Genomic DNA, 57,217 nt, shown 5'->3' with positions numbered 1-57,217 from the left:
CAGGTCGATGACGAACCGCGAATACTCGGCTGCCAGGGTGCTGGCGCCCAGCTCCTCGGCAAAGTCATACAGGGTGGGGATGTGCCAGTCGGTGTCCGGCAGGCTTTGCGCCTCGGGGATCAACCCGGCTTCGACCGCCGGCGTCAGGCGCAGGCCGGCGTGGGGCATGCTGATCAGCAGCGGTACGCGGCCTTGTTTGAAGTTCAGAACCTTATCCACAACAACACTCCTCAGACGGTGACATCGACGCCGTGGCGCACGACGCGTTTATCCAGCTCGCCACCCAGCCAGTAGGCCAGGTCGGCGGGACGATCGATCTGCCAGGCGACAAAGTCGGCCACCTTGCCCACCTCCAGCGAACCGTGGGTATCACCCATTCCCAACGCGGTCGCCGCATGGGTCGTGGCGCCAGCCAAGGCTTCTTCCGGGGTCATGCGGAACAGGGTGCAGGCCATGTTCAACATCAGCCGCACTGACAACGCCGGCGACGTGCCGGGGTTGAGGTCGCTGGCGATGGCGATCTTTACCGCGTGTTTGCGCAGGGCGTCCATCGGCGGCAACTGGGTTTCACGCAGGAAGTAGAAAGCGCCCGGCAGCAGGACCGCGACGGTGCCGGCGGCGGCCATGGCGATGGCATCGTCTTCGGTCATGAATTCCAGGTGATCCGCCGACAGCGCCTGGTAACGCGCCGCCAGGCTGGAGCCGTGCAGCGACGACAGCTGTTCGGCATGCAGCTTCACCGGCAGCTTCAGTTGCTGGGCGACCTTGAACACGCGCTCGACCTGTTCGGTGGAAAACGCCAGGTATTCGCAGAAGGCATCCACCGCGTCGACCAGGCCTTCGGCGGCCAGGGCCGGCAGCATCTCGGCGCAGATATGGTCGATGTAGTCGTCGGCGCGGTCCTTGTACTCGGGCGGCAGCGCATGGGCCGCCAGGCATGTGGCGCGCACGCTCACTGGCAGCGCTTCGCCGAGGCGGCGGGCTACGCGCAGCATCTTGCGTTCGTTGGCCAGGTCCAGGCCGTAGCCGGACTTGATCTCAACGGTGGTGACGCCGTCGCGCAGCAAACTGCGCAGGCGCTTTTCTGCGCTGGCGAACAGTTCATCTTCGCTGGCCGCTCGGGTCGCACGCACGGTGCTGGCAATACCGCCGCCCTTGGCCGCGATTTCGGCATAGCTCACGCCTTCCAGGCGTTGCTCGAATTCGCCGCTGCGATTGCCACCGAACACTGTGTGGGTGTGGCAGTCGATCAGCCCGGGGGTGACCCATGCGCCTTGCAGGTCGTGAACCTGCGCATAGTCACCTTTCGGCAGTTCAGCCAACGGACCGATCCACTCGATGAGCGAACCGGCAGTGACCATGGCGGCATCCTCGATGATCGAGTATTTGCCCTGGGCCATGGTTGCGACGTGGCAGTGTTGCCAAAGCGTTTTCATCAACGCCTCCCTAGATTAACGATGAGACAAAGCCGGGTCGTAGTGGACCTTGGCCGCTTGCCCTGCCGCAGGCTTGACCCACAGCAGGTAGGCCACGACCAGCAGCACGATCCATACGGCGCCGACCAGCAAGGCAGCCTGGGTGTCGGGGAAGTAACCCAGCACACCAAACACGAACAGCATGAACACGATGGCCGCCGCCGGCGCATAGGGCCAGAACGGCACCGGGAATTTCAGTTCGGCCACCTGCTCTTTGGTCATCGAGCGGCGCATGGCGACCTGGGTGAACAGAATCATCAGCCACACCCACACGGTGGCGAAGGTGGCGATCGAGGCGATCAGCAGGAACACGTTTTCCGGGATCAGGTAGTTGAGCACCACGCCGCCGAGCAAGGCCGCGCCCATCACCACCACGGTCATCCACGGCACGCCGTGTTTCGACAGCTGCGCAAACCCCTTGGGCGCCTGCCCTTGTTGAGCCAGGCCGTACATCATGCGGCCGGCGCCGAAGATGTCGCTGTTGATGGCCGAGACCGCCGCCGAGATCACTACGATATTGAGGATGGTCGCCGCCGAGCCGATGCCGAGGTTGCTGAAGATCTGCACGAACGGGCTGCCTTGGCTGCCAATCTGCGGCCACGGGTAGATAGCCATCAATACGAACAAGGTCAGCACGTAGAACAACAGGATGCGCAGCGGCACCGCATTGATCGCCTTGGGGATCACGCGGTGCGGGTCCTTGGCTTCACCGGCGGTGATGCCGATGATTTCGATGCCGCCGAACGCGAACATCACCACCGCGAACGAGGCGATCAGACCGCCGATGCCGTTGGGCATGAAGCCGCCATGGGCCCAGAGATTGCTGAGGCCACTGGCCTGGGTCTCGCCGGCCGAGTGGATGCCAAACAGCATGATGCCCAGGCCGCCAAGGATCATCGCGACAATGGCGCCGACCTTGAGCAACGACAGCCAGAACTCCATTTCGCCAAACACTTTGACGTTGCACAGGTTCAGGCCGCCGATCAGAAACACGATGCCGAGCACCCAGACCCAACGCGCGACTTCGGGAAACCAGAAGCCCATGTAGATGCCGAAGGCGGTGACGTCGGCGAGGCAGACGATGATCATTTCAAACGCGTAGGTCCAGCCAAGGATAAAACCGGCCATGGGCCCCAGGTAGGTGCTGGCGTACTGGCCGAAGGAGCCGGCCACCGGGTTGTGCACCGCCATCTCACCGAGGGCGCGCATCACCATGAACACGGCGGCGCCACCGATCAGGTAAGCCAGCAGCACGGCAGGCCCAGCCATCTGGATCGCCGAGGCGGAGCCGTAGAACAGCCCGGTGCCGATCGCGGAACCGAGTGCCATGAAGCGAATATGTCGGGCGCTCAGCCCGCGTTTCAAACCCTTTTCTTGCTGGTGCATTTCTCGTCCCTAATTATTTTTATCCTGAGAAAAATTCAGAGCCTGACGCCTGACAACTGTAGTGAGCGGGCTTGCCCCGCGCTGGGCCGCGAAGCGGCCCTGAAGTTGCCACCGCATTTCTTCAGACAGAACGCGGCGGCAGTTTTTGGGGCTGCTGCGCAGCCCAGCGCGGGGCAAGCCCGCTCACCACAGAAGCCCCGCAGTCCTGCGCAAGGTTTAGAGGCTCGGCAGCAACCTGGCCGGCACCAGCTCATTCAGGCAGCGGCTGGCGAGCAGTTCGCTGGCGGCGTTGATGTCCGGCGCGAAGAAGCGGTCTTTCTCGTAGAACGCCACTTTGTCGCGCAGGATCCCGCGCGCCTTTTCAAGCGCAGGCGAGGTTTTCAGGCCGTCACGCAGGTCCAGGCCCTGGCACGCGGCCAGCCATTCCACCGCCAGAATCCCTCGGGTGTTCTCAGCCATTTCCCACAAGCGCTTGCCCGCAGCCGGAGCCATCGACACGTGGTCTTCCTGGTTGGCCGACGTCGGCAGGCTGTCAACGCTGTGGGGATGGGCCAGCGCCTTGTTTTCGCTGGCGAGCGCGGCGGCGGTCACCTGGGCGATCATGAAGCCGGAGTTCACGCCACCATTGCCCACCAGGAACGGCGGCAGTTGCGACATGTGCTTGTCCATCATCAGCGAGATGCGACGCTCGCTCAGCGAGCCGATTTCGGCGATGGCCAGCGCGATGTTGTCAGCGGCCATGGCCACCGGCTCGGCGTGGAAGTTGCCACCGGAGATCACGTCACCTTCGGCGGCGAACACCAGCGGGTTATCGGATACGGCGTTGGCTTCTACTACCAACACTTCGGAGGCCTGGCGGAACTGGGTCAGGCAGGCGCCCATGACTTGTGGCTGGCAACGCAGGGAATACGGGTCTTGCACCTTGTCGCAGTTCTGGTGCGACTGCGACACCTGGCTGCTTTCGCCCAGCAGGTCACGGTAAGCCGCCGCCGAGTCGATCTGCCCGCGTTGGCCACGAGCGGCATGAATGCGCGCATCGAACGGCGAGCGCGAGCCCAGCACCGCTTCCACGGTGAGGCCGCCGCTGACCAGGGCACCGGCGAACAGGTCCTCGCCTTCGAACAGGCCACGCAAGGCAAACGCGGTGGACACCTGGGTGCCGTTGAGCAGGGCCAGACCTTCCTTCGCCGCCAGGGTCAACGGCGCGAGGCCGGCGACTTTCAGCGCGTCGGTGGCCTCCAGCCATTCGCCCTTGTGGCGTGCCTTGCCTTCGCCCAGCAACACCAGAGACATATGGGCCAGCGGCGCCAGGTCACCGGAGGCACCGACCGAGCCCTTGAGCGGAATGTGCGGGTATACCTCTGCGTTGATCAGGGCGATCAGCGCGTCGATCACCTGACGACGGATGCCCGAGAACCCACGGCTGAGGCTGTTGACCTTGAGCACCATGACCAGCCGCACCAGCGCATCGCTGATGGGTTCACCCACGCCGGCGGCGTGGGACAGCACCAGAGAACGCTGGAGGTTTTCCAGGTCTTCGCTGGCGATGCGGGTCGAGGCCAGCAGACCGAAACCGGTGTTGATGCCGTAGGCGGTGCGGTTCTCGGCGAGAATCTGCTCCACGCAGGCGACACTGGCGTCGATCTGCGCCGTGGCGCTGTCATCCAGACTGAGGGTTACCGGCTGCTGGTAGATGGCCCGCAGTTGGGCAAGGCTCAGTTGGCCTGGAATCAGGTTTAGCGCAGTCACATTCATGCTCCTTTTGAGAGTGTTGTTAACTACCAGTCGCTCCGGATGCTTCCGTTATCCGCCGTGGCCCTCTTTTAGAGTGACGTTCGGCTTGGCACGCTGGTTATTGTTGGAAAAACGTCAGTGCAGGTTCGGCAAGGTGCGGTGCAGCAACTCGGTGTCCTTGAGCAAGGCGGCGGCGGTGGCGATGTCCGGCGCCAGCCAGCGGTCCTGTTCGTAGGCCGGCACCACTTCACGCAACGCACGCCAGGCGCGGTCGGTACCGGCGCCGAAACGCTGGTCCTTCAAAAACTCGAACGCCTGGGACGCCAGCAAATACTCGATGGCGAGGATCTGGGTCACGTTGGCCAACACCTGGTGCAGCTTGAGCGCGGCATTGGTGCCCATGCTCAGATGGTCTTCCTGCAGGCCCGAGGTGACGAAATTGTCGAGCACCGCCGGTTGCGCCAGTTGGCGGTTCTGCCCGCACAGGGACGCGGCGACGTATTGCACGATCATCATCCCGGAGTTGACCCCGGGGTTGCTCACCAGGAACGCCGGCAAGCCGCTGACGTGCGGGTTGATCAAACGGTCCAGGCGACGCTCGGCGACGGAGCCGATTTCGGCCATGGCGATTGCCAGCATATCCGCCGCCAACGCCACGGACTGCCCGTGCGGGTTGGCCTGGGACATCACGCGGTAGTTGTCCGGCGTGCCCAGCAGCAGCGGGTTGTCGGTGGCGCCGTTGAGTTCGGTCTCGATCTGGCGCGTGGCGTGTTCCACCTGGTCGCGCGCCGCGCCGTGGATCTGCGGAATCGAGCGGATGCTCAAGGCGTCCTGGGTACGGATGCCCTTGCTGCTGGCGACCACTTCACTGCCGTCGAGCAAGGCACGCAGGTTGATGCCCACGTGTTGCATGCCCGGGTGTGGCTTGAGGGCGATGATGGCTTCGTCGAAGGCGTCGATCTGGCCGCGCTGGGCCTCGAAACTCATGGCGCCGATCACATCGGCCCACTGCAACAGGTGATGGGCGTCCGCCAGGGCCAGGCAACTCAGGCCGGTCATGCACGGCGTACCGTTGACCAGGCACAGGCCGTCCTTGGCGCCGAGGACGACCGGTTGCAGGCCTTCCGCGCTCAACGCTTCTTGAGCCGCAACGATCTGGCCCCGGTAACTCACATTGCCCACCCCCAACAACGCCACGCCGACGTGGGCCATGTGGGTCAGGTAACCGACCGACCCCTGGGACGGCACTTGCGGCGTGATGCCGTGGTTGAGCAGCGCCAGCAGCGAATGCACCACCTGCGGATGCAGGCCGGACTTGCCGTGGCTGTAATTGATGATCGCCGCGCAGATGATCGCGCGGGTCTGCTCGTCGCTGAGCACCGGGCCCACGCCACAGGCGTGGCTCAGCAGGGTGTTGCGCGACAGCTGGCTGAGTTGCTCGTCCTTGAGCGACACATTGCACAGCGCGCCCAGGCCGGTGTTCACGCCATAGGCGCGCTCACCGCTGGTGACGATGCGCTGCACAATCGCCTGGGCGTTGTCGATGCGCGCCCAGGCCTGGCCCGAGAGCTCCAGGACAGCGCCGTGACGGGCGACGGCGACCACGTCCTGCCAGCGCAATGGCGTGTCCGCGATGGTGATTTTTGTTGCCTGGGGCATCTTCATACCTTCTTGAATTCTTTACAGCGTTACCGGCCCTATCGCAGGCAAGCCAGCTCCCACATTCGATCGGGTTCACACACCTCAAATGTGGGAGCTGGCTTGCCTGCGATGGCGTCTTTCAGACCACCGCCGCACGCCGCTGAACGAACCGGTCCACGTACTCATCCGCCGGCGAATGCAGGATCTCCCGAGGGGTGCCGACCTGGATCAGCTTGCCGTCCTTGAGGATCGCAATGCGGTTGCCGATGCGCACGGCCTCGTCGAGGTCGTGGGTGATGAACACGATGGTCTTGTGCAGGGTCTTTTGCAGCTCCAGCAACTGATCCTGCATTTCGGCGCGGATCAGCGGGTCGAGGGCGCTGAACGCCTCGTCCATCAGGATGATGTCGGTGTCGGCCGCCAATGCACGGGCCAGGCCGACACGTTGACGCATGCCGCCGGAAAGCTGGTGCGGGTATTTGTTTTCGTAGCCCTTGAGGCCCACGGTTTCGATCCAGTGCAGGGCGCGCTCGGCGCAGACCTGCTTGGTTTCGCCGCGCACTTTCAGGCCGTAGGCGACGTTGTCGAGCACGCTCTTGTGGGGCAGCAGGCCGAAGCTCTGGAATACCATGCTGATCTTGTGCCGACGGAATTGACGCAGGGCGTCCATGTCCAGTTGCAGGATGTCTTCGCCGTCCACCAGGATCGCGCCGCTGGTAGGGTCGATCAGGCGGTTGAAGTGACGCACCAGGGTCGACTTGCCGGAACCCGACAGCCCCATGATCACGAAGATCTCGCCGGTGCCGATGCTCAGGGACAGGTCGTTCACGCCGACCACGCAACCGGTCTCGGCCAGCACCTGGTCCTTGGTCTTGCCCTGGCCGACCAGGGCCAGCGCGTCGCTGGAACGGGCTCCGAAGATCTTGAAGACGTTTTTGACTTCGATTTTGCTGACAGTAGTCATTTGCTCGCCTCATGCCGTGGACGACCATAGGCCTGGGTAATGCGGTCGATGACCACTGCGAGAATCACGATCGCCAGCCCCGCTTCGAGGCCACGACCGACGTTGAGCGTCTGGATGCCGACGAGTACGTCTTCACCCAGGCCACGGGCGCCGATCATCGAGGCGATCACCACCATCGACAGCGCCATCATGGTGGTCTGGTTGATACCGGCCATGATGCTGGGCAGTGCCAGCGGCAGTTGTACGCCGAACAGTTGCTGCCAGCGGTTGGCACCGAAGGCGTTGATGGCTTCCATGACTTCGCCGTCCACCTGGCGGATGCCGAGGTCGGTCAGGCGAATCAGCGGCGGTGCCGCGTAGATCACCGTGGCAAAAATCGCCGGAACCTTGCCCAGGCCGAACAACATCAACACCGGGATCAGGTACACGAAGCTCGGCATGGTCTGCATGATGTCGAGCAGCGGCATCAGTACCGAACGCAGGCGATTGCTGCGGGCGGACAGAATGCCCAGCGGCACGCCGATCAGCACCGAGATCACCGTGGCGACCATCATCAAGGCCAGGGTCTGCATCAGTTTGTCCCACAGGCCGACCGCGCCCACCAGGAACAGCAAACCGACGATGACCGCCGTGGTCACCACCTTGCGGGTGGCATGCCATGCCACACCGCCGACAATGGCCAGCATCAGCCACCAGGGCGCTGCGCGCAGCAACCCTTCCAGGTTGACGATGGCCCACAACAGGGTGTCGGAGATGTGCCGGAACACATCCCCATAGTTGGTGACCAGTGAATCCACCCAACCGTTGACCCAGTCGGCAATGGAAAACGTAAAACTCTCAGGAAACATATCGTGCTCTCGATCCAGTGGGTTGTGGCCAGGCGCCCGGCTGCCCCTCAGGGTAGCCGGGCACGCTTGACCTACAAGGCCGCGTCGATTTTCTTGGCTGCGTCGTCGCTCACCCAGGCGTGCCAGACCTCAGGATGTTCCTTGAGGAAAATTTTCGCCAGTTTTGGCGACTCAATTCGCTCTTTGGCCATGCGGCCCAGGTTCTGGTTCAACAGATCGATCGGCAGGTTGACCTTTTCCAGCACGGCCACCAGCTCCGGTGCCTGTTCGTGGAAGGTTTTGGACAGGCCGACCTTGATAGTCACGCTTTTATCCACGCCGGGTTTTTCTTCCAGTTTCACCAGATCGACCTGGCCCATCAGTGGCGTAGGCGACCAGTAGTAGAACAGGATCGGCTCGCCGCGCTTGTAGCTCGACAGCACCGCCGCATCCAGCGCCGGGCCGGTGCCCGGACGGAAGTTGGTGTAGGAACTTTCCAGGCCGTAGCTTTTCAGCATTTCGCTGTTGTCCAGCTCGCAGGTCCAGCCGGCCGGGCAGTTGTAGAAACGGCCCTTGGACGGTTCTTCCTGGTCCTTGAACACCGAGGCGTACTTGGCCAGGTCGGCGATGTTTTTCAGGTCCGGGGCCTTGGGTTCCAGCTTGCGCTTGGCATCGCCTTCGATCACATAACGCGGTACGTACCAGCCTTCGATGGCGCCCACTACCGGGGCGCCGACGCCGACGACTTTGCCGGCCTTCTCGGCCTTGTTCCAGACTTCGCTGCGGCCTACCCACTCCTCGGCGAAGATCTGGATGTCGTTGCTGCTCAGGGCGTTTTCCATGGTGATGGAGTTGCCCGGCAGGCTGTCGGTTTTGCAGTCGTAGCCTTTTTCCAGCACGGTTTGCAGGATGTCGGTGAGCAACATGCCGCTTTCCCAGTTCAGGCCGGCGAATTTCACCGGTTTGCCGGACTCGCACCAGCCAGCCGCCTGGGCGCCAGCATTGGCCAGCAAGCCTGCGGAAAACAGTGTGGCCAACAGGGTCTTATTCATTTTCATTGTTGTGACGCTCCCAATCTTGAAATGGATTACGGCAGTCAGTAGGCATCCTGCCCTGTCCACGTCCCATCAGGCTTGTGCAGCCAGCCCGTTTGCTTTTGGTATAGCGCCCTGCTCTACCGGCAGGATCAGTTGATCGGGCACCGTGCCGTGCCATTTCTTCGCACACACGTAGTACAGCGCCGCAGGCAGCACCAGACCGATGATCCAGGAAATATCCACGTCGCCCAGGGCGGCCACCAAGGGGCCGGTGTAGAACTTGGTGGAGATGAACGGCAATTGCACCAGCACGCCGAACACGTAAACGCTGATACCCAGCAGGTTCCAACGCCCGTAGCGACCGTTCGGGTCCGCCAGTGCCGGTACGTCATAGCGCTCGCGGGTGATGCAGTAGTAGTCCACCAGGTTGATCGCGCTCCAGGGCGTGAAGAACGCCAGCAGGAACAGGATGAAAGACTTGAACGCACCCAGGAACGAATGCTGGCCAAGCAGCGCGATCAGGGTGGCCGCGCCGACGATGACCAGCACGAACACCAGACGTTGCAGACGCGTGACCGTCAGGTGGCCACGAAAGCCGCTGATGATAGTCGCGATGCACATGAAGCTGCCGTAGGAGTTCAGCGTTGAGATGGTGACCTTGCCGAAGGCGATGCTGAAGTACAGCAGCGCAGCGGTGGCCCCCGTCCCGCTCAAGCCCACGATGTAGGCCACTTCGTGACCGGCGAATTGCCCATTGGACATGGCCGCGGCAAACACGCCGAGGATCATCGCCACTTGCGCTCCCACCACCGAACCGGCGCCGGCGGCCAGAAAGGTTTTCACCGAAGACGTCTTGCTCGGCAGATAACGTGAATAGTCCGCCACGTAAGGGCCGAAGGCGATCTGCCAGGAGGCCGCGAGCGACACCGCCAGCAGGAAGCTGCTCCAGCTGAAGTGGCGAATCTGCAAGAGCGCACCCACGTCGGTCTGGCCCATCAGGCGGCTGAACAGGTAAACAAAGGCGATCACGCCCAGAATGCTCGCAACACGCCCGATGAAGTGGATCACCCGGTAACCGAGCACCGTGACGAACACGATGACGCTGGCGAAGATCAGGATGCCGACACTGTCGCTGACCCCGAACAACTGGCCCAGCGCCTGCCCGGACAGTACCGTACCGGTGGCGGTGAAACCCAGGTACATCAGGCACACCAGCACGATGGGTATGGCCGCGCCATACACACCGAACTGCACCCGGCTGGAGATCATCTGCGGCAAGCCCAGTTTAGGCCCCTGCGCCGCATGCAACGCCATGACTCCACCGCCGATCAGTTGACCGATCAGCAGACCGATCAACGACCAGAACACATCACCGCCCAGCACCACGGCCAAAGCCCCGGTGACAATCGCGGTGATCTGCAGGTTGGCACCCATCCACAGGGTGAACTGGCTAAACAGACGACCGTGTCTTTCCGCTTCCGGGATGTAGTCGATCGAACGCCTTTCGATCAACGGGGTGGTGCCGTTTGCAGCCATGTCTGTTCAACCTCTGATGGATTGTTATCGGGTTCACTGCCGTCCAACTGTGGGAGCGGGCTTGCTCGCGAAAGCGGTATGTCTGTAAGACACATGCAAGCTGACCCACCGCATTCGCGAGCAAGCCCGCTCCCACATTGAGTTACTTGATCATCGGCAGATTGAGGCCCTGTTCCTTGGCGCAATCGATCGCGATCTGGTAACCGGCGTCTGCGTGACGCATCACACCGGTGGCCGGGTCGTTGTGCAGCACACGGGCAATGCGCTCAGCCGCTTCGTCGGTACCGTCGCAGACGATCACCATGCCGGAGTGCTGGGAGAAGCCCATGCCCACGCCGCCACCGTGGTGCAGCGAAACCCAGGTCGCGCCGCTCGCGGTGTTGAGCAGGGCGTTGAGCAGCGGCCAATCGGAGACCGCATCGGAACCGTCCTGCATGGCTTCGGTTTCGCGGTTCGGGCTGGAGACCGAACCGGAGTCCAGGTGGTCACGGCCGATTACGACCGGTGCCGACAGCTCGCCACGGCGCACCATTTCGTTGAACGCCAGACCCAGCTTGGCGCGCTGGCCCAGGCCAACCCAGCAGATGCGCGCCGGCAGGCCCTGGAAGCTGATGCGCTCGCGCGCCATGTCCAGCCAGTTGTGCAGGTGAGCGTCGTCCGGGATCAGCTCTTTGACTTTCGCGTCGGTCTTGAAGATGTCTTGCGGGTCGCCCGACAGGGCTGCCCAACGGAACGGACCGATGCCACGGCAGAACAGTGGACGGATGTAGGCGGGAACGAAGCCCGGGAAGTCGAACGCGTTTTCCACGCCTTCTTCCTGCGCCATCTGACGGATGTTGTTGCCGTAATCGAAAGTCGGGATGCCTTGCTTCTGGAATTCCAGCATGGCTTTGACGTGCACGGCCATGGACTGCTTGGCGGCCTTGATCACGGCAGCGGGTTCGGTCTTGGCACGGGCGCGGTATTCGTCCCAGGTCCAGCCAGCCGGCAGGTAGCCGTTGAGTGGGTCGTGGGCGCTGGTCTGGTCGGTGACCATGTCCGGGCGCACGCCGCGCTTGACCAGCTCCGGCAGGATTTCCGCCGCGTTGCCCAGCAAGGCGATGGAGATGGCCTTGCCTTCCTTGGTGTACTTGGCGATACGCGCCAGGGCGTCGTCGAGGTCGGTGGCCTGCTCGTCGACATAACGGCTGTTGAGACGGAAGTCGATGCTGACCTGCTGGCATTCAATGTTCAGCGAGCAGGCACCGGCCAGGGTGGCCGCCAGAGGCTGGGCGCCACCCATGCCGCCCAGACCGGCGGTGAGGACCCAGCGACCGGTCAGGTCGCTGTTGTAGTGCTGACGACCGGCTTCGACGAAGGTTTCGTAGGTGCCCTGCACGATGCCCTGGCTGCCGATGTAGATCCAGCTGCCGGCGGTCATCTGGCCGTACATGGCCAGGCCCTTGGCATCCAGTTCGTTGAAGTGTTCCCAGCTGGCCCAGTGCGGAACCAGGTTGGAGTTGGCGATCAGCACGCGCGGGGCGTTGCTGTGGGTCTTGAACACACCGACCGGCTTGCCGGATTGCACCAGCAGGGTTTCGTCGTCGTTCAGGTGAGTGAGGCTCTCGACGATCTGGTCGTAGCACTCCCAGTTACGCGCCGCACGGCCAATACCGCCATACACCACCAGTTCTTTCGGGTTTTCGGCCACTTGCGGGTCGAGGTTGTTCATCAGCATGCGCAGCGGCGCTTCAGTCAGCCAGCTTTTGGCGGTGAGCTTGTTACCGTGGGCGGCGCGGATTTCTACGTCACGGTATTTAGTAGGCTTGGTCACAACAAAAACTCCTCAGCGATCGATGCGCGAACATGATGGGTGCGAAGAGGATTGGCAGTGACTCTTACGCACACATATTTACTTGTACATACAAGCATATGCAATCAAGCGGCCAACTTGTCGATCATAGCGTTGAGGTTTTTTTGTAAATTGCCTGCGCGCCTTGGAAATCAAGGCTTCGAGGCTTGATGAAATTTCTTGCGGGGGATTTTTACAGCGAGGGGGATTGGACGCGAAAGCATGGCTTTGCGCCACTCTGGGGCATTCGGTAACAAATTGGTGCGGAGGTAGGAAACAATTTTTTGCTCACCGCAAAACAAATGTGGGAGCAAGCAAGCCAGCTCCCACAGTTTTAACCGCGTGCGGTCAGTTCAACTACGCAACTGCGCCCGCTGATGGAGAGGTCCAGCAGGCCAGTGTTACCGTCCACTTGCAGGCAGTCGTGATGGCCAAGCTTCTGGTCCAGCACCTTCACTTCATCCGCCACACTGAACACCAGCACCGTCTGCGCGGTGCTGAAGAAGCGCTGTTCGCCATCGATCCATTGCAGCCGTGCGTGGTAACGCTGGGGCGAATAGATCAGATTGAAGTCGCGGATCGGCCCGGTGATCAAACGGCATGACACCTGGCTGTCACCCTTGAACGCAAAAGCTTGCAGCGGTAACAACCCGCATTGTTCTTCGCCGTCTACGGTCAACACCATGCCGGCGCCCTGAATCACCGTGATCACGCGCTGGTAGCCGGCGAAGGTCGAAAAACCTCCCGACTCAGCGATATCCGCAATCGACAAGCGCCAGCCAAAGCCATCCAGCCCTGTACCGGCATCACGGGTGATTTCTTCGGTACTGCCACCGCCGTTTTTCCACGGCATGCGTACGTAATCGGCGGCGCGCCAGACTTTCACTGCACTCATTTACTGAAACGTCCTTCCAGGCTGTGACGGGAACCGGGGTGGATCAGGCGCGCGGCGGTCACCGGCTGGCGACCGGACCAGGTGCGTCGGCGAATCAACAGGCACGGTTCGGTGGGTTCGATTTGCAGCAGCTTGCATTCCGACGCGTCGGCGAGAATCGCTTCGACCACGTGCTCGCCTTCGGTCAGCGGCGCCACCTGGTTCAGGTAGGCATACGGCGTTTGCTGGGTGAAATCCTGTTGCAGGTATTCCGGCGCGACCAGGGCGTTGACGAAACGGTCTTCGATTTGCACGGGAATGTCGTTTTCGAAGTGCACGATCAACGAATGGAAAACACGCCCGCCTTCACGCATCTCCAAGGCAACGGCGCGCTCGGAACCGGCAGCCTCTTCGCCCAGATGGATGACCTGGCAGGTATGCCGATGACCGCGGGAGGCGATCTCGTCGGCAATGTTATGCACTTCGAACAGGGCTGACTGGCTCTTGGGCTCGGCGACAAAGGTGCCGACACCTTGCATGCGCACCAGCAGACCTTCGGCGGTCAGTTCGCGCAGGGCGCGGTTGATGGTCATGCGGCTGAAGCCCAGTTGGCTGACCAGCTCGCTCTCCGACGGCACACGGTAGTGCGGCGGCCAGTTGCCGTTGAGAATCTGCTGGCTGATCATCTGTTTGACGCGGGCATACAAGGGCGCCGGACTTTCGTCCATGTGGGCAGCCAGCGAAGAGTTGGCGGGCGGAGTCGGCACAGGAAATCCTTGCAGGTTGAAAAGATGCATAGATTGCCGGAGTTTACCGAGCAGGCAAACGTCTGTATATGTATATACAAATAAACACACGACCGGGGTGCTCTGATCATGTCCGCTTTCTTTGCCGAACGCGCGCTGCTGCCTAATGGATGGGCCAACGATGTACGTCTTGAAGTCAGCGCCGATGGCCTGCTGACACAGGTTGAGGCCAACGCCAGCGCAGAGGGCGCCGAACGGCTGAAAGGCCCGGTTTTGGCGGGCATGCCGAACCTGCACTCCCACGCTTTCCAGCGCGCCATGGCCGGTTTGGCGGAGGTGGCGGGCAACCCGAATGACAGTTTCTGGACCTGGCGCGACCTGATGTACCGCATGGTCGGGCAGATCAGCCCGGCGCAATTGCAGGTCATCGCGCGCCAGCTGTATATCGAAATGCTCAAGGCCGGCTACACCTCGGTGGCCGAATTCCACTATGTGCATCACGACACCAACGGGCAGGCCTATGCCGACCGTACCGAGCTGTCGCGGCAGATCAGCCAGGCGGCAGCCAGCAGCGGCATCGGCCTGACCTTGCTGCCCGTGCTCTACACCCACTCCGGGTTTGGCGGCCAGGCGCCGAATGAAGGCCAGCGGCGCTTTATCAACAGCACCGGGCATTACCTGGACCTGCAAGCGCAACTCAAGCCGATCCTTGCGGCACAACCGGCGCAGCAACTGGGGCTGTGTTTCCACTCCTTGCGCGCGGTCACCCCGCAACAGATCGACGACGTGCTCCGCGCCAGCGACACGACGTGCCCGGTGCATATCCACATCGCCGAACAACAGAAGGAAGTCGATGACTGCCTGGCCTGGAGCGGCAAGCGTCCGCTGCAATGGCTGTATGACCATGTCGACGTCGACGAGCGCTGGTGCCTGGTGCACGCCACCCACGCCAATGCGGACGAGGTCACGCGCATGGCCAAGAGCCGCGCGATTGCCGGTTTGTGCCTGACCACCGAGGCCAACCTGGGCGACGGTATTTTCCCGGCGGTGGATTTCCTGGCCCAGGGCGGACGCATGGGCATCGGCTCCGACAGCCATGTGTCGCTGAGTGTGGTGGAGGAGTTGCGCTGGCTGGAATACGGGCAGCGCCTGCGTGACCAACGGCGTAACCGCTTGTACCGCGCGGACCAACCAATGGTCGGGCGCACACTGTTTGATGCCGCGCTGGACGGCGGCGCCCAGGCGTTAGGCCAGCCGATTGGTCGACTGGAAGTGGGCAAGCGTGCGGATTGGATTGTGCTGGATGGCAGTGATCCGTACCTGGCGACGGCCAGTGAAGACGGGATTTTGAATCGTTGGTTGTTTGCCGGTGGTGATCGCCAGGTTCGCGATGTGCTGGTGAACGGCAAATGGGTAGTGCGCGATGGACATCACGCCGGCGAAGAGGAAAGCAGCCGGGCCTTCACGCAAGTATTGAGAGATCTACTGGGCTAACCAGCGACACATAACAAATGTGGGAGCTGGCTTGCCGCGATACAGGCACCTCGGTGTATCAGTTACACCTCAGTGACGCTATCGCAGGCAAGCCAGCTCCCACATTTTTTGATCAGCGGTGACCCAGGTTTATTGCGAGGTCTTGGCCATCTGTTTGTCCGACGTACGCCAGATCAATCGCGTGGTGTCATACCCCTGCTGGCGCGCCCTGCTCAACAGGTCTTCGCGGGTGTCGGTGTTGACCGTCGGCGTGCGCGACAAGATCCACATATAACGCCGGCTCGGGCTGCCGACGATGGCGGTCTTGTAGTCATCGCTGACGTACAGCACCCAGTAATCGCCCTTGGCGACGCCCGGCAGCAGGGCGGTAAACCAGTTATTGAATTCCACCCATAGCTTGTCGGTCTTGCCCGGAACTTGCGGGGTGGCGGTACCCTTGGCTTCTTCCCACTTCCATTCAGCCGTCAGGCAGCGGTTGTACACCGACATGTCGCCATCGGGCAGCAGCGTGTAGCGGGCTTCGGACTGTGCGCAGTTGCGCTGGAAGTACATCGGCAATCGGGCCAGCTCATACCAGGTGCCCTGGTAACGCTTGAGGTTGACGCTGCCGACGGTCTTGGGCTGCAGATCATCGCCAGAATGGCTGGCGCAGCCTGCCAAAAACAGGCTGGCACAAAGGTATAAAACAAAACGCATCATTCTTCTTCTCCCGCAGGCTCGCGCCCCGGTTTACTTCAGGCCTTGCCCGGAAAACATCAGAACTTTGTCACCGGCGTATTGCACGCTGATAAAGCTGTTTTTATCGCCCCAGGTACAGCTGGACATGCCCAGTGCGCCGGAACAATCGGTCGGCTTGCCCAACAGCGACTCCACCTCGGCCTTGGCCATGCCAGCCGAAAGCTTCGCGTAATTTTCCTGATTGACCTTGCTGCAGGCGCCCAACAGCACGCAAAAAGCCAGCAGGGCGAGACGGCGTAACGACATGGAATAACTCCTGGAGAGACAAAGCAGCGTGGGTATCTGCCAGAAGCTTAGAAGGGAAAACAGGTGTCTGGTTCCCGATGAACAAAAACAAAAAAGCCCCGAAAACGCTGAAACGTTTCGGGGCTTCTTTAAGGGTGATCCGGCTCACAACCAGGCCAATCACCTATCGCATCGACTTACTGCTTGTGGTACGCCGTCACACGCTCGACTTCTTCCTTCGAACCCAGGAACACCGCCACACGCTGGTGCAGGCCTTCAGGCTGGATGTCGAGAATGCGCTGGTGACCATCGGTGGCCGCGCCGCCGGCCTGTTCCACCAGGAACGACATCGGGTTGGCTTCATACATCAGGCGCAGCTTGCCGGGCTTGGACGGCTCGCGGCTGTCGCGCGGGTACATGAACAGGCCACCACGGGTCAGGATGCGGTGCACATCGGCCACCATCGCCGCCACCCAACGCATGTTGAAGTTTTTCTTCAGCGGGCCTTCCTCGCCTTCCATCAACTCGTTGACGTAGCGCTTCACCGGTTCTTCCCAGTGACGCTGGTTGGACATGTTGATGGCAAATTCCTGGGTGGTCGCCGGGATGGTCAGGTCTTCGTGGGTCAGCACGAAGCTGCCCATTTCACGGTCCAGGGTAAAGCCCTTGACGCCATCGCCCAGGGTCAGCACCAGCATGGTCTGTGGGCCGTAGATCGCGTAGCCGGCCGCGACTTGCTGGGTGCCCGGCTGCAGGAAAGCCTTTTCGTTCAGGGCTTCGTTCTGGCTCAGGTACTCGTTCGGGCAACGCAGTACCGAGAAGATGGTGCCGACCGGGGCGTTGATGTCGATGTTGGACGAGCCGTCCAGTGGGTCGAACACCAGCAGGTAGGCACCTTTAGGGTATTTGCCCGGGATCTGGTAGGCATTGTCCATCTCTTCGGACGCCATGCCGGCCAGGTGACCGCCCCATTCGTTGGCTTCCAGCAGGATTTCGTTGGAGAGCACGTCGAGCTTCTTCTGGACTTCGCCCTGCACGTTTTCAGTGCCCATGCTGCCCAGGACACCCCCCAGCGCGCCTTTGGAAACGGCATGGCTGATTTCCTTGCAGGCACGCGCCACCACTTCGATCAGGAAACGCAGATCGGCAGGAGTGTTGTTGCTGCGGGTCTGCTCGATCAAATAGCGACTCAAGGTAACGCGGGACATGTAAGGCTCCGGAGAATGGGGGGCTGAAAACCCGCGCAGTTTAGCGCGAGTCGGGGCGTATTTCCTCTAATCAGAGGATTTAACTCCAATAGAGTTCACGGCGTGCCCGCAGGCCGGCGCAACAAACTGTAGGCCATCGCCCCCAGCGCTGCCACACCCAGCAGGAGCACGGCCCACAGGCCGAGTTTCTTCCAGTCGACGCCCGCCTCGGCTGTGGCGGCTACGGCGAGCGTCTGGACCTGCGCCTCCCCGGACACCTTGGCCTGCCCCAGGGTTTTCAGGCGCTCGGCGCTGTAGTCCGGGATCAGCGTCGACAGCGGCAGGTTTGCCGCCTTGACCGAGGCACTGCCCAGCGCCAGGGTGAACGGTGGCTCACCCCGCGCCAGGAACACCAACTGCGTGGTGCGCACCGCAAACCGCAACGCCGGGGCATCGACGCCCAGGCCGCCGCCACGCTCATCCACCTGCAATTTAAGCTCGGAGATCACTTGGCCGGGCAATGGCAATTCATCCTGCACCACGTCCTGGCCATTCTGCGCCAGGCGATACAGCACACCCTTGCTCAACGGCTGCCACGCCTGCTTGGCGTCGCGACGCCCCGACAAGGTCACGGGGGCCAGCGTGTTCGGCTGCTTCAGTTCGACGCGCAGGCGTTCGACACTCAAGCCCGCCGGCAGCTGCCAGCTGTATTCCCCGGCCTTGAGCCGTGTGCCCGCCAACGGTGGCGACCACACCAGCGGCAGCGGCAGACTGCTGCTGGTGGCGCTGGTCAATTTGGCTGACGTCAACATTGGCGCCGCCTGCCCTTGCCAGAGCAAACGCAGGTAACGCGCAGGCTGCCCCGGCAGGCCCACGTCATGCTGCTCGACCCGCTCGTCGGCGAACGACAGGCGCGCCACCTGGCCATCGCCCCACGCCTGCCAATGCTGCAAGTCATCACTGGCTTCGATGCTGAACCGCTGGAAGCCATCACGTTCGCGGCTCCAGTCCAGGCTCAGTTGCTGCAACGGCGCCTTGATCGCGCTGGCATCCAGCACCCACCCGCGCCGCACTTGCTTGCCGGGCTTGGCCGCAGTGGACGGTTTGACCTCCAGCAACGTGCCATCGGTGGTGGCCTTCATCACCACGCCGGGCAAGGCTTCGCGGGTGTCGGCGGCGTATAGCGGGAACCACTTCACGTCCGTGACAGTGCGACTTTCGGTGCGTTGGGCCGACTGACGCGACAGCGCATACGCCTGTGGCTCGCCCGCAGCGTTGAATATGCGTACGTCGCCGAGGTCTGCCTGACGCGCATTCAGTTGCACCGCCAGTGGCAACTCCAGCCGATACCACGGGCCGCTGCCACTGACGCTCAGCGGCACCTGGGTGGTGAAGTCGGCAGGCGTTTCCTGCGCCCACACGGATAAAGTCGTACACAAGCCCAGCACAACAACGCTCAACTGACCGATCAAGAGGATGCTCCTTCCGTTTCCAGCACCGGCTCGACACGCTTGGGCGGCAATGGCGCGAAATAGCCCACCACCAGCAGCAGCCCGCCCACACCGATGAACGACACGATCCGCGCCAGGCCGCCACGGTTGCTCAGTTCCACAAAGAACAGCTTGGCCACCACCACGGCGATCAACGCCGCACCGATGAGCCACACCTCGCGACGATGGCGCAGGTGGCCGCCGATCATCAGGCCCAGGGCGATCAGGGTCCAGACGATCGACAGGCCGGCCTGCACCAGCATCGACTCCAGCAACGCATCCAGATGGAACGGCACGCCGCCCCAATGGTGGGCCGTGCGCATGACCAGCGCGGTAAAGAACGCAAACAGCGAAACACCTGCCACGCCCTGCGCCAACAACTCGATGCGCGGCCCGCGCTGCGGCGCCACACTGCGCGACCACACGTAAATCCCCAGCAACGCAAACAGCAGGCCCAGGTCGAGCGGGTTGAGCAACGGTACAGAGGGCAGCGGTTCGGCTGCACCGTCGCTGAACATGTTCGCCAGCCAGAACCAGCCCAGCATCAGCACCGCCAGCGGCAGTGCGGCCAGCACACGGTACTCGCGCGGATACGCCGACACCGGCCACGGCCATCCGCGTGGCGCAGCCGCCAGCACCAGGTACAGACTCGGCAGAATCGCCCAACCCAGCCAACGCCACGCGTTGTATTCGCTGGACAGCATCATCAGACCGTAGCGCAGCTCCAGTGCCAGCACGCCGATCAGCATCCAGCAGCCCAGCACATGGGCCGCGCTCAATACGTTGGCAGGTACCAGCAGCGCCAAACGACGCAGCGAAATGAAATGCACGGTGAACACCGTCAGCCACGCCAGCCAGCCGAACTGCGCCGCCGGGTGGTAAAACTCAGTCCACGTGCCCCACAACACGAGACTCGCCGCAGGCATGAGCAACGTACTGGCGATACCCAAGGCGACCCAGCGCAAACGAAGCGCCAGTGCCGTCCAGATCACCACGCTCAGCGCAGCCGCCAGCAACAACAGCGAAGCATGCAAAGTCGCAGGCGCCAAACGCCACACTTCTATGATCACCGCCAAGGCCCACCAGGCCACGCCCCAGGCCAGCAACGCTGTAGACAGCCGGGCGCGGGGCAGGCGCCACGCGCCGACCATTGCCGCCACGGCGATGATCAGCGGTGTCCAGGCGTTGGTCACGGGGTCGAGCGCAAATAGCGCGCCGCCCAACACCTGCCCGACAACGCCACAACGCACGACCACTGGCGAACCGATACGCTGGCCCGCCCACAGGATCGCCAGGCCAGCAACGGCCCAACTGACGATGCTGCCTTGGGTCGAAAACAACAGCGGCGCCAGCAAGTAAACGCAGCCCAGGCCGAGTACGGCGAGCCAGGGTGCACCCAGCCGTTCCCAGCGCCGGGTATGTTCCGGCGCAGCGGTGTGCAGTTGATAAAAGCTGAACAACAGCGCCGCGCCCAACAACAACGCGCCCAAGGGGGGGCCCTGCAGCAAAGTGTCCTGGCTGTCGCGCAGTTCGCCGAAGAAAGCGAGCGACGCACCCAACTGCAGCAACAAGGCGAACGCTCTGGCCACGGGTCGCTGCTGGCGCATGCCGAGCCAGAAGATGCCGGCCCCCTCCACAGCCCACGCCGCCGCCGTCCAGCGCGCGTCGAGCCCCAGAGGAATCGCGAGGCTGGCAAAGATCACGCCCAGCGCCAGGCAGGTTTCGGCCAGCAACAAGGCACGCCCGCCGCTGAGCAGCCGCGCCAGCCCCAGGTAGATAATGCCAAGGCCCAAGGCGCTGAATGCGGCAGCAAATTCCAAGTGTTGCACCAGCGCGAACTGCAAGCCGAAGCCCACCAGCGGCGGACCGAACAACAGGCTGCCGTCGACATAATCGCCCTTGGCCGCCGACCAGCGCAGTAACGCGTCGCGGCCTTCAGGCGCCTCCTCCCTCTCCGACAACTTGCGCCGGGCGAACAGCAGGCCGATGGCCAGGTACATCAGAAAAAACAGAATCAGAAACGGCTCGGTGCTCCACAGCAGCTCCGGCGTGTAGGAGCGCATGCCCCAGGCGAAACCGATGCCGAACGTGCCGACAAACCCGATCAGGTTGAGCAAGCGCCAGGCCTTGAACCAGGCTATCGCGAGGATGCCCGCGTTAAGCAACGCGAAATAACTGAACAGTGCGACGTGGTTACCAGCGCCGGTGGACGCCAGGATCGGCGCGGCGAACCCGCCGAGAGCCGCCGCGCAAGCCAGACCGAGCGCATCCTGGGTAATCGCCAGAATCGCCGAAAACACGGTGACCGCCACCAGCAAACCCAGCGCCGCACCGGGGTCGATCAGCGGGTGCAGACGCATCGCAGCGAATACCGTGAGGTACAACACCGCAATGCCGGTGCCTTGCAGTATCAGCCCGTACTGGCCGTTGCGCAGCCGCAGCCACCAGCCCAGGCCCAGCAGGCCCAGCGCAGCGGCGGCGACACCGGCGTAACGCAGCTCGATCGGCACCACCATGCCTTCGGTGGCGTAACGCAGCAGAAATGCCAGGCCGAGAAACAGCAGCACCACGCCGACGCGCAACACCGTATTGCCGCCCAACAGCCAGTTGCGCGCACCGCTGATGGCACGTTCGATCAGGTTGGGGCCGCGAGGTGTAGCGGGTTCTTTAGGAGGTGGTGCCGGTGCCCAGGCGTCATCCGGTAACGGCTGGCTGGCTTCGGCGGTGATGGCAACCGGCGCCAGGTCGGCCGGCAGCTCCCAGACCAGGTCGGAGGCCTTGGCGACAGGTGCGGGCTCGGGAACGGGGGATTCGACAATCACACTGCTCGCAGGCGCTGGCACTTCCAGTTGCCGCAGGCGATCACCCAGCGCTATCAGCGCCTTCTGCGTGGTTTCCAACTGACGTGCCTGTTGGTCTGCCCGATTCGCAAGCTGCGCCAGGCGGATGGCCTGGCCAATGCCCAAACCCAACAGCGCACCAATGCCCGCATCGCTGAACGACTCGTCGAGCGTCCAGCCGAGCGCGAGGCCAATCAGCATGAAAATCCATTGCATGGTCGATATCCCTAGGCAAATCGAGCCCTAGTATATCGACGCGGACCTAATGTGGGAGCGGGATTTCCCGCGACTGCGGTGTACCAGTCGACATATCTGCAAACTGACAGTCCGCTATCGCGGGCAAGCCCGCTCCCACAGGGGGTATCGTGGTGTTTAGTCGAGGGCTTTCCAGATCTCGGTGGCGTATTCGCGGATAGTCCGGTCCGAGCTGAACCAGCCCATTCGCGCCGTGTTGAGCACTGCCGAACGCCACCATGCCTTCGAGTCATGCCAATGCGCCTCGACCCGCGCCTGGGCGTCCCAGTACGAATCGAAGTCGGCACACACCAGGAAACGGTCGTAGTCGATCAGCCCGTCGATCAGCCCCACATAGCGCCCCGGGTCATCCGGCGAGAACACCCCGCCCCGGATCGCTTGCAGCACGTCGTTCAAACGATGGGACGCGGCAATGTCCGGCCCGGCGTTGAATTCACCGGCATGTTTGCGCGCCTCCACCTGCTGCGCACTGAGGCCGAAGATGAACATGTGGTCGGCGCCGACACGTTCGTGCATCTCCACGTTGGCGCCGTCCATGGTGCCGATGGTCAGTGCGCCATTGAGGCCGAACTTCATGTTGCTGGTGCCCGACGCCTCGAAGCCGGCGGTGGAGATCTGCTCCGACAAATCCGCCGCCGGAATGATGCTCTCCGCCAGACTCACGTTGTAGTTGGGCAGGAACACCACCTTGAGCAGGCCGCGCACGGTCGGGTCATTGTTGACGGTGCGGGCGATGTCGTTGGTCAGCTTGATGATCAGTTTGGCCTGGTGGTAACTGGCCGCCGCCTTGCCCGAGAAGATCTTCACCCGTGGCACCCAGTCGGTGCCCGGCTCGGCACGAATCGCCTGGTACAGCGCCACGGTGTGCAACAAGTTCAACAACTGGCGCTTGTACTCGTGGATACGCTTGACCTGCACATCGAACATCGCCGCCGGGTTGACCGACACGCCCAGACGCTCATGGATGATTTCGGCCAGTGCGCGCTTGCTGTGCAGGCGCTGCTCGGCGAAGGCCTTGCGGAAGGTCTGCTTCTCGGCGAAAGGCTCCAGCTCAACCAGGCGCTGCTCGGGCTTGTCGAGAATATCCGGCCCGAGGGCCTCCACCAGCATCTCGGTGAGCTTGGGGTTGGCCTGGTACAGCCAGCGGCGAAAGGTGATGCCGTTGGTTTTGTTGTTGATGCGCTCCGGGTAGAGCTTGTGCAATTCGGAGAACACCGTGCTGCGCATCAGTTGGGTGTGCAGACCGGAAACGCCGTTGACACTGTGGGAGCCGAGGAACGCCAGGTTGCCCATGCGCACGCGACGACCGTTGTCCTCTTCGATCAGCGACACGGCGCGCAGCACGTCGAAATCATGGATGCCCTTGGCCCGCAACGAATCGATGTGCTGGGCGTTGATCAAATAGATGATCTGCATGTGCCGGGGCAGCATGCGTTCCATCAGCCCCACCGGCCAGGTTTCCAGCGCCTCGGGCAACAGGGTGTGGTTGGTATAGGACAGGGTTTCGACGGTCACGTCCCACGCCGCTTCCCACGGAATATCGTGCAGGTCCACCAGTTGGCGCATCAACTCGGCCACGGCGATGGACGGGTGGGTGTCGTTGAGCTGGATGGCGGCGTGTTCGCCCAGGCTGAGCACCGAGCCGTGCATGTTCTTGTGCCGGCGCAGCAAATCTTGCAGGGAGGCGGAAACGAAGAAGTATTCCTGACGCAGGCGCAGTTCCTGCCCCGCTTCGGTGCTGTCGGCCGGGTAAAGCACCCGCGAGATGCTTTCGGCGCGGGCCACTTCGGCGACGGCGCCCAGGTGATCACCCGCGTTGAAGCGCTCCAGGTGCAGATCTTCGACAGCGCGCGCACGCCACAGGCGCAGCGTGTTGACGCTGGCACCACGCCAGCCCACTACCGGGGTGTCGTAGGCCACGGCCCGTACGGTCTCGTTGGGCCACCACACCTGGATCATCTTGCCGGAGGCATCGGCCTTGGTTTCGACGCTGCCGCCAAAGCCAATCGGGTAGATCACTTCGGCCCGCTCGAACTCCCATGGGTTGCCGAAATCCAGCCAGCGCTCGGTCTGCTCCTGCTGCCAGCCGTCGACAATCGCCTGGCGGAACAGGCCGTGCTCGTAACGAATGCCATAGCCATGACCCGCCACGCCGAGGGTCGACATGCTCTCCATGAAACATGCGGCCAGGCGCCCCAGGCCACCGTTGCCGAGTGCCGCATCGGGCTCCAGCAGGCGGATGCGCTCAAGGTCCACGCCCAGTTCCGCCAGCGCTTCGCGGGCGATCTCCAATACCCCGAGGTTGCTCAGGCTGTCGTAGAGCAAACGGCCAATGAGGAATTCGAGGGACAGGTAATACACCCGCTTCTGGCCTTTGCGGTAAATGCGCCGCGTATGGTCCATCCAGTGATCGACCATCTGGTCGCGGGCCGCCAGGGCAATGGCTTCGAACCAGTCGTGGTCGAAGGCGTGATCCGGGTCCTTGCCCACCGCGTAGGTGAGTTTGGTCAAGACGGCATCGCGAAATGCGGCTACCTCTGCTTCTCGTGCAAGCGGTTCCTGAGACATCGGTGCGACCTCGGGCGAGATTGAAGGAGTTGCTAGAGCCTAGTCGGTCTGACAGACGGTAGACGCTCTGGTTCGGCACTTTTTTAACGCATTTAACTGGGCAAGGTTTTGATGCATTGGCCGTGCCTGCTTTGACGCCCGCGCACCTTTTGGCCGAAACCCACAAAATATTGTTCAAAAAATCACCAATCCCGGTATGATCGCGCGCCCGGATAACGCCACACCTTTTGGAACCCCGATGAAGCCTCAACTGATCGCCGCCGCGGAACTCGACCGTCTTGAAACGTGGCAGAAATACTCCGCCCATATGTGCGGCGGCTGCGTGTCCAGCTGCTGCACGCTGCCGGTCGAAGTAAAGATCAAAGACCTGATCCGCATCGGCATCGTCGATGAGTTCGAGCGCGGCGACCCGCCGAAGAACATCGCCAAACGCTTGCAGAAGGAAGGCATTGTCGAGCGCTTCAATTCCAAGTCCGAGATTTTTACCCTGCAGCGCATGAGCAACAACGACTGCCTGTACCTGGATCGTAAGAGCCGCTTCTGCACTATTTATGACAAGCGCCCGGATACCTGCCGCAATCACCCGAAAATCGGGCCGCGCCCGGGGTATTGCGCGTACAAGCCGAAGGAAGTGGTGCGCGAGACCCGGTTCAAGACCCTCGATAAGTTCTGATCCAAATCTTGTAGTGGCTTCAAGGGCCTCATCGCAGGCAAGCCAGCTCCCACATTTTGATTTGTGAACACATTCAAGTGTGGGAGCTGGCTTGCCTGCGATGGGGCCAGCAGAGACAGCACACAAACCGCAGGCATAAAAAAACGCCCCCGGCCTTCCGACCGGGGGCGTTTTTCATTCAGCCTGAGCTAACTCAGTTCTTGGCTTTCTTGGCAGCGCGGGTACGCTCGCCTTCGTCCAGGATCTTTTTGCGCAGACGGATCGACTTCGGCGTCACTTCGCACAGCTCGTCGTCCTGGATGAATTCCAGGGCCTGTTCCAGGGTGAAGCGAACAGGTGGAACCAGGGCGATGGTTTCGTCTTTACCCGAAGCACGCATGTTGTCGAGCTTCTTGCCTTTGGTTGGGTTGACGCCCATGTCGTTGTCACGGCTGTTCAGACCGATGATCTGACCGTTGTAGATCTCTTGACCGTGTTCAACGAACAGCTTGCCACGCGCCTGAAGGGTTTCCAGGGAGTAGGTCAGCGCCTTGCCGGTTTCTACCGAGACCAGAACACCGTTCTGACGGCCGGACATGTCGCCGGACTTCATGGTGTCGTAGCGATCGAAGATCGAGGTCAGGATGCCAGCACCGTTGGTCAGGGTCAGGAACTGGTTACGGAAACCGATCAGACCACGCGCAGGGATGTTGTATTCCAGACGTACACGGCCCTTGCCATCCGGCACCATGTTGGTCAGGTCGCCCTTACGCAGGCCCATCTCTTCCATCACCTTGCCCTGGGATTCTTCCGGGGTGTCGATGGTGACGTTTTCGAACGGTTCCTGCTTCACGCCTTCAACCTGACGGATGATCACTTCCGGACGGCCTACAGCCATCTCGAAGCCTTCGCGACGCATGGTTTCGATCAGTACCGAGAGGTGCAGCTCACCACGGCCGGAAACCTTGAACTTGTCAGCCGAGTCGCCTTCTTCAACGCGCAGTGCAACGTTGTACAGCAGCTCTTTGTCCAGACGCTCCTTGATGTTACGGGAGGTCACGAACTTGCCTTCTTTACCGCAGAACGGCGAGTCGTTCACCTGGAAAGTCATGGAAACGGTTGGCTCGTCAACGGTCAGCGGCTTCATCGCCTCGACGTTGTCCGGGTTGCACAGGGTGTCGGAGATGAACAGCGACTCCATACCGCTGATGCACACGATGTCGCCCGCTGCCGCTTCTTCAACGTCGATGCGGTGCAGACCGTGGTGACCCATCAGCTTCAGGATGCGGCCGTTGCGCTTCTTGCCGTCGGCGCCGATGGCGACAACCGGGGTGTTCGGCTTGACGCGACCACGGGCGATACGGCCAACACCGATAACACCCAGGAAGCTGTTGTAGTCCAGTGCAGAGATTTGCATCTGGAACGGACCGTCACGGTCAACCGCCGGCGCCGGTACGTTGTCGACGATCGACTGGTACAGCGGGGTCATGTCTTCGGCCATGTCGGTGTGGTCCAGACCGGCAATGCCGTTCAGGGCCGAGGCGTAGACGACTTTGAAGTCCAGCTGTTCTTCGGTGGCACCCAGGTTGTCGAACAGGTCGAAGATCTGGTCCAGAACCCAGTCCGGACGCGCGCCTGGACGGTCAACCTTGTTGATGCACACGATCGGACGCAGGCCGGCTTCGAACGCCTTCTTGGTCACGAAACGGGTTTGCGGCATAGGGCCGTCCTGGGCATCGACCAGCAGCAGCACGGAGTCAACCATGGACATTACGCGCTCTACTTCGCCGCCGAAGTCGGCGTGGCCCGGGGTGTCCACGATGTTGATGTGGTAGCCGTTCCAGTTGATGGCGGTGTTTTTGGCCAGAATGGTAATGCCGCGCTCTTTTTCCTGGTCGTTGGAGTCCATCACGCGCTCGTCGTTGAGCTCGTTGCGCTCCAGGGTGCCGGATTGACGCAGGAGTTTGTCTACCAGGGTGGTTTTACCATGGTCAACGTGGGCGATGATGGCGATGTTGCGTAGATTTTCGATCACTTGTGTATCTCGATCAGAGGATTCGGTGTGCTGACAGGTCGTGGCAGCGATTAACAATAGAGTCAGGCCTTGCCGTTACAGCTTGACGGCAGAGTCGGGGGGCCGATGACGCAGGCCACAGGCAAACAGCCCCGGGCTCTTAGCTCGGTCGATAAACGCGCACATTGGCATGCCCCTCACTGAGCAGATGGTGGGCATGCAGGCGACTCATCACGCCTTTGTCGCAATACAGCAGGTACTGACGGCTGTTATCCAGTTCCTTGAAACGCGCGTTCAATGCATAGAACGGCAGCGTTTGTACGTCGATGCCGGCGACTTCCAGCGGCTCGTCTTCAGCGGCATCCGGGTGACGGATGTCGATGACGATCTGGCCAGCCAGGGCTTCGCTGACTTCTTCGATCTGCACATCCTGGCCCAGTTCGTCGATCACGCGATCGATCGGGACCAGCCTGGCGTTCTCGAGCGCACGCTCCAGAACCGCCATGTCGAATTCTTTCTCTTCATGCTCCACGCGGTGACGCTTGGCGTGGGTCTTGGGGTTCACCGAGATGACCCCGCAGTATTCCGGCATGTGGCGGGCAAAGTTGCCGGTACCGATCTGGTCCGCCTGGTCGATGATGTCCTGCTTGTGGCTGGCGATCAGCGGGCGCAACACCAGTTTTTCGGTGACGCAATCGATGATCGACAGGTTCGGCAGCGTCTGGCTCGACACCTGGGACAGCGCTTCGCCGGTCACCAGTGCGTCGATGTGCAGGCGGTCAGCGATTTTCGACGCCGCGCGCAACATCATACGCTTCAATACGACACCCATATGACTGTCGTCGACTTTGCCGAGAATTTCGCCGAGCACTTCCTCGAACGGCACGCTCACGAACAGCACACGCTGGGAGCTGCCGTATTTCTTCCAGATATAGTGCGCAACTTCCATCACGCCCAATTCGTGTGCACGCCCGCCCAGGTTAAAGAAGCAGAAGTGGCTCATCAGGCCACGGCGCATGATCTGATAGGCCGCGACGGTCGAATCGAAACCGCCGGACATCAATACCAGTGTCTGTTCCAGCGCACCCAGCGGGTAACCGCCGATGCTGTTGTGCTGGCTGTGGATCACGAACAACCGTTGGTCGCGAATTTCGATGCGCACTTCGACTTCAGGCGATTTCAGCGAAATTCCGGCTGCACCGCACTCGCGACGCAGCTTGCTGCCGACGTATTTCTCCACGTCCATGGAGCTGAACGGGTGCTTGCCGCCGCGCTTGCAGCGCACCGAAAAAATCTTGCCCTCGATGGCCTGGCCGAAGTGCTGCCTGCACTTCTCGGTGATGTCATCGAAGTCGCCCAGCGGGTACTCGTCCACTTGCAGGAAATGCGCGATGCCCGGCATGCAGCTCAGGCGTTCGGTCATTTCTTTCAAGGCTTTGGCGTCGGTGACGCGGGTTTCCAGCTCGAGGTTGTCCCACACGCCGTTCACCACCACAGCCGGGTCCAGATCGCGGAGCACGGCACGGATGTTCTTGGCCAACTGACGGATGAAACGCGTCCGTACCGGTCGGCTCTTGATGGTGATCTCGGGGAAGACTTTAACGATTAATTTCATGGAAACAGCGCGCGCCGGGCCTGCTGAAAAAGGGGGGCGCGGATTATAGCGGAAATCGCTCAAGGTTTAACCAGTTAATATGTACAGGTGCCGCAAGGCACCATAAAGGTGCGCAAATGAGAAAAAATGCCACATTACAGTGCGATATTTTTTCCATTCGAGCGCAATGCACCTTTATAGGGGCTATTTTGAGGCAAAAAACCCATGTCGGGGCACTGGCATGCAATTTGCTCTCTTGTGAGGCAGGTTGCCATGGCGGAGTATCCGCGCCGGCATCACCCATATTCTAGGGCTAACTCCACTACCCCAGCCCGAAGCCACCCGGAGGACACTATGTCGAAGTCGGTTCAACTCATCAAAGATCATGACGTTAAATGGATTGATCTGCGCTTCACGGACACCAAAGGCACTCAGCACCACGTGACCATGCCGGCTCGCGACGCGCTGGAAGACGACTTCTTCGAAGTCGGCAAGATGTTCGACGGTTCCTCCATCGCTGGCTGGAAAGGCATCGAAGCCTCCGACATGATCCTGCTGCCGGACGACGAAACCGCCGTTCTGGACCCGTTCACCGAAGAACCGACCCTGATCCTGGTGTGCGACATCATCGAACCTTCGACCATGCAAGGTTACGACCGCGACCCACGCGCCATCGCTCACCGCGCCGAGGAATACCTGAAGACCACCGGTATCGGTGACACCGTCTTCGCAGGTCCGGAGCCAGAGTTCTTCATCTTCGACGAAGTGAAGTTCAAATCCGACATCTCCGGCTCCATGTTCAAGATCTACTCCGAGCAAGGTTCGTGGATGTCCGACCAGGACGTGGAAGGCGGCAACAAAGGCCACCGTCCAGGCATCAAAGGCGGCTACTTCCCGGTTCCGCCGTTTGACCACGACCACGAAATCCGTACTGCCATGTGCAACGCACTGGAAGAAATGGGTCAGACCGTCGAAGTTCACCACCACGAAGTGGCAACTGCCGGCCAGAACGAAATCGGCGTCAAGTTCAACACTCTGGTGAAGAAAGCTGACGAAGTTCAAACCCTGAAGTACGTTGTACACAACGTTGCTGACGCCTACGGCCGCACCGCGACCTTCATGCCGAAGCCTCTGTACGGCGACAACGGTTCGGGCATGCACGTTCACATGTCCATCGCCAAAGACGGCAAGAACACCTTCGCCGGCGAAGGCTATGCCGGCCTGTCGGAAACCGCCCTGTACTTCATCGGCGGTATCATCAAGCACGGTAAGGCCCTGAACGGCTTCACCAACCCGGCGACCAACTCCTACAAGCGTCTGGTACCTGGCTTCGAAGCCCCGGTGATGCTGGCCTACTCGGCTCGCAACCGTTCCGCCTCGATCCGTATTCCTTACGTCAACAGCCCACGTGGCCGTCGTATCGAAGCACGCTTCCCGGACCCGGCTGCCAACCCGTACCTGGCTTTCGCAGCACTGCTGATGGCCGGCCTGGACGGCATCCAGAACAAGATCCACCCTGGCGACGCCGCCGACAAGAACTTGTACGACCTGCCGCCTGAAGAGGCCAAAGAGATCCCACAAGTGTGCGGCAGCCTGAAAGAAGCCCTGGAAGAGCTGGACAAGGGCCGTGCGTTCCTGACCAAAGGCGGCGTGTTCAGCGACGACTTCATCGATGCCTACATCGCCCTGAAAAGCGAAGAAGAAATCAAGGTCCGCACCTTCGTACACCCACTGGAATACGAGCTGTACTACAGCTGCTGATCCGGTAGCGCTGCTTGACGCGGCGTAAAAAAAACTCCCAGTCGGCGCAAGCCGCTGGGAGTTTTTTTGTGCCTCGGTTTACGCCAGCGCATCCCACCCGCGTACCAGACCGAGCAGATGCACGACCCCGTACAACAGGCAGATCACGGAACTGACAATGATGAAGCGAGTGCTGCGCCCGGTGCCGATCAGGGCGAATGGCCCAAGCAGTGCGCGCACAAGATAGATCAGCGTGATCACGCACAACGCAGGACGCAACAAGGGGAGCGGCCCTATAACCCCGGCGCCGGACAAGGCGTAAGCGCCCCAGCTGGCAAGCACCAAGGCAATCGCGAGCGTGATGATGGCGGGAAACCAGCGCCCCTCCTGCGCCGCAACGGCCATGCGCTCGCCCGCACCAAACAAGCGATACCAGGAGGGGCCCACCAGAATCACGCCAATGTGCGCCAAGGCCGCCAACAGGCTGAGCCCTCCTCCTATCAACAGTGCCACGTTGTATCCATTTGCCATGCGGTCACTCCTTGCTGCACACCTGTGAGGATCAGAGAGCGCCTTCAGCCAAATTCATCGCCTCGGCCTCGCGCACCAGGTAGGGCAGTTTATTGGGCTTTTGACTCCATTGCGCGTGATCCGCCAGGGGAGGAATACGCTGCAGGATCACCGGCCAGTGGTTAACCAACTCGGCATTGAGCGCAAGAAAATGCCGATTACTGTCATCCAGCCGGTTTTCAGCGGCAATGGCTTCCTCGGGACACTCCGGCACACATAAACCACAGTCAACACACTCCTCCGGGTTGATGACCATGAAATTCGGCCCCAAGTGGAAAGCGTCTGCCGGGCAGATGTCGACACAGTTGGTATGACGGCATTGAATGCAGTTGTCAGTCACTACGTAGGTCATAGCGTGCCTCGTATATGTCTGGTGGGTTCAGGCCGTAAGGCCGCCATCGATCACGAACGTCTGCCCGGTGATGTAGTCGGCCTGGCCTGACAACAAAAAGCTGGCCAGGGCTGCCACTTCACGGACCTCGCCAAAACGCTTGAGCGGAATGGTGTCAGTGATCGATTTGCGCACCGGGTCGGCAATCTGCTCGACCATTTCCGTTGCAATGAAGCCGGGCGCAATCGCGTTGACCGTGATCTTGAAGCGTGCGAGCTCCAAGGCCATGGTCTTGGTGATCCCGATCATCGCCGCTTTGGTCGCCGAATAGCCCAGTTGCCCCTTGTTGCCTTTCAGCCCACTGACCGACGACATGTGCAAGATCTTGCCGCGGCGTTCGGAAGCCATTGCCGGTGCCAGGCATTTGCTGAAATACACGGCGGAATCGAGGTTGGTCGAGACGACATCGCGGTAACGCTCAATATCGAACTTGAACAGCAACTGGTCGCCGGTGATGCCCATATTGTTGATCAGCCCATAGGGTTCGCCGAGGGTCTGCACCAACTCTGTACACACGGCCTCGACCGAGCCGTGATCCCGCCCGTCACAGGCATACCCGCGCGCCCAGCCACCCTCGGCCTCGACTTCCTGCTCAAGCTCACGCGCGGCGGTCGCTGACGACTGATAGGTGAATGCCACTTGGTAGCCTTCCCGCGCCAGGGCTAACACCAGCGCACGTCCAATGCCGCGACTGCCGCCCGTGACCATTATCCATTTGCCGTTTGAAGCCTGTTGAACACCCATGACATAGATCCTTCAGCCTGTTAAGCACTTTGCCGTTACACCACCGGCAAAACGGTTTTCCGAGTTTCCGCACGACTGAAGAACTCAAAGATCTCCTCGAAGTAACGGTCTCGATGCTTCTTGTGGTTTTCCAGATGGTTGCAGCCGTCAAAACCCACCACATGCAACGCCTCGCAACATCGACGCAATTGCGTGACGCCGGCCTCGTCAATAAAGCGGTCGTTGCGGCCATAGAGGTAGGCGATCGGCAGATGCCGTACACCTTGCAGCGAGTGGTCGATGGCACAGGTTCCGGTGGGTACCGCCAGGCGACTGGCACTGAGCCAGCGCATGACCCAGCGCAGCGGCCCGCGCGTGAAGTAACTGCGCATCGAGACCGGCACACTGTCCAGCACTGCGCAGGTGAAGGGCGTCGCGTCCTGTGCCAGCGCATGGGCCACGTGGTATCCACCAAATGACCAGCCCATCAGATGGATAGGCAAGCCAGGGTTGTCCCGCGAGACCTTCCTGGCGATCGCCAACACATCCTCGGCAAACGCTCGCCCGCCGATGGTGCTGCCACCAAAGCCTTTGAAGTTGAACGTGACCACGTGATACCCCTGTTCGAGAATCACCTGATCGAACCTGTTTTCGAAGAAGTAATGCATGCCGTACTTGAGAAACGGATGACACAAAATCACCACGCCCCGGGGCTGCATCACATCGGTGCGCTGCGTCGTCCCTTCGAGCCGGCTGCCGTCGCGCGCCACCTCGACGAAACCTGTCGCGCGCGCCGGCACTTCGCGTTTCCAGCCCTGCACCTGGCGAAACATCACCCGGATAAACAGCCTGGACAGGACACTGCCCAACCCGTTCGGTGGCGGCGCGCCCCTGCTCATGCACGCCTCCACTGCCGAGCTTTCATCTCGGCATAGCCGAACGCGGCCTCATAGCTGGGACCAGCCACCCAGGCACTGAGAAACTGCACGCCCTGCACCGGAAAGCCATGATGGAACACGTGCCCCTTGAGATCGGTACCCACCATCGCGCCGTAGCCAGAGCCGTCGGTGTTGTTGGTGAATTTCACATAGGTGTGCGGCGTCGCCACTTCCGTATGCAGGATATGTCCACGCAACCCCGGCACATGCTCCAACAGACGCTCAACCAGCGTGTCGCAGGCCCGTTTCTTCTTGGCGCGATAGTCCTCGGTCCGACGCTGCGGCCAATGGCCGATCGAGTCGAGCACGTTGATACACACGACCTGGCCCGCAGCAGGGTCCAGCGCGTGGTAGTTGGTGACCTCGACCGGTGACATCGCCCAGAACGCCCGCTCACTGAGCGACGCTTCATAACCGCTGCGCTCGGCCTCTATGCGCAGTTCGGCAGCGGCTGCCGGCTCAGCGGCGAACATCATTGACTCACTGTGATGCAAACCCAGTTGCGCCGGTGGCACATCGGTCACCAGGTAGACCGTGGTGGTAGAACGTGCCGGCTTCAACGCCGTGAGTTTTTCCCGGGTAGCCGTCAGCTCCACATCCGCCGCGAACAAATGCTGTACCGCGTAGTGCGGGGAGGCATTGATGTACACCCGTGACGAATGGAATACGCCACGGTTGGTACGGATACCGGTGGCATTGCCTTGCCCGTCGGTCAGTACCTCCTCGACCCGCGTACCGAGCTGGATCTGCCCACCCGCCTGCTCGACCTGTCGGGCCAACAGGTTGGATAAATGCTGTGAAGAACCGCGGACATAGGCATTGCCACGGTTGAGCGTGGCGTACACCACATGCAGGTAATACAAGTAACCCAGGTCTTCGGAGTAACCACCGACATAGATGCCGGGCGCCGCCAGGATTTCGATCAGATAGGGATCGTCGAACAGCTCCGCCAGCGCCTGGCGCACGGTCTTGTGCTTCAGGTTTCGATGGGCGAAACGCAGTTGAGCCATGTCCGGCTCAAACGTGCCGTCCATCATCTGGAACTGGTAATAACCGTTGCGACCATAGGTCCGAACATGCTCGAAAAAGGTCGCAATGGCCTCGGCCTGGTGAGCGAAGCGCTCGGTCAACTGACGCTCGACGTCGTCCGCGTCATTGGCCAGCGCCAACGCAGTCCCGTTCTGGTAGGCACAGAAATAGTCCTGGGGGTAAACCAGGTCCAGCGCTTCTTCCAACCCGAGACTGCGCAGGATACGAATCAGGTTGCCCTCCTCGTCCATGCCGCTGAGCTTGTGCAGGCTGCAGTCGAAGACCGCCTCTTGCTTCGGACGGCTGAACGTGGAGGCATAGCCGCCGACGACGATATGCTTATCCACCATCAGCAGGCGAATGCCTGGATTACGCTTCACCAGCATGGCCGCACAGGCCAGGCTGGTGATCCCCGCACCGACAAAGATCGCGTCCCAATCGGCGTCACTCATTGGCGCAACCCCAGCTTGTCGACCCAGGCGTAGATCTCGGCAAACCGCTCGTCATTGAGCTTGGCGTTGCTTGCGGAGCGCCAGACTTCCTCGATCTGCGCCTTGTCATCCGGGGCGACCGGAAATGTGAACGAGGTGTGCAGCGCGATTTCCGGGTTGTAGGTAAACATGTCGATCAGCACCGGCATGATCCGACTCGCCATGGCCCGCACCTGCGCGATGGCTTCAGGACTCGCCGTTTCAAAGAACGACTCGCTGATCCAGCGACCAAAGGCAATGTGCCGCGCCTCATCATGGTGATGCTCACGAAACATGGTCCGGGTCATCGGCTCGATGCCCGTGCCTTGGGAAGTGTGCATCGCCCCCAACTCCGCCACCCATTCGATCAGCAGCGTGAACAGCACGCCCACCGCCGGCTCCATCTTCGGCAACGTCACCGTCAGCAACTCGAACAGGCCGACCGGCGGCTTCCACAACTGCAACCCGGCCTTTGCCATGAACCGTTTGAATGTCAGGGTGTGCACGATCTCCTCCTTGGAGAAGACCATCAGATACTCCTGCAGGTCTTCGGAGATAGTCTCGTGAAACTGAGTGACATAGCCCATGTACAACGGCGGAATCGTCTGCTCCAGCCAGATGAACATGGAGATATCACGCCCCGTCTCCAGCCATGCCAGTTCCAGCTTCTGTGCGTCACTCAAGCCCTCGATAAACCGTGTACCGTTGATCCACAGATGATCGGGGTTCTTGGGGTACAGGCTGAGATCAATCTCTTGGTCCCAGGGCAGCACCGTTGCGTGGTCCATGGTCCTGTGGTGCGAGACGGCACTCAGCTTGCGGACCTTGGACTCCCTTGCCTTTGAAATGGTGAGTGTCTGCTTGGACATTCCCCTGCTCCTCTGCGTAACTGAGAATCTGCCGATCAGGCAGGGACGGCCGCCGATGCCTTGAGCTCGACCACGAACTCACACAGCTGACGCAGCGTGGCGATCTTGCGACTGGCGAACGAATCCGGGTCCAGCGCCAAACCGATCTTCTTCTGCACCACGACTTGCATTTCAACGAAATCCAGGCTGTCGAGCTCCATCGACTCGATGCTGGTATCCAGGGTTACCGCATCTTCGTCGACATCCTTGAGCTCCAGAATCAGATCGCGAACAACAGCAAATACTTCAGATACAGTGGTCATTGCACAGCTCCTTCGTGGGTTAAATCGTTTTTGCCATCAGGCCAAGCGTGATGGTCATGACGTGGCGCTCATTGACGTGCACCCCCAGATCGAGCGTGCCCACGGCTTTGCCGGGGCTTTCGATCAGGGTGATGTTGTCGATTTCACAGCGAATGTCGGTTGGCAATTCGTCAAGCGAACGCAACGACGAACAAAAGGTGATCTGGTGGCTGGTCTGCACCACCAGGTGGTTCGTCAGGTCCTCCAGCCGGTCGAGCCGGGTTTGCTGGCGAAACTGTGGAGACAGGCGCTCGAAGACCACGTCGAGGTGGTGTCGAATGAAGTAGGAAAAGATCAGCGCATCGAGTGCCACCCAATCATCCATTCCGCGACCGACGTCATCACGAAACGCTGCGAGCCAGGCCGTGACCTCATCGCGCGCCAGCGAAAAGCCAGGAGTACTGGACAGCCACAACGGCGCCTCGACGTTGCGCACATGTCCAATGACATGCTCACCGCCGCCCACGCTGGGCTGCAACTTGAAGCCGGTGCTGTCGCTGCGCTCACGAGTCGACAACGCGACCTGGCTGTCACGCAGCACCGGCGCCTTGAGCAGCGCCTTGAATTGCACCCACTCCTCGGGCAGAACCTGATTGACCCGCCCCATGTGGTGCTTGATGGGCAGCATCGTGAGCATGCCGTGGACCACGATATCGTCAGCGGCCATTTGGCGTGCCGCCTCACGGTCGAAGTGAATCGGGTTACGGTCACCCGAGAGGTCCGCCCAGGCTTCGATCTGCTCGGCTCCAAATTGCAGCTGCATGATCAGACCACCTTGCGCAGCATGATGCCGGCGTTGGCACCACCGAAGCCGAAGCTCAGGTTCAGCACATTGTTCAGGTCTTGCCCATGCAAGTGCTCGTTAGGCACGTAGTTGAGGTCACACTCGGGATCGGCCTCATCCATATGGATAGTCGCCGGGATCGTCCCTTGGGCGATGGCCTTGAGGCAGAAGATCGCCTCCACGGAACCTGCGGCACCGATCAAATGGCCGGTATAGGACTTGGTGCTGGACATCGGGATGCCGTAGGCGGCATCGCCCAGCGCCAGTTTGACCGAGCGGGTTTCGTTGACATCGTTGAGCGGCGTCGACGTACCGTGCAGGTTCACGTAATCGATCTGAGACGCTTCGACACCGGCTTGGCGGCAGACGTCATTGATCACCCGAACCCGCGCCTGCATGTCTTCGGCCGGAGCCGTCATGTCGTAGGCGTCCGAATAGTTGGCGTAACCGGTGATCTCCCCCAGAATCCGCGCGCCGCGCGCCCGCGCCGACTCGTACTCTTCGAGGCACAGCACCGCCGCACCCTCCGAGAGCACGAAGCCACTACGGCCTTTGCTGAACGGGCAACAGGCCAGGCGAGTATTTTCCTGCTCCTTGCTCAACGCCTGCATCACATCAACCGACCAGACGTTGAACTGCTCCTTCAACGACTCGCTGCCGCCCGCAATCATCACTTTGGCGCGGCCACCACGGATCGCCTCATAGGCTTCACCAATGGCAATGGTGCCTGTTGCACAGGCCGCCACCGGGCTGTTCTGGATACCCCGCATGTTCCAGTTCATGGTGATGCCGGCAGTCGCGGCGTTGCACATCGACATAACCGTCGCAAACGACGTCGAGATGCCATGCTCACGGTATTCGTTGTTATTGCTGTTGGCCGTATCGAGCCCACCCCAGCCGGTCCCCAGAATCACACCGCGATCAAAGGGCGAGACCACCTCATCCAGCGGTGTGTCACCAAACGCCATTTGCAGCGCTTCATGGGTCGCTACCAGGCTGTATTTGGCGAAAAGCGGCAACATCTTGGAGATTTTCTTCGGAAACGGGCGCATCGCCTCGCGACCGAAATCTTCGATGAAACCGAAATAACGGGCATGGATACTGGGATCGTCAAAGCTGTGCCGACGGTATCCGACCTGATAATCCATCATGGCGTCCCAGATGGCGTCGACATTCGGGCCAAGCGAGCAAATAGCCCCGTAACCGGTTACAACGACCCGACGCGGTTCTGAAGAAGCGAACTCTTTCATGTTCTTACCTGTTTCGATGTCTTGGCTGGGCATGCCTTGCAAAATAGTGAGCAGTGCAAGCCTGCGCTGACTACTCAGACTTCCGATGGCATGTTCGGGCATATGTAAAAGTTGAGGCTCAAGCTACACAAATTGTGCAGCCAGACTTCACAAACTTTTACTTTTAAAAACTTTCGGGGTGTGAGTGGCGCAACATTGAAGCGCCGCTGGGGATAATTTGTCGCAGCCCTTCCAGCAATACAACTGTATCTAAGTGCAGGTGACAACCAACGGGACAGAACTAAATAATAAATCTCGAACCTGCACCAAAGTACAGATTGCCAATTGACAGGCATTGATGCCTGAGTAATAGCAAAATGCTTTCTATCCGCTGAAAACCTCACGCTCAGAATCACACACAGGCAAAAGCCCCCTTTTTGCGCTCAACACTGCAAACTAGAGTATTTATACTATGGAAATAGTGGAATTCTACGTGCTCGAATATAGTGCGACGCCCCACGCCTGGGCATCTGACTTATATAGTTTACGTAAACAAGTGTTCGCCGATCGTATGAACTGGAAGGTTAATATCAGTGGTGGCCTCGAATTCGATGAGTACGACAACGAACAGACGACCTATTTGATCGGCGCTATAAATGGGATCCCATTAGCAGGTCTTCGCCTGATCAATACGTTAAACCCTTACATGGTGGAAGGTCCCTTTAGAGACTTCTTCCGTATTGCCCCCCCCAAACATGCGCGCATGGCCGAATCCAGCCGTTTTTTTGTCGACAAGACTCGCTCTCGCGCACTGGACCTGGGTCACATGCCATTGACCGAAATGTTGCTTTTCAGCATGCACAATTACGCCGCCAGCAGTGGGCTGGACTCGATCATCACGGTGGTGAGCAATGCCATGGGGCGGATCGTGCGCAACGCCGGTTGGCATTACGACGTGCTGGACAGCGGCGAGGCCTCGCCGGGAGAAAAGGTGTTACTGCTGAACATGCCCGTGAACGAGTTCAACCGCCAGAGACTGCTGCTCAACATCGAACGCAAGCACCGCTTGCCATGGGATCAGGCAAGCCAGTGGCCCCGCCGCCTGCACTGGCACGAGCCCTTGTTCGACAGGCAACGACGCTGCGGCGCTTGAGTCAGAGAATGCCCTTGCGCTGAGCCTCATACACCGCTTGTTTGGCATTGCAGACGTTCAGCTTCTCGGAGATGTTGGACATGTGAAATTTGACCGTCCGCTCGGAGATCGCGCAGATCAGCGCGATCTCCCGGTAGGACTTGCCCATCATCACCCACTTGAGCACCTCCAGCTCCTTCACCGACAACGGCCCGCTCTGAGCGCGAAAAAACAACTCATCGAGTGTTCTCAGACTTAGCAATCGATGATGGAAATGAATCAGTGCCATTTGTAAGCGCGCCTGCTGGCCCACCATAAGCCGATCAACTTCGGATTGCGGTCCACCACTGGACAAACTCAAGGAGCTGAACATGCCACTGGCATCATGCAATATAAAAGTTGCGCCAGAGGATATCTCGTACTGGCTTGATCTTCTTAATAATTCCTGACTCTTTTCACTGGCGATTGCCTGGCGCGCATCACTCCAGGAAAAAGGCGCACAGCACTTCAGGCCATGCTGAATAATAGGATCCACTAAGTGATAGCTGCCCTCTTTATACGTTTTCAGCCACGCTTCCGGATAATTAGATATAACCAGAGGTGGCACTTCGCGATTACGGGGAACAGCGAAATAAGCATAACTTAAGCCTTGCAGGTCTCCCAGCAGAAATTCAAGCTCGTTACGCAAATGAGTATCGTCAACCAGGGAGCGATCCATGAAGTTATTTCTGCTTTCCATATTATGAGCTCGTCATTACATACTGGAACCGCGAGATAATCACTCAACCTTGGGAGGGGGCATTAGATTTAGCGCGATGTGCTCAGCCGGCTTCCGACCGCGCAATTTACGCATACTAAATACCCGTCAATAAAAGTCAAGCGTAGGATTTATCTGAAATTAATGGGTCGAGTTAATCAAATTGAAATCAATGATGATGACCATGTCTTCTATTTGATAGCTACCTGGTTGCAAGGCAAGATAAGGTGTTGCGCTTCTATGGAGAAAATTCGTGGCCACTCGACTCATACTCGCTTTAATGCTCTTCAGCACCACCGCGTTTGCTGCTCCGCCCACTCTCGCGCCTTTACTCGGCAGCATCGCCGAACGCCTGACCATCGCCGACCAGGTGGCCTTGAGCAAATGGGACAGTCACAAGGCCGTGGAAGACCGCCCGCGGGAACAGGACGTCATCAACAGCGTGAAAACCCAGGCGCCGAGCTACAAACTGGACCCAGCCGCCGCCGAGCAGTTTTTTTCGGCGCAGATCGAAGCCAATAAACTGGTGCAGTACACCCACTTGTCCGACTGGGCATTGCAAGGCAAGGCACCTGACGCTCCACGGCCGGACCTTGTGAAGCAAATACGCCCGCAGTTGGATGAACTGCAAAAACGCCTGCTGCAGCAATTGGCCGACTTCACCCCGCAACGCACCGACCCGCAGTGCCCCGCATGGCTCGCCCAAGCCGTACATCAGCCGCTGAACGATCCACTGCGCCAACTGGCAATGATCCGCGCCACCGCCGAGCTGTGCATCCACAAAGGCTGAAGCCTGCAAACCCGATCAAAATGTGGGAGCTGGCTTGCCTGCGATAGCGGTTTTGAATGCACCACCGCTATAGCCGGCAAGCCAGCTCCCACACTGCCCACATCCTTCCAGGCGATTCAGCGTAATTTCCTGCATCCTGAACAACCTTCACAAAATCGCACTATATTGGTGCGATGGGCTGCACCCTTCCCATCTGCTCAGCCCATTTTGGTTCGAAACTTCCCGAGCAAGCTGGCAAAACGCCAGAGTTTCGCGCCAAAAACCCCCATTTCAGGGCGTGCGCGCTTCTTTTCGGAGCCTTGGTTTGTTTTTTGCATTTTCCTTGCATCAGCGTGCGCCTCAAGCCCGCGCCTTGCTCCAAAAGAGGTCCCGATGACCATCAGCGATGCACTGCACCGTTTGCTACTCGACAACCTGACCACCGCGACCATTCTGCTCAATGACGACCTGCGTCTGGAGTACATGAACCCGGCGGCGGAGATGCTCCTGGCCATCAGTGGCCAGCGTAGCCATGGGCAATTCATCAGCGAACTGTTCACCGAGTCGGCCGAAGCGCTGAGCTCGTTGCGCCAGGCCGTGGAGCAGGCCCATCCGTTCACCAAACGTGAAGCGATGCTCACCGCCCTTACCGGCCAGACCCTGACCGTCGACTATGCCGTGACGCCCATTCTGAGCAACGGCGCCACGCTGTTGCTGCTGGAAGTGCACCCCCGTGATCGCCTGCTGCGCATCACCAAGGAGGAGGCGCAGTTGTCCAAGCAGGAAACCAGCAAGATGCTGGTACGCGGCCTGGCGCACGAGATCAAGAACCCCCTCGGCGGGATTCGTGGCGCAGCGCAGTTGCTGGCCCGCGAGCTGCCGGACGAACACCTCAAGGACTACACCAACGTCATCATCGAGGAAGCCGATCGCCTGCGAAACCTGGTGGACCGCATGCTCGGCTCCAACAAGCTGCCCTCGCTGGCGATGACCAACGTGCATGAGGTACTGGAGCGCGTCTGCCAACTGGTGGAGGCCGAAAGCCAGGGCTGCATCACTTTGGTGCGCGACTACGACCCAAGCATTCCCGACGTGTTGATCGACCGTGAACAGATGATCCAGGCTGTACTCAACATCGTGCGCAACGCCATGCAGGCCATCAGCAGCCAGAACGAGCTGCGCCTGGGCCGCATCAGCCTGCGCACCCGCGCTCTGCGCCAGTTCACCATCGGGCACGTGCGTCATCGCCTGGTGACCAAGGTCGAAATCATCGACAACGGCCCGGGCATTCCTGCGGAACTACAGGAAACCATCTTCTTTCCCATGGTCAGCGGCCGTCCGGACGGTACCGGGCTGGGCCTGGCCATTACCCAGAACATCATCAGCCAGCACCAGGGTCTGATCGAATGTGAAAGCCATCCCGGCCATACCACCTTCTCGATCTTTCTGCCTCTGGAACAAGGAGCCCCATCGACATGAGCCGTAGTGAAACTGTCTGGATCGTCGATGACGACCGTTCTATCCGCTGGGTCCTCGAGAAAGCCTTGCAACAGGAAGGCATGACCACCCAGAGCTTCGACAGCGCCGATGGCGTGATGAGTCGCCTGGCGCGCCAGCAGCCTGATGTGATCATTTCCGATATCCGCATGCCCGGCGCCAGTGGCCTGGACCTGCTGGCCCGGATCCGTGAGCAGCATCCGCGCCTGCCGGTGATCATCATGACCGCACACTCCGACCTGGACAGCGCCGTGGCGTCGTACCAGGGCGGTGCTTTTGAATACCTGCCCAAGCCGTTCGATGTGGATGAGGCGGTGGCGCTGGTCAAGCGCGCGAACCAGCACGCCCAGGAACAGCAGAGCCAGGAGACCCCGCCAACCCTGACCCGCACCCCGGAAATCATCGGTGAAGCGCCAGCGATGCAGGAAGTGTTTCGCGCCATCGGGCGGCTGAGCCATTCCAACATCACGGTGCTGATCAACGGTGAGTCGGGTACCGGTAAAGAGCTGGTGGCCCACGCGCTACACCGCCATAGCCCACGGGCGGCGTCCCCCTTCATCGCGCTGAACATGGCGGCGATTCCGAAGGACTTGATGGAGTCCGAGCTGTTCGGCCACGAAAAAGGTGCCTTCACCGGCGCGGCCAACCTGCGCCGTGGCCGCTTTGAGCAGGCCGACGGCGGTACGCTGTTCCTCGATGAAATCGGCGACATGCCGGCCGACACCCAGACTCGCCTGCTGCGCGTGCTGGCGGACGGCGAGTTCTATCGCGTCGGCGGGCACACACCGGTCAAGGTCGATGTGCGCATCATCGCGGCGACCCACCAGAACCTCGAAACCCTGGTGCATGCGGGCAAGTTCCGTGAAGACTTGTTCCACCGCCTCAATGTGATCCGTATTCATATCCCGCGGCTGTCGGACCGTCGCGAAGACATCCCGACCCTCGCCCGCCATTTCCTCAGCCGCGCCGCACAAGAGCTGGCCGTCGAGCCGAAGCTGTTGAAGAGCGAGACCGAGGAATACCTGAAGAACCTGCCGTGGCCCGGCAACGTGCGCCAGCTGGAGAACACCTGCCGCTGGATCACCGTGATGGCGTCCGGGCGCGAAGTGCATATCAGCGACCTGCCGCCGGAACTGCTGAGCCTGCCGCAGGATTCGGCACCGGTGACCAACTGGGAACAGGCGCTGCGCCAATGGGCCGACCAGGCGCTGGCACGCGGTCAATCGAGCCTGCTGGACAGCGCCGTACCGGCGTTCGAGCGGATCATGATCGAAACCGCCCTCAAGCACACCGCCGGCCGACGCCGCGACGCTGCCGTGCTACTGGGCTGGGGGCGCAACACCTTGACGCGCAAGATCAAGGAATTGGGCATGAAGGTCGATGGTGGGGATGACGACGAGGGTGACGAAGCCTGAATCTCAGCCTCACTGAAGATCCAGTGTGGGATCGGCGCAGAACCCGAATACCGTGCACCGCTTCAATGCACCATGAACTGGCATCGGGCACGGATCCAATACCTGAAACTTCAGCGCAGCTGAAAAAATCTTGAAAGCCAAAAACACCAAAGCCCCGTATTCCGGGGCTTTGCGCTTTCTTGAGAAATTTTTCGACACAACCTGGCAACTCTGGCACGCGCCCTGCAATAACTCCAGTACTACCCAGTTTCGGGGACCTTGGTACAGGCAGGCCGAGAATCCCCTCTTTAACACCGAAGCCCGTTGCGGCTTCACCCCGTTTTGGGAGCCCTGGTACAGGCAGGCCGGGAACTCCCTTCTTTACACCCGGGGCTTATGCGGCGCATTGCCCATGGCCCCAGCCCGTTTCGGGAACCTTGGTACAGGCAGGCCGGGGATTCCCTCTTTTATTCTTCCCGGAGATGGATCTCCAACCGCCAGCGGCCATCGGCCTTTTCACCGTTCCACTCACCGCGCAATGGCCGCGCCGCCACCAGGTTGAGCAGCAAGCCGCCGTCGGTCTTGCGCACGCGCCAGTTCACATCCTTTTGATTGACCTTGAGTTGCCCACTGACGGCTTTGCCTTGCGCGTCGAACAGCAACGCCACGGTGCCGTCGATATGCTCGCCGTGCAGCTTGGGTTCGCTGTTGAACCACACCACCAATCCATCCGCCGCCGTTTCAATCTGCTGCAACGCGACCGGGTCCGGGGTGGTCAGGCGACCGATCATCAGCCCCACCATCAGACCGACAATTGCCAAAGAGCCCATGACCCGAGGCATAAGCTTCGGTCTTGGGTCCTCTTCGGGGGTAGAATGCAGCGCATCTTTGCCTTCGGAGCCGTGCATGTTTCACGTCATCCTTTTTCAACCAGAAATTCCGCCGAATACCGGCAACGTTATCAGGCTGTGTGCCAACAGTGGCTGCCACCTGCATTTGATCGAGCCCCTGGGCTTCGACATGGACGACAAACGCCTGCGTCGCGCCGGGCTGGACTACCACGAGTACGCCACGCTCAAACGCCACGCAGACCTGGCAAGTTGCCTGGAAAGCCTGGGCCACCCACGGCTGTTCGGGTTCACCACCAAGGGCTCGCAGCCTTTCCATGATGTCAGCTTTGCCGAGGGTGACGCCTTCCTGTTCGGCCCCGAGAGTCGTGGCCTGCCGGCCGAAGTGCTGGACGCCCTGCCCGATGGCCATCGCCTGTGCTTGCCGATGCGCGAAGGGTGCCGCAGCCTGAACCTGTCCAACACCGTAGCCGTTGCTGTGTATGAAGGTTGGCGCCAGCTCGGCTTCAAATAACACCGCAAAACAAATGTGGGAGCGGGCTTGTGTGGGAGCCGGGCTTGCCCGCGATGCAGGCACCTCGGTTTATCAGTGATACCGAGTTGATGCTATCGCAGGCAAGCCAGCTCGCACACAAGCCCGCTCCCACATTTTTACCGCGTCGACTTATTGAACCGTCGACGAACCTTCCTGTTGCATGCGCTGCAGCTCTTGAGCGTACAGGGCATCGAAGTTCACCGGTGCCAGCATCAGCGCAGGGAACGAGCCACGGGTGACCAGGCTGTCCAGGGTCTCACGGGCATACGGGAACAGGATGTTCGGGCAGAACGCGCCCAGGGTGTGACTCATGGACGCTTCGTCCAGGCCCTGGATCAGGAAGATACCGGCCTGTTGCACTTCAGCGATGAAGGCCACTTCTTCGCCGTTCTTCACGGTGACGGACAGGGCCAGCACCACTTCGTGGAAATCGCCTTCCAGGGCTTTCTGGCGGGTGTTCAGGTCCAGGGCAACGCTTGGGGTCCATTCCTGACGGAAGATGGCCGGGCTTTTCGGCGCTTCGAACGACAGGTCGCGCACGTAGATGCGCTGCAGCGAGAACTGTGGCGATTGGGCTTCTGCTGCTTCGGTGTTCTGTTGGTCAGTCATCGCAGATCCTTCTTGATCTTGGGGTCTTTTAGGGTTTAGGAGTCAGACGAGCAGCAGCGCATCGAGTTTACCGGCGCGCTCCAGGGCGAACAGGTCGTCGCAACCACCGATGTGCTTGGCGCCGATCCAGATCTGCGGCACGGAAGTGCGCCCCGCCTTCTGGGCCATTTCGGCACGCACCTGGGGTTTGCCGTCGACCTTGATCTCTTCGAAGGCAACGCCCTTTTTCTCAAGCAGGGCCTTGGCCCGCATGCAGTAAGGGCACCAATCGCTGGAATACACGACAACCTGACTCATATCACTTCACCAGCGGCAGGTTATCGGCGCGCCAGCTGCTGATGCCACCCGACAGTTTGGCGGCGGTAAAACCGGTCTTGAGCATTTCGCGGGCGTGGGTACCAGCATGCTGGCCCTGGGCGTCGACCAGGATGATGGTCTTGGCCTTGTGTTTTTCCAGCTCGGCCAGGCGGGCGATCAGCTTGTCCTGCGGGATGTTCAGGGCACCGACGATGTGGCCGGTGGCAAATTCCTTGGCGGGGCGGATGTCCACGACAACGGCCTCATCCTTGTTGACCAGCGCGGTCAGCTCCGCCGTGCTCAGGCTGCGGCCACCGCGGCTCAATTCGTGAGCGATCAGCAGCGCCAGCAGGATGACGAAGGCACCCACGAGCAGGTAGTGGGCAGTGGCAAATGCAATCAGGTGATCGACCATCAAGGAGGTTCCAGGGCGTTAAAATGGCGGTAAGTATACACAGCCGTCAGGGGGGGCCAACCCCCGTAAAGCGGTGACGTCGTCGGAACTTCGCTTTAAACTGCCACTCCCTTTTCAATTGTCTTCCTTTATTACCGCCGCGAGAGGATCTATGACTACCACGCCTAAACCTTTGGTCCTGATAATTCTCGATGGCTTCGGACACAGTGAAAGCCACCACGACAACGCCGTGTACTCGGCCAAAAAGCCTGTACTGGACCGCCTGACCGCCACCGTGCCCAACGGCTTGATCTCCGGTTCCGGCATGGACGTGGGCCTGCCGGACGGCCAGATGGGCAACTCGGAAGTCGGCCACATGAACCTCGGCGCCGGACGAGTGGTGTACCAGGATTTCACCCGTGTCACCAAAGCCATCCGCGACGGTGAGTTCTTCGAGAACCCGACTATCTGCGCGGCGGTCGATAAAGCAGTCGCAGCCGGCAAGGCCGTGCATTTCATGGGCCTGCTGTCCGACGGCGGCGTCCACAGCCACCAGGACCACCTGGTCGCCATGGCCGAACTGGCTTTCAAACGCGGCGCCGACAAGATCTACCTGCACGCCTTCCTCGATGGCCGTGACACCCCGCCAAAAAGCGCGCAATCGTCCATCGAGTTGCTGGACGCCACGTTCGCCGCCCTCGGCAAAGGTCGTATCGCCAGCCTGGTGGGCCGCTACTTCGCCATGGACCGTGACAACCGTTGGGACCGCGTATCCCAGGCCTACAACCTGATCGTCGACGGCCAGGCCGAGTTCAACGCCGCCACCGCCCAGGCCGGCCTGGAAGCCGCCTACGCCCGTGGCGAGAGCGATGAATTCGTCAAGGCCACCACCATCGGTGAGCCGGTGAAAGTGGAAGACGGCGACGCCGTGGTGTTCATGAATTTCCGCGCCGACCGCGCCCGCGAGCTGAGCCGGGTCTTTGTCGAAGACGACTTCAAGGAATTCGAACGCACCCGCCAGCCAAAAGTGCAGTACGTGGGCCTGACCCAGTATGCCGCCAGCATCCCTGCCCCGGCGGCCTTTGCACCTGGCAGCCTGGACAACGTGCTGGGTGACTACCTGGCCAAAAACGGCAAGACCCAGCTGCGTATCGCCGAAACCGAGAAATACGCCCACGTGACGTTCTTCTTCTCCGGCGGTCGCGAAGAGCCGTTCCCGGGCGAAGAGCGCATCCTGATCCCCTCGCCGAAAGTCGCCACCTACGACCTGCAACCGGAAATGAGCGCGCCGGAAGTAACCGACAAGATCGTCGACGCCATCGACAACCTGCGTTACGACGTGATCGTGGTCAACTACGCCAACGGTGACATGGTCGGCCACAGCGGCAACCTCGAGGCCGCGGTCAAGGCCGTGGAATGCCTGGACACGTGCGTCGGTCGTATCGTCGATGCCCTGGAAAAAGTCGGCGGCGAAGCACTGATCACCGCCGACCACGGCAACTGCGAGCAGATGTCCGACGAGTCCACAGGGCAGGCCCACACGGCCCACACCACCGAGCCGGTGCCGTTCATCTATGTCGGCAAGCGCGACCTGAAAGTGCGTGAAGGCGGCGTACTGGCGGATGTGGCGCCGACCATGCTGAAACTGATGGGGCTGGAGAAGCCGGTGGAAATGACCGGTACTTCGATTCTGGTCTAACCCGTAAAAGCACCGCGAGCCCCTGTGGGAGCTGGCTTGCCTGCGATAGCATCAACTCGGTTTCCCTGAAACACCGAGGTGTCCGCATCGCAGGCAAGCCAGCTCCCACAAGGTTGAGAGGCGCTTTTGAGTCTGTCTTTTTGCCACACCCTCGCCACTCAGCGCCTAACTTGCCTTCCAGCCCGAATTGGGCGTTTTTTTTGCAGCGCTTGCCGGGCATACTAGGCCGTCCCTTTCCCTGGTGTCGCCCGCCTCTATGCTTCGCGCCTTGATTACCCTTGCCCTTGTCTGCCTGCTCCAACCGGCGTTTGCCGACGAGCGCGCACAAACCCAACAACAGTTGGACGCCACGCGTCAGGACATTGCCGAGCTGAAAAAGCTGCTGGGCAAGCTCCAGGAAGAGAGGTCCGGCGTGCAAAAAGACCTGCGCGGTACGGAAACCGAGATGGGCAAGCTGGAGAAGCAGGTCCAGGAGCTGCAAAAAGAACTAAAGAAGAGCGAGTCGGAACTGGAGCGACTCGACGCTGAGAAAAAAAAACTCCAGAGCGCACGCGTTGAACAGCAACGCCTGATCGCGATCCAGGCTCGCGCCGCCTACCAGAACGGCCGCCAGGAATACCTCAAGCTGCTGCTCAACCAGCAGAATCCGGAAAAATTCGCGCGCACCCTGACCTATTACGACTACCTGAGCAAAGCCCGCCTGGAGCAATTGAAAAGCTTCAACGAGACCCTGCGCCAGTTGGTCAATGTAGAACAGGAAATCGCCAACCAGCAGTCCCAGTTGCAAGATCAGAAAGTCGCCCTCGACACCCAGCGCAACGAGCTGGACAAAGTCCGCAAGGAGCGCCAACTGGCCCTGGCCAAGCTCAATGACGACGTGAAGGCCCGTGACGCCAAGCTACAGGCCCGCGAGCAGGACCAGGCTGACCTGGCCAAGGTCCTCAAGACCATCGAAGAAACCCTGGCACGCCAGGCACGCGAGGCCGAGGAAGCGCGACAAAAAGCGCTGATCGCCCAGCAGGAAGCGGAAAAAAAGCGTCAGCGTGAAGCCGAACTGGCTGCCACCACCGACGCTCCGACGCCGCGCAAACCGGCGCATGCGGCTCCCGGCCCGCTGGTTTCCAGCGCAGGTGAATCCTTCGGCGGGCCTTTTGCTGCAGCCCGGGGCAAACTTCCATGGCCCGTTGATGGTCGATTACTGGCACGCTTTGGGGAAACCCGCGGCGATGACACCCGCGCCAAGTGGGATGGGGTGATGATCAGCGCCTCCGCCGGCAGCCAGGTCCATGCCGTTCACGGTGGGCGTGTGGTATTTGCCGATTGGCTGCGGGGTGCCGGTTTGCTGGTGATTCTTGACCACGGTAATGGCTATTTGAGCCTTTATGGCCACAATCAGACGTTACTCAAGTCGGCAGGTGATGTGGTAAAAGCCGGTGAATCCATCTCTACTGTCGGAAACAGTGGTGGCCAGGACACCCCGGCGCTGTACTTCGCTATTCGTCAGCAGGGTCGCCCGAGCGATCCCGCACAATGGTGTCGCACCCAAGGATAAGGGTCGCATCTACATTAGGAGTTCGTTCGACATGCTGCATTTGTCCCGCCTCACTTCGCTGGCCCTGACGATCGCCCTGGTGATCGGCGCGCCCCTGGCTGTCGCCGACCAGGCCGCTCCAGCCGCACCCGCCGCCACGGCCGCGACCACCAAGGCACCGTTGCCACTGGACGAGTTGCGCACCTTCGCCGAGGTGATGGACCGGATCAAGGCCGCCTACGTCGAACCTGTAGATGACAAGACCCTGCTGGAAAATGCCATCAAGGGCATGCTCAGCAACCTCGACCCGCACTCCGCCTACCTGGGCCCGGAAGATTTCGCCGAACTGCAGGAAAGCACCAGCGGCGAGTTCGGCGGCCTGGGCATCGAAGTCGGCTCCGAAGACGGCAACGTCAAGGTCGTCTCGCCGATCGATGACACCCCGGCGTCCAAGGCCGGCATCCAGGCCGGCGACTTCATCGTCAAGATCAATGGCCAGCCGACCCGCGGCCAGACCATGACCGAAGCCGTCGACAAGATGCGCGGCAAGGTCGGCCAGAAAATCACCCTGACCCTGGTACGCGATGGCGGCACACCGTTTGATGTGACCCTGACCCGCGCCACCATCACGGTCAAGAGCGTCAAGAGCCAGTTGCTGGAGTCGGGCTACGGCTATATCCGTATCACCCAGTTCCAGGTCAAGACCGGTGACGAAGTGGCCAAGGCGCTGGCCAAGCTGCGCAAGGACAACGGCAAGAAACTCAGCGGCATCGTGCTCGACCTGCGCAACAACCCGGGCGGCGTGCTGCAGGCAGCGGTGGAAGTGGTCGACCACTTCATCACCAAAGGCCTGATTGTCTACACCAAGGGCCGTATCGCCAACTCCGAGCTGCGCTTCTCGGCCACCGGCAACGACCTCAGCGAAAACGTGCCACTGGCCGTGCTGATCAACGGCGGCAGTGCCTCGGCCTCGGAAATCGTCGCCGGCGCCCTGCAAGACCAGAAACGCGGCGTGCTGATGGGCACCAACAGCTTCGGCAAAGGCTCGGTGCAAACCGTGTTGCCGCTGAACAACGAGCGTGCGCTGAAGATCACTACCGCACTGTATTACACGCCCAATGGCCGTTCGATCCAGGCTCAGGGCATCGTGCCGGACATTGAGGTACGCAAGGCCAAGATCACCAACGAGGCCGACAGCGAGTACTACAAGGAAGCGGACCTGCAAGGCCACCTGGGCAATGGCAACGGCGGCGCCGACCAGCCTACCGGCAGCGGCACCAAAGCCAAGCCGATGCCGCAGGACGATGACTACCAACTGGCCCAGGCACTCAGCCTGCTCAAGGGCCTGAGCATCACCCGCAGCCGTTGATATGCGCTTTGCCCTGATCATCGCTGTGCTGTGCAGCCTGGCAGGGGTCGTTCAAGCGGCCCCCGCCAGCGAGTCGCCCAAAGCCTACCTGACCCTGATCATCGACGACCTCGGGCAAAACCTGCCCCGGGATCGTCGCGTGCTGGCCCTGCCTGGGCCGGTGACCACAGCGATCATGCCCGACACCCCCCACGCCGCCGAGTTCGCCCGCGAAGCCCACAAGGCCGGCAAGATCGTGATCCTGCACATGCCCATGGACCCGGCCACCGGCCCGTTCGCCTGGCACCCTGAGCTGCCCATCGAAGAGCTCGGCAAGCGCCTGGACGCCGCGTTCCAGGCCGTGCCCTACACCGCCGGCATCAACAACCACATGGGCAGCCGCATGACTGCACAGCCCGAGGCCATGGCCTGGCTGATGGCCGAGCTGCAACGGCGCAACAAGTTCTTTGTCGACAGCCGTACCAGCGCGCAGACCGTCGCGGCCGCTGAGGCCCAGAAAATCGGCCTGGCGCACGTCTCGCGGGACGTGTTCCTCGATGACGAACGCACCGAAGCGGCCATCACCACGCAGTTGCAGACAGCAATCAAACTGGCTCACAAACAGGGCTCGGCGGTGATGATCGGCCATCCGTACCCACAAACGCTGGCAGTGCTGGAACGCGAGCTGCCCAAGCTCAAGGCCCAGGGCGTGGACTGGATCGACATCAAGCTGATGATCAGCCTGCGCAGTAACCAGGCCATGGCTGCCCACGGAAAAAACGGAACCTATCTGCCTGCGCGTAGATAACTACCGCCCAGCCTGAGCGACCTTCTTCGATAGTTGCCTCTCCCACCCCAAGGAGAGCCTTCGAATGACGCCTCTGCAATACAACGACCTGCTCATCAGTTTTACCGACGAATTCTTGCCACTCTGGAACGACCAGGGCTCTGGCGCGCACAAAGCTGTCAGCCTGTGGCGACCCAGCACCGCTGCCGACGCCCTGGGCCATTTTTTCCCGCTGGGCGACGTGGCCACCGACAGCTACCTCAATATCAACCAGCGAAAGATCGTCGCGGTGGTCAGCGACGCCAATAAAGTCGGCGGCACCGCCCTGCGTTCGCCGGATGATTATCAGTTGGTCTGGAAAGACACAGGCTCGGGCGCACGGACCGACTTTTCCCTCTGGCGGCCCCTGCCGCCTGAAGGGTATGTCGCCATGGGCCTGGTGTGTGGCGTCGGTTATGAAAAGCCTTCGCGCAATGCCGTACGCTGTGTGCGCGCCGACCTGACCGTCAGTGCACAGCCCGGCGACTTGATCTGGAATGATTTCGGCAGCGGCGCCACCGAAGACTTCAGTGCCTGGTCGATCACCCCGCCGGACGCAGCGCCTGGCGAAATCTGCCTGGCGCCCGGCACCTTCGTTGGCAACGCGCGCTACGCCCGGCCCGATCAACCGACCTACGCGCTGCGTCTCAAATTTGCGGCCCAACTGGCCGAACCCACTCCGCCACCGCCCCTCACCGGTTATGAAGCGCCCACCGCAGAAGAAACCTCCCCGGCACCCCAGGTATGCGAATTGCCGTGGTTCTGCGTAAAAGACCCGGCACTGCGTGCAACCGAGCAATTACACACCTCGCCCACCTACCGACTGGAGCGCATCGACCGCCATCAGTTCGTCGGATTCGGGCACAACACGTCCAACACCAGCCAACCGTTCATGTGGACAGCGACCAAAGGCGAAACCGACAACTCCTCAATCGCGCTGGCAGCGACCTGCCGCGTAGCAATGTGGCGAGCATGGTCAGCGAGTATCCGTCCGCTGGCGATGAACTTCTCGGCCAATCTGGAGCCGGCCTTCACTCATACCCAGCGCTCCGCCAAAGGCTGGAATGAAGCATCCCCTCTGGAAATCATCACCTACGTGCCCGCCAGGAAAGCCGTCGTGGCCTACCTGATCCAAAGCGAATACCGTTTGCTGCGCCAGGATGGCAGCCAAGTGGCGTCCACCCTCAGCTACACCAACGGCGATCATATCTATATGAGTGAATTTCCCGGGGATGAGCCCGCGCCGAATATCCAGCCAGAGCGCGAGCCGCCTGTGGAAAAGCCCGCACCCGCCGTCGAGCCCGAGGACGACACTCCGGCGGCAGAACCGGTGTTAGAGGTACCTGGCCATGATCTGGTCGACAACACCCTCACTCCGTAACTGATCGAGCGCCGCCTGAAGCTTCGCGATCAGGTCATCCGGCACCTCTTTGTTCAGCGCCAGGTAGAGCTGGGCACTGTTGAAGCGCAACACGGTTTTCAGTTCGGTCACCCCGACCTGGCGGGCCAGGTAACGGCCTGCCGGGTCACCGGTGGCCCACAGGTCGATCTGACCGTCCACCAGCTTTTGTGCGTTGTCCTGGTCGCGCAGAGCGACAATCGGGTTGAGCCCCTGCTTCTCCAGGGTTTCGGCGATGGCGTCACCTTTATAGGCGCCAATCTTGTAGCGGCGAGCATGCTCAAGGTCGGCCAGCTGGATCTTGCTGTCGGCCTTGGCCAGCAACACCCAGTCATCCGGGCCGAGGGGGCCGACCCATTTGAACAGGGCTTCGCGATCCGGCAGGCGAGCCATCACAAATACGCCGTAGCCAGGCTTCTCCAGGGCGAGTTTGTAGATACGCTCCCAGGGAAATCGCAGAGTGAGATTGTAGGAAACGCCTGCACGCTTGAAAGTCTCGCGCACGATGTCCACGGCGATGCCTTCGATGTTCTCGTCCTTGGCGAAGTTCTTGCCGTTTTTCGCCATGTTGTAGGGCGGGAAGTTTTCCGTCAGCAACACCACGGAGGCGTCAGACGGTTCCTCGGCGCGGACGGTGCCTGCCAACAGCAAGGAGGCACCGGCGAGTGAGAGCAGCAGGTGTTTGAACATGAAAGGTACCGAAATCCATGGCAAGCGCAGAGAGTGCCGCGCGCCTGCCATGGTGTCCAGCAGCGATTAACGAACGACGATACCGCGCGCCGCCATGTACGCCTTGGCCTCGGGGACGGTGTATTCGCCAAAGTGGAAAATACTCGCCGCCAGCACCGCACTGGCGTGGCCTTCGAGCACGCCATCGGCCAGATGCTGCAAGTTGCCGACGCCACCGGAGGCGATCACCGGAATGCCCAGCGCATCACTGATGGCGCGGGTCACGCCCAGGTCGAAGCCGTTTTTCATGCCGTCCTGGTCCATGCTGGTCAGCAGGATTTCACCCGCGCCCAAGCTTTCCATCTTCATTGCCCACTCCACCGCGTCCAGGCCGGTCGGCTTGCGACCGCCGTGGGTGAAGATCTCCCAGCGCGGGGTTTCGCCCGGGCCGGAAACCTTCTTGGCGTCGATGGCAACGACGATGCACTGGGAACCGAAGTGCTGCGCGGCTTCGCCGACGAACTCCGGGTTGAACACCGCAGCGGTGTTGATCGAGACCTTGTCGGCACCTGCATTAAGCAGGTTGCGGATGTCTTGCACGGTGCGCACGCCACCGCCCACGGTCAACGGGATAAACACCTGGCTGGCCATGCGCTCCACGGTGTGCAGCGTGGTGTCGCGGCCATCGACGCTGGCCGTGATGTCGAGAAAGGTAATCTCGTCCGCGCCTTGCTCGTCGTAGCGACGGGCGATTTCCACCGGGTCACCGGCGTCGCGGATGTTCTCGAACTTGACGCCCTTGACCACGCGACCGTTGTCGACGTCCAGGCAAGGGATAATGCGTTTGGCCAGCGCCATGGTCAGTCCTCAGCCGTTGTAGGCGTCGCAGTAAGCCTGGGCTTCGGCGACGTCCAGGGTACCTTCGTAGATCGCACGGCCAGTGATGGCGCCGATGATGCCTGGCGCCTTGGCGTCCAGCAGCGACTTGATGTCGCCCAGGTTGTGAATGCCGCCGGAGGCGATCACCGGGATCTTCGTTGCGCCAGCCAGCGCAGCGGTGAACGGCACGTTGCAGCCCTGCATCATGCCGTCTTTGGCGATGTCGGTATAAACGATGGCAGACACGCCGTCGGCTTCGAACTGTCTGGCCAGGTCGATCACCTGCACGGTGCTGATTTCAGCCCAGCCGTCGGTGGCGACGAAACCGTCTTTGGCATCCAGGCCCACGATCACTTTGCCCGGGAACGCCCGGCAGGCCTCGGCAACGAAAGCCGGGTCTTTCACGGCCTTGGTGCCGATGATCACGTAGCTCACGCCCGCCTTGACGTAGTGCTCGATGGTTTCCAGGGAGCGGATACCGCCACCGATCTGGATCGGCAGGTTCGGGTAGCGCTTGGCGATGGCGGTCACGACTTCACCGTTGACCGGCTGACCTTCGAAGGCGCCGTTCAAGTCCACCAGATGCAGGCGACGGCAGCCCCCTTCCACCCATTTGGCAGCCATGCTCACGGGGTCGTCGGAGAACACGGTGGAGTCTTCCATGCGGCCTTGGCGCAGACGTACACAGGCGCCGTCCTTGAGATCGATAGCGGGGATAATCAGCATCTGGCAAACCTTATTCGATATTCAGCAATGCTTGGGAAATCAGGGTTTCTCAAGCGACCACAGGTCGCTTTCGAGGCTTTCGAACCTTTCTTTAAGGAGCGTCTGCGTGTCGAAAATCGCCCTGTTGTAATAGTGCGGAGCAATTTCAGTGGTGAACAGCTCAAGAATCTCGGCGACCTCGAACGAGCCCAGCTTGAGCTCGAAGCGGTCTTCCATGAAGCGCTGGATCTTCTGGGTGGCCTCACGCTCTTGCTCGGGCGCAAGGTTCAGGATCGGTTGCTTCGGCTTCTTGGCCATTTACCAGCGCCCGTCCCAGGCGGCGAAGTTCTGCAGCAATTGCAGGCCATGGGTATGGCTCTTCTCCGGGTGGAACTGCACGGCAAAGCGTGAGCCTTCGGCCAATGCGGCGGCGAAGTCGACGCCATAGTGCCCGCCCCCCACCACCTGGCCCGGTTTACCGGCGGTGATGTAGTAGCTGTGCACGAAGTAGAAACGCGCCAGGTCCGGAATGCTGTGCCACAGCGGGTGATCCACTGTCTGGCTGACTTCGTTCCAGCCCATGTGCGGGACTTTGAGGTGGGCGCCGTCTTCGTGCAGGTCCTTGCCGAAGAACTTCACCTGACCGGGGAACAGGCCGATGCAGTCGACGCCGTCGTTCTCTTCACTGCGGTCGAGCAAGGCTTGCATGCCCACGCAGATGCCGAGAAACGGGCGGTCCTGGCTGACTTCGCGCACCAGGCTGTCAAAGCCCAGGCGACGGATCTCGGCCATGCAGTCGCGAATCGCGCCAACCCCGGGGAACACCACCCGATCGGCTTCGCGAATCACATTGGCATCACTGGTGATCAGCACCTTGCCGGCGCCTACGTGCTCGAGGGCCTTGGCCACCGAGTGCAGGTTACCCATGCCGTAATCGATAACCGCGACCGTCTGCATTACAGGACGCCCTTGGTCGATGGCATCTGCCCGGCCATGCGCTCATCCAGCTCGACAGCCATGCGCAGCGCGCGGCCGAAAGCCTTGAACACGGTTTCGATCTGGTGGTGGGTGTTGGTACCGCGCAGGTTGTCGATGTGCAGGCTGACCAGTGCGTGGTTGACGAAACCCTGGAAGAACTCCTGGAACAGGTCGACGTCGAAGCCGCCCACGGTGGCGCGGGTGTACGGCACGTGCATCTGCAGACCAGGGCGGCCCGAGAAGTCGATGACCACACGCGACAGCGCTTCATCCAGCGGAACATAGGCATGGCCGTAGCGACGGATGCCTTTTTTGTCGCCGATGGCCTTGGCGAATGCCTGGCCGAGGGTGATGCCCACGTCTTCCACCGTATGGTGGTCGTCGATGTGCAGGTCGCCCTTGCTGACGATATCCAGGTCGATCAGCCCGTGACGGGCGATCTGGTCCAGCATGTGCTCAAGAAAAGGTACACCGATATCGAATCGGGCCTTTCCGGTGCCATCCAGGTTGATCGAGGCTTTGATCTGGGTTTCCAGAGTGTCGCGCTCGACGGACGCCTTACGTTCGGCCATCACCAGCTCCGCAAAATCATTGGGCGAAAAAGGCAGCCATTATAGGGGCGCAGGCGACAAACAGAAACATCGGAGGGGATAAGACTGATGGAGTGTCGGGGATAGACATGTCAGTACAAGTGTGGGAACTGCTTTGTGTGGGAGCGGGCTTGCTCGCGAAGGCGGTGTATCAGCCAATACATGTGTT

General features: G+C 60.9%; 53 protein-coding genes (1 of these 53 cut by a window edge). 13 read left to right on the top strand and 40 right to left on the bottom strand.

All coding sequences use genetic code 11. The annotated features are described in order from the left end of the window. The 12 genes from hutG to hutC all read right to left on the bottom strand — a co-directional run. Window positions 1–219, bottom strand: the beginning of a protein-coding gene (gene hutG, locus ACW9IB_RS12720) for an N-formylglutamate deformylase (protein WP_457368856.1). 582 nt of this gene lie to the left of the window's left edge; 219 of the gene's 801 nt are visible here — the first part of the coding sequence; the start codon lies at window positions 217–219; the stop codon falls past the left edge of the window. 11 nt (window positions 220–230) lie between these two features. Beyond that, window positions 231–1,436, bottom strand: a complete 1,206-nt coding sequence (hutI, locus tag ACW9IB_RS12715; RefSeq protein WP_457413906.1) for an imidazolonepropionase — start codon at window positions 1,434–1,436, stop codon at window positions 231–233. A 15-nt stretch (window positions 1,437–1,451) separates the two neighbouring features. Next, window positions 1,452–2,861 carry an amino acid permease gene (locus ACW9IB_RS12710; RefSeq protein WP_457368858.1) on the bottom strand — a complete coding sequence of 470 codons (1,410 nt, stop codon included), beginning with the start codon at window positions 2,859–2,861 and terminating at the stop codon, window positions 1,452–1,454. A 216-nt stretch (window positions 2,862–3,077) separates the two neighbouring features. Beyond that, window positions 3,078–4,616 carry a histidine ammonia-lyase gene (gene hutH / locus ACW9IB_RS12705; RefSeq protein WP_457413905.1) on the bottom strand — a complete coding sequence of 513 codons (1,539 nt, stop codon included), beginning with the start codon at window positions 4,614–4,616 and terminating at the stop codon, window positions 3,078–3,080. A gap of 114 nt (window positions 4,617–4,730) precedes the next feature. Next, entirely contained in the window at window positions 4,731–6,254 is a 1,524-nt protein-coding gene (locus ACW9IB_RS12700; protein ID WP_457413904.1) for an HAL/PAL/TAL family ammonia-lyase, read from the bottom strand. Window positions 6,255–6,375: 121 nt separating this feature from the next. Continuing rightward, window positions 6,376–7,200: a quaternary amine ABC transporter ATP-binding protein gene (locus tag ACW9IB_RS12695; protein WP_457368861.1), complete on the bottom strand. Its 825-nt coding sequence runs from the start codon at window positions 7,198–7,200 to the stop codon at window positions 6,376–6,378. Continuing rightward, entirely contained in the window at window positions 7,197–8,048 is an 852-nt protein-coding gene (locus ACW9IB_RS12690; protein WP_010213842.1) for an ABC transporter permease, read from the bottom strand. The genes ACW9IB_RS12695 and ACW9IB_RS12690 overlap by 4 nt, the downstream gene beginning before the upstream one ends. 71 nt (window positions 8,049–8,119) lie before the next feature. Continuing rightward, window positions 8,120–9,085 (bottom strand): ABC transporter substrate-binding protein, encoded by a 966-nt coding sequence (locus ACW9IB_RS12685; RefSeq protein ID WP_457368862.1) that lies wholly within the window; start codon window positions 9,083–9,085, stop codon window positions 8,120–8,122. A 69-nt stretch (window positions 9,086–9,154) separates the two neighbouring features. After that, on the bottom strand, window positions 9,155–10,600 hold the full coding sequence (locus ACW9IB_RS12680) for a purine-cytosine permease family protein (protein WP_457368863.1): 1,446 nt from the start codon (window positions 10,598–10,600) through the stop codon (window positions 9,155–9,157). A gap of 142 nt (window positions 10,601–10,742) precedes the next feature. Beyond that, complete coding sequence (hutU, locus tag ACW9IB_RS12675; RefSeq protein WP_457368864.1) at window positions 10,743–12,413, bottom strand: urocanate hydratase; 1,671 nt, start codon at window positions 12,411–12,413, stop codon at window positions 10,743–10,745. Window positions 12,414–12,765: 352 nt separating this feature from the next. Continuing rightward, window positions 12,766–13,326, bottom strand: coding sequence for a HutD/Ves family protein (locus ACW9IB_RS12670; protein ID WP_457413903.1), 561 nt, complete (start codon window positions 13,324–13,326; stop codon window positions 12,766–12,768). Then, the gene (gene hutC / locus ACW9IB_RS12665) at window positions 13,323–14,033 is read right to left on the bottom strand and encodes a histidine utilization repressor (RefSeq protein WP_457413926.1); all 711 of its coding nucleotides are present in this window, start codon (window positions 14,031–14,033) and stop codon (window positions 13,323–13,325) included. The genes ACW9IB_RS12670 and hutC overlap by 4 nt, the downstream gene beginning before the upstream one ends. Window positions 14,034–14,180: 147 nt before the next feature. On the opposite strand from hutC, the gene ACW9IB_RS12660 reads away from it, so the two are divergent. Then, on the top strand, window positions 14,181–15,545 hold the full coding sequence (locus tag ACW9IB_RS12660; protein ID WP_457413902.1) for a formimidoylglutamate deiminase: 1,365 nt from the start codon (window positions 14,181–14,183) through the stop codon (window positions 15,543–15,545). Between the two features lie 129 nt (window positions 15,546–15,674). Here ACW9IB_RS12660 and ACW9IB_RS12655 read toward each other — a convergent pair whose 3' ends face one another. The 6 genes from ACW9IB_RS12655 to ACW9IB_RS12630 form a co-directional block, all read right to left on the bottom strand. Beyond that, window positions 15,675–16,244, bottom strand: a complete 570-nt coding sequence (locus ACW9IB_RS12655; RefSeq protein ID WP_457377561.1) for a lipocalin family protein — start codon at window positions 16,242–16,244, stop codon at window positions 15,675–15,677. 30 nt (window positions 16,245–16,274) lie between these two features. After that, window positions 16,275–16,529, bottom strand: coding sequence for a hypothetical protein (locus ACW9IB_RS12650; protein ID WP_457368150.1), 255 nt, complete (start codon window positions 16,527–16,529; stop codon window positions 16,275–16,277). A 176-nt stretch (window positions 16,530–16,705) separates the two neighbouring features. Then, the gene (locus ACW9IB_RS12645; protein ID WP_457368151.1) at window positions 16,706–17,716 is read right to left on the bottom strand and encodes a class 1 fructose-bisphosphatase; all 1,011 of its coding nucleotides are present in this window, start codon (window positions 17,714–17,716) and stop codon (window positions 16,706–16,708) included. A gap of 95 nt (window positions 17,717–17,811) precedes the next feature. Further along, window positions 17,812–19,167, bottom strand: coding sequence for a DUF3999 domain-containing protein (locus ACW9IB_RS12640; protein ID WP_457413900.1), 1,356 nt, complete (start codon window positions 19,165–19,167; stop codon window positions 17,812–17,814). Further along, window positions 19,164–22,241 (bottom strand): DUF2339 domain-containing protein, encoded by a 3,078-nt coding sequence (locus ACW9IB_RS12635; RefSeq protein WP_457413898.1) that lies wholly within the window; start codon window positions 22,239–22,241, stop codon window positions 19,164–19,166. Before ACW9IB_RS12635 ends, ACW9IB_RS12640 begins: the two co-directional genes overlap by 4 nt. Before the next feature lie 156 nt (window positions 22,242–22,397). Then, complete coding sequence (locus ACW9IB_RS12630; protein WP_457413897.1) at window positions 22,398–24,848, bottom strand: glycogen/starch/alpha-glucan phosphorylase; 2,451 nt, start codon at window positions 24,846–24,848, stop codon at window positions 22,398–22,400. Between the two features lie 238 nt (window positions 24,849–25,086). On the opposite strand from ACW9IB_RS12630, the gene ACW9IB_RS12625 reads away from it, so the two are divergent. Continuing rightward, window positions 25,087–25,521 (top strand): YkgJ family cysteine cluster protein, encoded by a 435-nt coding sequence (locus ACW9IB_RS12625; protein WP_457368155.1) that lies wholly within the window; start codon window positions 25,087–25,089, stop codon window positions 25,519–25,521. A 193-nt stretch (window positions 25,522–25,714) separates the two neighbouring features. Here ACW9IB_RS12625 and typA read toward each other — a convergent pair whose 3' ends face one another. Both typA and thiI read right to left on the bottom strand, forming a co-directional pair. Next, window positions 25,715–27,535: a translational GTPase TypA gene (gene typA / locus ACW9IB_RS12620; protein ID WP_457368156.1), complete on the bottom strand. Its 1,821-nt coding sequence runs from the start codon at window positions 27,533–27,535 to the stop codon at window positions 25,715–25,717. 139 nt (window positions 27,536–27,674) lie between these two features. Continuing rightward, window positions 27,675–29,129, bottom strand: coding sequence for a tRNA uracil 4-sulfurtransferase ThiI (gene thiI, locus ACW9IB_RS12615; protein ID WP_457413896.1), 1,455 nt, complete (start codon window positions 29,127–29,129; stop codon window positions 27,675–27,677). Between the two features lie 333 nt (window positions 29,130–29,462). Here thiI and glnA point away from each other — a divergent pair, with 333 nt between their 5' ends. Then, entirely contained in the window at window positions 29,463–30,869 is a 1,407-nt protein-coding gene (gene glnA, locus ACW9IB_RS12610) for a glutamate--ammonia ligase (RefSeq protein ID WP_169428462.1), read from the top strand. 78 nt (window positions 30,870–30,947) lie between these two features. Here glnA and ACW9IB_RS12605 read toward each other — a convergent pair whose 3' ends face one another. From ACW9IB_RS12605 to ACW9IB_RS12565, 9 genes are read right to left on the bottom strand one after another with little or no spacing between them, the layout of a single operon-like run. Further along, a complete protein-coding gene (locus tag ACW9IB_RS12605; protein ID WP_457413894.1) occupies window positions 30,948–31,379 on the bottom strand; it encodes a hypothetical protein in 432 nt (143 codons plus the stop codon). Between the two features lie 31 nt (window positions 31,380–31,410). Beyond that, on the bottom strand, window positions 31,411–31,770 hold the full coding sequence (gene fdxA, locus ACW9IB_RS12600) for a ferredoxin FdxA (RefSeq protein WP_457368159.1): 360 nt from the start codon (window positions 31,768–31,770) through the stop codon (window positions 31,411–31,413). 27 nt (window positions 31,771–31,797) lie between these two features. Then, window positions 31,798–32,553, bottom strand: coding sequence for a 3-oxoacyl-ACP reductase FabG (fabG, locus tag ACW9IB_RS12595; protein WP_457413893.1), 756 nt, complete (start codon window positions 32,551–32,553; stop codon window positions 31,798–31,800). A 35-nt stretch (window positions 32,554–32,588) separates the two neighbouring features. Beyond that, window positions 32,589–33,431, bottom strand: a complete 843-nt coding sequence (locus tag ACW9IB_RS12590) for an alpha/beta hydrolase (protein ID WP_457368161.1) — start codon at window positions 33,429–33,431, stop codon at window positions 32,589–32,591. Beyond that, the gene (locus ACW9IB_RS12585; protein WP_457413891.1) at window positions 33,428–34,951 is read right to left on the bottom strand and encodes a phytoene desaturase family protein; all 1,524 of its coding nucleotides are present in this window, start codon (window positions 34,949–34,951) and stop codon (window positions 33,428–33,430) included. The genes ACW9IB_RS12590 and ACW9IB_RS12585 overlap by 4 nt, the downstream gene beginning before the upstream one ends. After that, entirely contained in the window at window positions 34,948–35,838 is an 891-nt protein-coding gene (locus ACW9IB_RS12580; RefSeq protein WP_457413890.1) for a diiron oxygenase, read from the bottom strand. The genes ACW9IB_RS12585 and ACW9IB_RS12580 overlap by 4 nt, the downstream gene beginning before the upstream one ends. A 35-nt stretch (window positions 35,839–35,873) precedes the next feature. Beyond that, window positions 35,874–36,140, bottom strand: coding sequence for an acyl carrier protein (locus ACW9IB_RS12575; protein WP_457368164.1), 267 nt, complete (start codon window positions 36,138–36,140; stop codon window positions 35,874–35,876). Between the two features lie 19 nt (window positions 36,141–36,159). After that, window positions 36,160–36,942: a MaoC family dehydratase gene (locus ACW9IB_RS12570; protein ID WP_457413889.1), complete on the bottom strand. Its 783-nt coding sequence runs from the start codon at window positions 36,940–36,942 to the stop codon at window positions 36,160–36,162. Between the two features lie 2 nt (window positions 36,943–36,944). Next, entirely contained in the window at window positions 36,945–38,213 is a 1,269-nt protein-coding gene (locus ACW9IB_RS12565) for a beta-ketoacyl-[acyl-carrier-protein] synthase family protein (protein ID WP_457368166.1), read from the bottom strand. 451 nt (window positions 38,214–38,664) lie between these two features. Between ACW9IB_RS12565 and ACW9IB_RS12560 the strand changes: the two genes are divergently transcribed. Continuing rightward, entirely contained in the window at window positions 38,665–39,345 is a 681-nt protein-coding gene (locus tag ACW9IB_RS12560) for an acyl-homoserine-lactone synthase (RefSeq protein WP_457413888.1), read from the top strand. A gap of 1 nt (window position 39,346) precedes the next feature. Here ACW9IB_RS12560 and ACW9IB_RS12555 read toward each other — a convergent pair whose 3' ends face one another. After that, window positions 39,347–40,042, bottom strand: a complete 696-nt coding sequence (locus ACW9IB_RS12555) for a LuxR family transcriptional regulator (protein WP_457413886.1) — start codon at window positions 40,040–40,042, stop codon at window positions 39,347–39,349. A gap of 292 nt (window positions 40,043–40,334) precedes the next feature. Here ACW9IB_RS12555 and ACW9IB_RS12550 point away from each other — a divergent pair, with 292 nt between their 5' ends. The 3 genes from ACW9IB_RS12550 to ntrC all read left to right on the top strand — a co-directional run bounded on the left by ACW9IB_RS12550 (window position 40,335) and on the right by ntrC (window position 43,762). Further along, window positions 40,335–40,871 carry a chorismate mutase gene (locus tag ACW9IB_RS12550; RefSeq protein ID WP_457413885.1) on the top strand — a complete coding sequence of 179 codons (537 nt, stop codon included), beginning with the start codon at window positions 40,335–40,337 and terminating at the stop codon, window positions 40,869–40,871. 372 nt (window positions 40,872–41,243) lie between these two features. Next, on the top strand, window positions 41,244–42,329 hold the full coding sequence (gene glnL / locus ACW9IB_RS12545; RefSeq protein WP_024072896.1) for a nitrogen regulation protein NR(II): 1,086 nt from the start codon (window positions 41,244–41,246) through the stop codon (window positions 42,327–42,329). Then, complete coding sequence (gene ntrC, locus ACW9IB_RS12540) at window positions 42,326–43,762, top strand: nitrogen regulation protein NR(I) (protein WP_457368170.1); 1,437 nt, start codon at window positions 42,326–42,328, stop codon at window positions 43,760–43,762. Before glnL ends, ntrC begins: the two co-directional genes overlap by 4 nt. Before the next feature lie 446 nt (window positions 43,763–44,208). Here the strand turns inward: ntrC and ACW9IB_RS12535 are convergent, their stop codons facing one another. Further along, window positions 44,209–44,649 (bottom strand): hypothetical protein, encoded by a 441-nt coding sequence (locus tag ACW9IB_RS12535; protein WP_457413884.1) that lies wholly within the window; start codon window positions 44,647–44,649, stop codon window positions 44,209–44,211. Here ACW9IB_RS12535 and ACW9IB_RS12530 point away from each other — a divergent pair. Continuing rightward, entirely contained in the window at window positions 44,648–45,103 is a 456-nt protein-coding gene (locus ACW9IB_RS12530) for a tRNA (cytidine(34)-2'-O)-methyltransferase (protein ID WP_457413883.1), read from the top strand. The genes ACW9IB_RS12535 and ACW9IB_RS12530 overlap by 2 nt on opposite strands. Window positions 45,104–45,253: 150 nt before the next feature. Here the strand turns inward: ACW9IB_RS12530 and secB are convergent, their stop codons facing one another. Genes secB through ACW9IB_RS12515 form a run of 3 tightly spaced genes read right to left on the bottom strand, consistent with a single transcriptional unit; the run spans window position 45,254 to window position 46,445 of the window. Further along, window positions 45,254–45,733 carry a protein-export chaperone SecB gene (gene secB, locus ACW9IB_RS12525; RefSeq protein WP_457413880.1) on the bottom strand — a complete coding sequence of 160 codons (480 nt, stop codon included), beginning with the start codon at window positions 45,731–45,733 and terminating at the stop codon, window positions 45,254–45,256. 42 nt (window positions 45,734–45,775) lie between these two features. Continuing rightward, window positions 45,776–46,030 (bottom strand): glutaredoxin 3, encoded by a 255-nt coding sequence (gene grxC / locus ACW9IB_RS12520; protein WP_010213876.1) that lies wholly within the window; start codon window positions 46,028–46,030, stop codon window positions 45,776–45,778. Window position 46,031: 1 nt separating this feature from the next. Next, entirely contained in the window at window positions 46,032–46,445 is a 414-nt protein-coding gene (locus ACW9IB_RS12515) for a rhodanese-like domain-containing protein (RefSeq protein WP_176997282.1), read from the bottom strand. Between the two features lie 151 nt (window positions 46,446–46,596). On the opposite strand from ACW9IB_RS12515, the gene gpmI reads away from it, so the two are divergent. From gpmI to ACW9IB_RS12490, 5 genes are all read left to right on the top strand, one after another. Beyond that, on the top strand, window positions 46,597–48,123 hold the full coding sequence (gpmI, locus tag ACW9IB_RS12510) for a 2,3-bisphosphoglycerate-independent phosphoglycerate mutase (RefSeq protein ID WP_457368174.1): 1,527 nt from the start codon (window positions 46,597–46,599) through the stop codon (window positions 48,121–48,123). A gap of 256 nt (window positions 48,124–48,379) precedes the next feature. After that, complete coding sequence (locus tag ACW9IB_RS12505) at window positions 48,380–49,675, top strand: murein hydrolase activator EnvC family protein (RefSeq protein ID WP_457413879.1); 1,296 nt, start codon at window positions 48,380–48,382, stop codon at window positions 49,673–49,675. A 31-nt stretch (window positions 49,676–49,706) separates the two neighbouring features. Next, window positions 49,707–51,023: a S41 family peptidase gene (locus ACW9IB_RS12500; protein WP_457368176.1), complete on the top strand. Its 1,317-nt coding sequence runs from the start codon at window positions 49,707–49,709 to the stop codon at window positions 51,021–51,023. Window position 51,024: 1 nt separating this feature from the next. Next, on the top strand, window positions 51,025–51,810 hold the full coding sequence (locus ACW9IB_RS12495) for a divergent polysaccharide deacetylase family protein (RefSeq protein WP_457413878.1): 786 nt from the start codon (window positions 51,025–51,027) through the stop codon (window positions 51,808–51,810). Window positions 51,811–51,874: 64 nt separating this feature from the next. Next, window positions 51,875–53,209: a Vps62-related protein gene (locus ACW9IB_RS12490; protein WP_457413876.1), complete on the top strand. Its 1,335-nt coding sequence runs from the start codon at window positions 51,875–51,877 to the stop codon at window positions 53,207–53,209. Here ACW9IB_RS12490 and ACW9IB_RS12485 read toward each other — a convergent pair. From ACW9IB_RS12485 to hisB, 6 genes are all read right to left on the bottom strand, one after another. Further along, entirely contained in the window at window positions 53,162–53,917 is a 756-nt protein-coding gene (locus ACW9IB_RS12485; protein WP_457413874.1) for a substrate-binding periplasmic protein, read from the bottom strand. The genes ACW9IB_RS12490 and ACW9IB_RS12485 overlap by 48 nt on opposite strands. A gap of 66 nt (window positions 53,918–53,983) precedes the next feature. Then, the gene (gene hisF, locus ACW9IB_RS12480; RefSeq protein ID WP_457413872.1) at window positions 53,984–54,754 is read right to left on the bottom strand and encodes an imidazole glycerol phosphate synthase subunit HisF; all 771 of its coding nucleotides are present in this window, start codon (window positions 54,752–54,754) and stop codon (window positions 53,984–53,986) included. Between the two features lie 9 nt (window positions 54,755–54,763). Further along, window positions 54,764–55,501 (bottom strand): 1-(5-phosphoribosyl)-5-[(5-phosphoribosylamino)methylideneamino]imidazole-4-carboxamide isomerase, encoded by a 738-nt coding sequence (gene hisA / locus ACW9IB_RS12475; protein WP_457413871.1) that lies wholly within the window; start codon window positions 55,499–55,501, stop codon window positions 54,764–54,766. 39 nt (window positions 55,502–55,540) lie between these two features. Next, the gene (locus ACW9IB_RS12470; RefSeq protein WP_457368181.1) at window positions 55,541–55,798 is read right to left on the bottom strand and encodes a DUF2164 domain-containing protein; all 258 of its coding nucleotides are present in this window, start codon (window positions 55,796–55,798) and stop codon (window positions 55,541–55,543) included. Further along, on the bottom strand, window positions 55,799–56,437 hold the full coding sequence (gene hisH, locus ACW9IB_RS12465) for an imidazole glycerol phosphate synthase subunit HisH (RefSeq protein WP_457413870.1): 639 nt from the start codon (window positions 56,435–56,437) through the stop codon (window positions 55,799–55,801). Next, a complete protein-coding gene (hisB, locus tag ACW9IB_RS12460; protein WP_017849940.1) occupies window positions 56,437–57,030 on the bottom strand; it encodes an imidazoleglycerol-phosphate dehydratase HisB in 594 nt (197 codons plus the stop codon). The genes hisH and hisB overlap by 1 nt, the downstream gene beginning before the upstream one ends. Window positions 57,031–57,217 lie beyond the last annotated feature (187 nt).

The organism is Pseudomonas sp. SDO524_S393 (assembly GCF_054071875.1).
The sequence above is the reverse complement of the archived record's forward strand: the minus strand, read 5'-3'. Positions and strand labels throughout refer to the sequence as shown.

Coding starts and splice junctions, on each gene's coding strand:
- ACW9IB_RS12505 (WP_457413879.1), top strand. CDS start 48,380: ATGCTTCGCGCCTTGATTACCCTTGCCCTTGTCTGCCTGCTCCAACCG.
- ntrC (WP_457368170.1), top strand. CDS start 42,326: ATGAGCCGTAGTGAAACTGTCTGGATCGTCGATGACGACCGTTCTATC.
- ACW9IB_RS12625 (WP_457368155.1), top strand. CDS start 25,087: ATGAAGCCTCAACTGATCGCCGCCGCGGAACTCGACCGTCTTGAAACG.
- ACW9IB_RS12605 (WP_457413894.1), bottom strand. CDS start 31,379: ATGGCAAATGGATACAACGTGGCACTGTTGATAGGAGGAGGGCTCAGC.
- hisB (WP_017849940.1), bottom strand. CDS start 57,030: ATGGCCGAACGTAAGGCGTCCGTCGAGCGCGACACTCTGGAAACCCAG.
- fdxA (WP_457368159.1), bottom strand. CDS start 31,770: ATGACCTACGTAGTGACTGACAACTGCATTCAATGCCGTCATACCAAC.
- ACW9IB_RS12685 (WP_457368862.1), bottom strand. CDS start 9,085: ATGAAAATGAATAAGACCCTGTTGGCCACACTGTTTTCCGCAGGCTTG.
- ACW9IB_RS12635 (WP_457413898.1), bottom strand. CDS start 22,241: ATGCAATGGATTTTCATGCTGATTGGCCTCGCGCTCGGCTGGACGCTC.
- ACW9IB_RS12670 (WP_457413903.1), bottom strand. CDS start 13,326: ATGAGTGCAGTGAAAGTCTGGCGCGCCGCCGATTACGTACGCATGCCG.
- ACW9IB_RS12555 (WP_457413886.1), bottom strand. CDS start 40,042: ATGGATCGCTCCCTGGTTGACGATACTCATTTGCGTAACGAGCTTGAA.
- ACW9IB_RS12655 (WP_457377561.1), bottom strand. CDS start 16,244: ATGATGCGTTTTGTTTTATACCTTTGTGCCAGCCTGTTTTTGGCAGGC.
- hisA (WP_457413871.1), bottom strand. CDS start 55,501: ATGCTGATTATCCCCGCTATCGATCTCAAGGACGGCGCCTGTGTACGT.
- ACW9IB_RS12570 (WP_457413889.1), bottom strand. CDS start 36,942: ATGCAGCTGCAATTTGGAGCCGAGCAGATCGAAGCCTGGGCGGACCTC.
- ACW9IB_RS12530 (WP_457413883.1), top strand. CDS start 44,648: ATGTTTCACGTCATCCTTTTTCAACCAGAAATTCCGCCGAATACCGGC.
- glnL (WP_024072896.1), top strand. CDS start 41,244: ATGACCATCAGCGATGCACTGCACCGTTTGCTACTCGACAACCTGACC.
- ACW9IB_RS12650 (WP_457368150.1), bottom strand. CDS start 16,529: ATGTCGTTACGCCGTCTCGCCCTGCTGGCTTTTTGCGTGCTGTTGGGC.
- ACW9IB_RS12470 (WP_457368181.1), bottom strand. CDS start 55,798: ATGGCCAAGAAGCCGAAGCAACCGATCCTGAACCTTGCGCCCGAGCAA.
- ACW9IB_RS12565 (WP_457368166.1), bottom strand. CDS start 38,213: ATGAAAGAGTTCGCTTCTTCAGAACCGCGTCGGGTCGTTGTAACCGGT.
- ACW9IB_RS12680 (WP_457368863.1), bottom strand. CDS start 10,600: ATGGCTGCAAACGGCACCACCCCGTTGATCGAAAGGCGTTCGATCGAC.
- hisH (WP_457413870.1), bottom strand. CDS start 56,437: ATGCAGACGGTCGCGGTTATCGATTACGGCATGGGTAACCTGCACTCG.
- fabG (WP_457413893.1), bottom strand. CDS start 32,553: ATGGGTGTTCAACAGGCTTCAAACGGCAAATGGATAATGGTCACGGGC.
- hutC (WP_457413926.1), bottom strand. CDS start 14,033: ATGGACGAAAGTCCGGCGCCCTTGTATGCCCGCGTCAAACAGATGATC.
- secB (WP_457413880.1), bottom strand. CDS start 45,733: ATGACTGACCAACAGAACACCGAAGCAGCAGAAGCCCAATCGCCACAG.
- hisF (WP_457413872.1), bottom strand. CDS start 54,754: ATGGCGCTGGCCAAACGCATTATCCCTTGCCTGGACGTCGACAACGGT.
- gpmI (WP_457368174.1), top strand. CDS start 46,597: ATGACTACCACGCCTAAACCTTTGGTCCTGATAATTCTCGATGGCTTC.
- ACW9IB_RS12695 (WP_457368861.1), bottom strand. CDS start 7,200: ATGACTACTGTCAGCAAAATCGAAGTCAAAAACGTCTTCAAGATCTTC.
- ACW9IB_RS12490 (WP_457413876.1), top strand. CDS start 51,875: ATGACGCCTCTGCAATACAACGACCTGCTCATCAGTTTTACCGACGAA.
- ACW9IB_RS12515 (WP_176997282.1), bottom strand. CDS start 46,445: ATGGTCGATCACCTGATTGCATTTGCCACTGCCCACTACCTGCTCGTG.
- glnA (WP_169428462.1), top strand. CDS start 29,463: ATGTCGAAGTCGGTTCAACTCATCAAAGATCATGACGTTAAATGGATT.
- ACW9IB_RS12710 (WP_457368858.1), bottom strand. CDS start 2,861: ATGCACCAGCAAGAAAAGGGTTTGAAACGCGGGCTGAGCGCCCGACAT.
- ACW9IB_RS12485 (WP_457413874.1), bottom strand. CDS start 53,917: ATGTTCAAACACCTGCTGCTCTCACTCGCCGGTGCCTCCTTGCTGTTG.
- ACW9IB_RS12590 (WP_457368161.1), bottom strand. CDS start 33,431: ATGAGCAGGGGCGCGCCGCCACCGAACGGGTTGGGCAGTGTCCTGTCC.
- hutH (WP_457413905.1), bottom strand. CDS start 4,616: ATGAATGTGACTGCGCTAAACCTGATTCCAGGCCAACTGAGCCTTGCC.
- ACW9IB_RS12575 (WP_457368164.1), bottom strand. CDS start 36,140: ATGACCACTGTATCTGAAGTATTTGCTGTTGTTCGCGATCTGATTCTG.
- ACW9IB_RS12645 (WP_457368151.1), bottom strand. CDS start 17,716: ATGTCCCGCGTTACCTTGAGTCGCTATTTGATCGAGCAGACCCGCAGC.
- ACW9IB_RS12700 (WP_457413904.1), bottom strand. CDS start 6,254: ATGCCCCAGGCAACAAAAATCACCATCGCGGACACGCCATTGCGCTGG.
- ACW9IB_RS12580 (WP_457413890.1), bottom strand. CDS start 35,838: ATGTCCAAGCAGACACTCACCATTTCAAAGGCAAGGGAGTCCAAGGTC.
- ACW9IB_RS12500 (WP_457368176.1), top strand. CDS start 49,707: ATGCTGCATTTGTCCCGCCTCACTTCGCTGGCCCTGACGATCGCCCTG.
- hutI (WP_457413906.1), bottom strand. CDS start 1,436: ATGAAAACGCTTTGGCAACACTGCCACGTCGCAACCATGGCCCAGGGC.
- ACW9IB_RS12690 (WP_010213842.1), bottom strand. CDS start 8,048: ATGTTTCCTGAGAGTTTTACGTTTTCCATTGCCGACTGGGTCAACGGT.
- ACW9IB_RS12560 (WP_457413888.1), top strand. CDS start 38,665: ATGGAAATAGTGGAATTCTACGTGCTCGAATATAGTGCGACGCCCCAC.
- ACW9IB_RS12660 (WP_457413902.1), top strand. CDS start 14,181: ATGTCCGCTTTCTTTGCCGAACGCGCGCTGCTGCCTAATGGATGGGCC.
- thiI (WP_457413896.1), bottom strand. CDS start 29,129: ATGAAATTAATCGTTAAAGTCTTCCCCGAGATCACCATCAAGAGCCGA.
- grxC (WP_010213876.1), bottom strand. CDS start 46,030: ATGAGTCAGGTTGTCGTGTATTCCAGCGATTGGTGCCCTTACTGCATG.
- ACW9IB_RS12535 (WP_457413884.1), bottom strand. CDS start 44,649: ATGCACGGCTCCGAAGGCAAAGATGCGCTGCATTCTACCCCCGAAGAG.
- ACW9IB_RS12630 (WP_457413897.1), bottom strand. CDS start 24,848: ATGTCTCAGGAACCGCTTGCACGAGAAGCAGAGGTAGCCGCATTTCGC.
- ACW9IB_RS12585 (WP_457413891.1), bottom strand. CDS start 34,951: ATGAGTGACGCCGATTGGGACGCGATCTTTGTCGGTGCGGGGATCACC.
- ACW9IB_RS12495 (WP_457413878.1), top strand. CDS start 51,025: ATGCGCTTTGCCCTGATCATCGCTGTGCTGTGCAGCCTGGCAGGGGTC.